Annotated in this window: 48 protein-coding genes (1 of these 48 running past the window's edge); 25 read left to right on the top strand and 23 right to left on the bottom strand. The window is 72.4% G+C overall.

Annotation, left to right across the window (positions count from 1 at the left end):
* Nucleotides 1–1181, bottom strand: partial view of an ATP-binding protein gene (locus GA0115233_RS14460; RefSeq protein WP_093720601.1) — the beginning only. Its footprint begins 1441 nt before the window's first position; the window shows 1181 of its 2622 coding nt (coding positions 1–1181); its start codon is at nt 1179–1181; its stop codon lies off the left edge, out of view.
* A gap of 216 nt (nt 1182–1397) precedes the next feature.
* Here GA0115233_RS14460 and GA0115233_RS14455 point away from each other — a divergent pair, with 216 nt between their 5' ends.
* Nucleotides 1398–2333 carry an ABC transporter substrate-binding protein gene (locus GA0115233_RS14455; RefSeq protein ID WP_093720600.1) on the top strand — a complete coding sequence of 312 codons (936 nt, stop codon included), beginning with the start codon at nt 1398–1400 and terminating at the stop codon, nt 2331–2333.
* Between the two features lie 43 nt (nt 2334–2376).
* On the opposite strand, the gene GA0115233_RS14450 is transcribed toward GA0115233_RS14455, so the two are convergent.
* Both GA0115233_RS14450 and GA0115233_RS14445 read right to left on the bottom strand, forming a co-directional pair.
* Nucleotides 2377–2808, bottom strand: a complete 432-nt coding sequence (locus GA0115233_RS14450) for a DUF6114 domain-containing protein (protein WP_093720599.1) — start codon at nt 2806–2808, stop codon at nt 2377–2379.
* The gene (locus GA0115233_RS14445) at nt 2808–3362 is read right to left on the bottom strand and encodes a DUF6230 family protein (RefSeq protein WP_250754764.1); all 555 of its coding nucleotides are present in this window, start codon (nt 3360–3362) and stop codon (nt 2808–2810) included. The genes GA0115233_RS14450 and GA0115233_RS14445 overlap by 1 nt, the downstream gene beginning before the upstream one ends.
* Before the next feature lie 450 nt (nt 3363–3812).
* Here GA0115233_RS14445 and GA0115233_RS14440 point away from each other — a divergent pair, with 450 nt between their 5' ends.
* The gene (locus GA0115233_RS14440; RefSeq protein WP_093720597.1) at nt 3813–4466 is read left to right on the top strand and encodes a Tat pathway signal sequence domain protein; all 654 of its coding nucleotides are present in this window, start codon (nt 3813–3815) and stop codon (nt 4464–4466) included.
* 18 nt (nt 4467–4484) lie between these two features.
* On the opposite strand, the gene GA0115233_RS14435 is transcribed toward GA0115233_RS14440, so the two are convergent.
* Complete coding sequence (locus GA0115233_RS14435; RefSeq protein WP_093720596.1) at nt 4485–5405, bottom strand: lytic polysaccharide monooxygenase; 921 nt, start codon at nt 5403–5405, stop codon at nt 4485–4487.
* 375 nt (nt 5406–5780) lie between these two features.
* Here GA0115233_RS14435 and GA0115233_RS14430 point away from each other — a divergent pair, with 375 nt between their 5' ends.
* The gene (locus GA0115233_RS14430) at nt 5781–7583 is read left to right on the top strand and encodes a S8 family peptidase (protein ID WP_176711775.1); all 1803 of its coding nucleotides are present in this window, start codon (nt 5781–5783) and stop codon (nt 7581–7583) included.
* A gap of 80 nt (nt 7584–7663) precedes the next feature.
* On the opposite strand, the gene GA0115233_RS14425 is transcribed toward GA0115233_RS14430, so the two are convergent.
* Both GA0115233_RS14425 and GA0115233_RS14420 read right to left on the bottom strand, forming a co-directional pair.
* Complete coding sequence (locus tag GA0115233_RS14425; protein WP_093720594.1) at nt 7664–8530, bottom strand: SDR family oxidoreductase; 867 nt, start codon at nt 8528–8530, stop codon at nt 7664–7666.
* Complete coding sequence (locus GA0115233_RS14420) at nt 8527–9195, bottom strand: ScbR family autoregulator-binding transcription factor (RefSeq protein ID WP_093720593.1); 669 nt, start codon at nt 9193–9195, stop codon at nt 8527–8529. Before GA0115233_RS14420 ends, GA0115233_RS14425 begins: the two co-directional genes overlap by 4 nt.
* Before the next feature lie 176 nt (nt 9196–9371).
* On the opposite strand from GA0115233_RS14420, the gene GA0115233_RS14415 reads away from it, so the two are divergent.
* The 3 genes from GA0115233_RS14415 (at nt 9372) to GA0115233_RS14405 (ending at nt 12219) form a co-directional block, all read left to right on the top strand.
* Nucleotides 9372–10286 carry a ScbA/BarX family gamma-butyrolactone biosynthesis protein gene (locus GA0115233_RS14415; RefSeq protein ID WP_093720592.1) on the top strand — a complete coding sequence of 305 codons (915 nt, stop codon included), beginning with the start codon at nt 9372–9374 and terminating at the stop codon, nt 10284–10286.
* 73 nt (nt 10287–10359) lie between these two features.
* Nucleotides 10360–11025, top strand: a complete 666-nt coding sequence (locus GA0115233_RS14410) for a ScbR family autoregulator-binding transcription factor (RefSeq protein ID WP_093720591.1) — start codon at nt 10360–10362, stop codon at nt 11023–11025.
* An 18-nt stretch (nt 11026–11043) separates the two neighbouring features.
* Nucleotides 11044–12219: a damage-control phosphatase ARMT1 family protein gene (locus tag GA0115233_RS14405; RefSeq protein WP_093720590.1), complete on the top strand. Its 1176-nt coding sequence runs from the start codon at nt 11044–11046 to the stop codon at nt 12217–12219.
* A 4-nt stretch (nt 12220–12223) separates the two neighbouring features.
* Here GA0115233_RS14405 and GA0115233_RS14400 read toward each other — a convergent pair whose 3' ends face one another.
* On the bottom strand, nt 12224–13486 hold the full coding sequence (locus tag GA0115233_RS14400) for a cytochrome P450 (protein WP_093720589.1): 1263 nt from the start codon (nt 13484–13486) through the stop codon (nt 12224–12226).
* A complete protein-coding gene (locus GA0115233_RS14395; protein WP_255310183.1) occupies nt 13483–14334 on the bottom strand; it encodes an alpha/beta fold hydrolase in 852 nt (283 codons plus the stop codon). Before GA0115233_RS14395 ends, GA0115233_RS14400 begins: the two co-directional genes overlap by 4 nt.
* Before the next feature lie 174 nt (nt 14335–14508).
* Between GA0115233_RS14395 and cyc2 the strand changes: the two genes are divergently transcribed.
* The gene (cyc2, locus tag GA0115233_RS14390) at nt 14509–16680 is read left to right on the top strand and encodes a germacradienol/geosmin synthase Cyc2 (RefSeq protein ID WP_093720588.1); all 2172 of its coding nucleotides are present in this window, start codon (nt 14509–14511) and stop codon (nt 16678–16680) included.
* A gap of 4 nt (nt 16681–16684) precedes the next feature.
* Here cyc2 and GA0115233_RS14385 read toward each other — a convergent pair whose 3' ends face one another.
* Together GA0115233_RS14385 and GA0115233_RS14380 are read right to left on the bottom strand one after the other, a co-directional pair.
* Nucleotides 16685–18214 carry a hypothetical protein gene (locus tag GA0115233_RS14385; RefSeq protein WP_093720587.1) on the bottom strand — a complete coding sequence of 510 codons (1530 nt, stop codon included), beginning with the start codon at nt 18212–18214 and terminating at the stop codon, nt 16685–16687.
* Between the two features lie 85 nt (nt 18215–18299).
* A complete protein-coding gene (locus tag GA0115233_RS14380; RefSeq protein ID WP_093720586.1) occupies nt 18300–19016 on the bottom strand; it encodes a CTP synthase C-terminal region-related (seleno)protein in 717 nt (238 codons plus the stop codon).
* An 88-nt stretch (nt 19017–19104) separates the two neighbouring features.
* Between GA0115233_RS14380 and GA0115233_RS14375 the strand changes: the two genes are divergently transcribed.
* The 5 genes from GA0115233_RS14375 (at nt 19105) to GA0115233_RS14355 (ending at nt 24344) form a co-directional block, all read left to right on the top strand.
* On the top strand, nt 19105–19989 hold the full coding sequence (locus GA0115233_RS14375; RefSeq protein ID WP_093720585.1) for a LysR family transcriptional regulator: 885 nt from the start codon (nt 19105–19107) through the stop codon (nt 19987–19989).
* Nucleotides 19990–20112: 123 nt separating this feature from the next.
* Nucleotides 20113–20685 (top strand): PDZ domain-containing protein, encoded by a 573-nt coding sequence (locus GA0115233_RS14370; protein ID WP_093720584.1) that lies wholly within the window; start codon nt 20113–20115, stop codon nt 20683–20685.
* 114 nt (nt 20686–20799) lie between these two features.
* Nucleotides 20800–21924 (top strand): aminopeptidase P family protein, encoded by a 1125-nt coding sequence (locus GA0115233_RS14365; RefSeq protein ID WP_093720583.1) that lies wholly within the window; start codon nt 20800–20802, stop codon nt 21922–21924.
* 95 nt (nt 21925–22019) lie between these two features.
* Entirely contained in the window at nt 22020–22967 is a 948-nt protein-coding gene (locus GA0115233_RS14360) for an aminoglycoside phosphotransferase family protein (protein ID WP_093720582.1), read from the top strand.
* A gap of 168 nt (nt 22968–23135) precedes the next feature.
* Entirely contained in the window at nt 23136–24344 is a 1209-nt protein-coding gene (locus GA0115233_RS14355) for an RNA-guided endonuclease InsQ/TnpB family protein (protein ID WP_093720581.1), read from the top strand.
* Between the two features lie 13 nt (nt 24345–24357).
* Here the strand turns inward: GA0115233_RS14355 and treZ are convergent, their stop codons facing one another.
* On the bottom strand, nt 24358–26103 hold the full coding sequence (gene treZ, locus GA0115233_RS14350) for a malto-oligosyltrehalose trehalohydrolase (protein ID WP_093720580.1): 1746 nt from the start codon (nt 26101–26103) through the stop codon (nt 24358–24360).
* A 173-nt stretch (nt 26104–26276) separates the two neighbouring features.
* Between treZ and GA0115233_RS14345 the strand changes: the two genes are divergently transcribed.
* From GA0115233_RS14345 to GA0115233_RS14335, 3 genes are all read left to right on the top strand, one after another.
* On the top strand, nt 26277–26828 hold the full coding sequence (locus GA0115233_RS14345) for a DUF1707 and FHA domain-containing protein (protein WP_093720579.1): 552 nt from the start codon (nt 26277–26279) through the stop codon (nt 26826–26828).
* 177 nt (nt 26829–27005) lie between these two features.
* Nucleotides 27006–28349, top strand: a complete 1344-nt coding sequence (locus GA0115233_RS14340; RefSeq protein ID WP_255310182.1) for a M14 family zinc carboxypeptidase — start codon at nt 27006–27008, stop codon at nt 28347–28349.
* Nucleotides 28346–28813 carry an SSI family serine proteinase inhibitor gene (locus GA0115233_RS14335; protein WP_093720577.1) on the top strand — a complete coding sequence of 156 codons (468 nt, stop codon included), beginning with the start codon at nt 28346–28348 and terminating at the stop codon, nt 28811–28813. Before GA0115233_RS14340 ends, GA0115233_RS14335 begins: the two co-directional genes overlap by 4 nt.
* A 37-nt stretch (nt 28814–28850) precedes the next feature.
* On the opposite strand, the gene GA0115233_RS14330 is transcribed toward GA0115233_RS14335, so the two are convergent.
* From GA0115233_RS14330 to glgX, 3 genes are all read right to left on the bottom strand, one after another.
* Complete coding sequence (locus tag GA0115233_RS14330) at nt 28851–30101, bottom strand: M14 family zinc carboxypeptidase (protein WP_093720576.1); 1251 nt, start codon at nt 30099–30101, stop codon at nt 28851–28853.
* A gap of 307 nt (nt 30102–30408) precedes the next feature.
* Nucleotides 30409–32754 (bottom strand): malto-oligosyltrehalose synthase, encoded by a 2346-nt coding sequence (gene treY, locus GA0115233_RS14325; RefSeq protein WP_093720575.1) that lies wholly within the window; start codon nt 32752–32754, stop codon nt 30409–30411.
* A gap of 130 nt (nt 32755–32884) precedes the next feature.
* Nucleotides 32885–35005, bottom strand: coding sequence for a glycogen debranching protein GlgX (gene glgX / locus GA0115233_RS14320; RefSeq protein ID WP_093720635.1), 2121 nt, complete (start codon nt 35003–35005; stop codon nt 32885–32887).
* Between the two features lie 181 nt (nt 35006–35186).
* On the opposite strand from glgX, the gene GA0115233_RS14315 reads away from it, so the two are divergent.
* The 4 genes from GA0115233_RS14315 to GA0115233_RS14300 all read left to right on the top strand — a co-directional run bounded on the left by GA0115233_RS14315 (nt 35187) and on the right by GA0115233_RS14300 (nt 39566).
* On the top strand, nt 35187–36011 hold the full coding sequence (locus GA0115233_RS14315) for a Tat pathway signal sequence domain protein (RefSeq protein ID WP_093720574.1): 825 nt from the start codon (nt 35187–35189) through the stop codon (nt 36009–36011).
* A gap of 49 nt (nt 36012–36060) precedes the next feature.
* Nucleotides 36061–37380: a copper amine oxidase gene (locus GA0115233_RS14310; RefSeq protein ID WP_093720573.1), complete on the top strand. Its 1320-nt coding sequence runs from the start codon at nt 36061–36063 to the stop codon at nt 37378–37380.
* Between the two features lie 112 nt (nt 37381–37492).
* Entirely contained in the window at nt 37493–38731 is a 1239-nt protein-coding gene (locus GA0115233_RS14305; protein ID WP_093720572.1) for an SAV2148 family HEPN domain-containing protein, read from the top strand.
* A 112-nt stretch (nt 38732–38843) separates the two neighbouring features.
* Nucleotides 38844–39566 carry a 3'-5' exonuclease gene (locus tag GA0115233_RS14300; protein WP_093720571.1) on the top strand — a complete coding sequence of 241 codons (723 nt, stop codon included), beginning with the start codon at nt 38844–38846 and terminating at the stop codon, nt 39564–39566.
* Nucleotides 39567–39596: 30 nt separating this feature from the next.
* Here GA0115233_RS14300 and GA0115233_RS14295 read toward each other — a convergent pair whose 3' ends face one another.
* A complete protein-coding gene (locus GA0115233_RS14295; RefSeq protein ID WP_093720570.1) occupies nt 39597–40100 on the bottom strand; it encodes a YbaK/EbsC family protein in 504 nt (167 codons plus the stop codon).
* Complete coding sequence (locus GA0115233_RS14290) at nt 40070–41014, bottom strand: DMT family transporter (protein WP_093720569.1); 945 nt, start codon at nt 41012–41014, stop codon at nt 40070–40072. Before GA0115233_RS14290 ends, GA0115233_RS14295 begins: the two co-directional genes overlap by 31 nt.
* A gap of 82 nt (nt 41015–41096) precedes the next feature.
* Between GA0115233_RS14290 and GA0115233_RS14285 the strand changes: the two genes are divergently transcribed.
* The gene (locus GA0115233_RS14285) at nt 41097–42002 is read left to right on the top strand and encodes a LysR family transcriptional regulator (protein ID WP_093720568.1); all 906 of its coding nucleotides are present in this window, start codon (nt 41097–41099) and stop codon (nt 42000–42002) included.
* Nucleotides 42003–42049: 47 nt separating this feature from the next.
* Here the strand turns inward: GA0115233_RS14285 and GA0115233_RS14280 are convergent, their stop codons facing one another.
* Nucleotides 42050–42901, bottom strand: a complete 852-nt coding sequence (locus GA0115233_RS14280; RefSeq protein ID WP_093720567.1) for a phosphotransferase enzyme family protein — start codon at nt 42899–42901, stop codon at nt 42050–42052.
* A gap of 172 nt (nt 42902–43073) precedes the next feature.
* Between GA0115233_RS14280 and mgt the strand changes: the two genes are divergently transcribed.
* Nucleotides 43074–44270, top strand: a complete 1197-nt coding sequence (gene mgt / locus GA0115233_RS14275; RefSeq protein WP_093720566.1) for a macrolide-inactivating glycosyltransferase — start codon at nt 43074–43076, stop codon at nt 44268–44270.
* A gap of 75 nt (nt 44271–44345) precedes the next feature.
* On the opposite strand, the gene GA0115233_RS14270 is transcribed toward mgt, so the two are convergent.
* A complete protein-coding gene (locus GA0115233_RS14270) occupies nt 44346–46610 on the bottom strand; it encodes an MMPL family transporter (RefSeq protein WP_093720565.1) in 2265 nt (754 codons plus the stop codon).
* Nucleotides 46611–46951: 341 nt separating this feature from the next.
* Between GA0115233_RS14270 and GA0115233_RS14265 the strand changes: the two genes are divergently transcribed.
* The 4 genes from GA0115233_RS14265 to GA0115233_RS14250 all read left to right on the top strand — a co-directional run bounded on the left by GA0115233_RS14265 (nt 46952) and on the right by GA0115233_RS14250 (nt 50440).
* Nucleotides 46952–47500: a DUF1697 domain-containing protein gene (locus tag GA0115233_RS14265; RefSeq protein WP_093720564.1), complete on the top strand. Its 549-nt coding sequence runs from the start codon at nt 46952–46954 to the stop codon at nt 47498–47500.
* A gap of 18 nt (nt 47501–47518) precedes the next feature.
* Nucleotides 47519–48541, top strand: a complete 1023-nt coding sequence (locus GA0115233_RS14260) for a ketopantoate reductase family protein (protein ID WP_093720563.1) — start codon at nt 47519–47521, stop codon at nt 48539–48541.
* A 90-nt stretch (nt 48542–48631) separates the two neighbouring features.
* A complete protein-coding gene (locus GA0115233_RS14255; protein WP_255310180.1) occupies nt 48632–50092 on the top strand; it encodes a hypothetical protein in 1461 nt (486 codons plus the stop codon).
* Nucleotides 50093–50119: 27 nt separating this feature from the next.
* Nucleotides 50120–50440: a hypothetical protein gene (locus GA0115233_RS14250; protein ID WP_093720561.1), complete on the top strand. Its 321-nt coding sequence runs from the start codon at nt 50120–50122 to the stop codon at nt 50438–50440.
* A gap of 13 nt (nt 50441–50453) precedes the next feature.
* Here the strand turns inward: GA0115233_RS14250 and GA0115233_RS14245 are convergent, their stop codons facing one another.
* The 5 genes from GA0115233_RS14245 to GA0115233_RS14225 all read right to left on the bottom strand — a co-directional run bounded on the left by GA0115233_RS14245 (nt 50454) and on the right by GA0115233_RS14225 (nt 56249).
* Complete coding sequence (locus GA0115233_RS14245; protein WP_093720560.1) at nt 50454–51791, bottom strand: protein kinase domain-containing protein; 1338 nt, start codon at nt 51789–51791, stop codon at nt 50454–50456.
* Between the two features lie 3 nt (nt 51792–51794).
* Nucleotides 51795–52679 carry a protein phosphatase 2C domain-containing protein gene (locus GA0115233_RS14240; protein WP_093720559.1) on the bottom strand — a complete coding sequence of 295 codons (885 nt, stop codon included), beginning with the start codon at nt 52677–52679 and terminating at the stop codon, nt 51795–51797.
* Nucleotides 52673–53338, bottom strand: a complete 666-nt coding sequence (locus tag GA0115233_RS14235) for a vWA domain-containing protein (RefSeq protein WP_093720558.1) — start codon at nt 53336–53338, stop codon at nt 52673–52675. Before GA0115233_RS14235 ends, GA0115233_RS14240 begins: the two co-directional genes overlap by 7 nt.
* A 221-nt stretch (nt 53339–53559) precedes the next feature.
* Entirely contained in the window at nt 53560–55197 is a 1638-nt protein-coding gene (locus GA0115233_RS14230; protein WP_093720557.1) for a TRAFAC clade GTPase domain-containing protein, read from the bottom strand.
* Nucleotides 55194–56249: a GTPase-associated protein 1-related protein gene (locus GA0115233_RS14225; RefSeq protein WP_176711774.1), complete on the bottom strand. Its 1056-nt coding sequence runs from the start codon at nt 56247–56249 to the stop codon at nt 55194–55196. Before GA0115233_RS14225 ends, GA0115233_RS14230 begins: the two co-directional genes overlap by 4 nt.
* Between the last annotated feature and the right edge of the window lie 237 nt (nt 56250–56486).

The following is a 56486-nucleotide window of genomic DNA, read 5'->3' as shown; positions in this document are numbered from 1 at the left end:
TCGTCCTCGGCGTCGTCGTCGGCGACCCGGGCCAGCTCGCGGTCCGCGATCTCGGCGACCTCCCGGGCGGCACCGGTGAGGGCCTGCACGGGCCGGACCACCGAGCGGCGCACCAGCACCGACAGGACGAACCAGAGGGAGAAGCCGAGCAGGGCGAGCGCCAGCAGGAGCCCGGCGCGCCAGGCGGCCTCGCCGGAGGCGTCGTCGGCCCGGTCGGCGATCTGGTCGATGAGGGAGGCGGTGACCCCGAGCCGGATCTCGGCCTGCTCCCGGTAGGCGGGGTAGGAGTCGAGCGCGGCCCGGAAGGACCGGCGGATCTCGGCGGGGGAGTCGGACTGCAGTCCGCTCGGGTCGATCTGCAGCTCGGCGAACTGCTGCTTGATCCTGGCCTGCGGGGAGCTGTGCTCGATGCCGCGCAGCTCCTCGGCCTGCTCGGCGGTGGCGAACCGGGCGAACCGGTCGGCCTGGTAGGTGTACACCTCGTGCGAGCCGACCGCGCCGATGAACTCGATGAGCGCGTTGGAGTCACCGGTGGAGGCGGAGAACACCCCGGTCTCGAAGGCGCTGTGGGCGGCGTCGGCGCGCAGCAGGGAGTCGAGCAGGTTGCCGGTGAAGGTGGCGGCGAGGCCCGCGTTGCGGTCCAGCTCCAGACCGTCGATGACACCGTTGGCAGCGCTCGTGTAGGCAGGGTCGATGTTGTCGGCGGGCAGATAGCCCTGCTCGATGGTGTCCCGGAGGCTGCCGAGCGCGCTGATCTCGCGCAGTGCGCGGGCCTCGCCCTCCGGCAGCCGGTCGCCGAAGGTCTCCCGGACCTTGATCACCTGGCGGTCCACCGCGGACTGCGCCCGGTCGTAGGCGTCCGTGGAGGGCGGGGCGGCGCCCTCGCCGCCGGCCTCGTGCCGTACGGAGAGCAGGATCGCCTGCTGGTGCTCGGCCTCCACCCGGTCCACCAGGGTGGCCACTTCGGCGCTGGCGCGGACCAGGCGGGCCGCGTCGGAGGCGGAGGAGGACTGGCTCAGCTGGTCGGTGATGAGGTAGGCGAGCAGTACGGCGACCACCGTCAGCGGCACACCGACCAGGAGGTTGAGCTTGCGCCGGAAGGGGCGGCTGTCGATGAAGCGCCGTATTCCGAGGGGGGAACCGTGTGCCGCGGTGGACGCGTCCACCTCGTTCGTGGACACCTTTCCTCCTCGTGAGTGAGCGGACTCATGGCGTCAACTTGCGTGGAGACTATCGCCTCTTGATGCATACGTCTTCACATGCGATCACAAATGACTACTCATTGAGTCCAATCGGTTACCCGGATTCCCTTGACTGAGGAAGAAGCCGGTGGATTGGATCAGTTGACGTACTGAAGAACAACCGTCCCACCCCCAACTCAGTCCGGAACGGGAATCGTGACTTCTACCGCCGCACGCAGCAGGAACCTCGTCGCGCTCGCCGCCACCGCGGCCCTGCTCGCCGGATGTGGCTCGTCCGACGACGAGAACGACAACCCCCTGGCCGGGGACAAGGCGAGCGGCGACACCGTTGTCGTCGGCTCCAACAACTTCGCCGAGTCCATCCTTCTCGCAGACATCTACGGTGAAGCCCTGAAGGCGAAGGGCATCAAGGTCACCTACAAGCCCAACATCGGCAGCCGCGAAACCACTTACGGCCTGCTGAAGAACGGCTCCATCACGGTGCTCCCGGAGTACAACGGCTCGCTGCTGGCGTACCTGGACCCGAAGGCGGAGCAGAAGAGCGCCGACGCCGTGAACGCGGCCGTGAAGACCAAGCTGGACAAGAAGCTGACGCTGCTGGAGTCCTCGCCCGCTGAGGACAAGGACTCCGTGAGCATCAACGCGGCCACGGCGAAGAAGTACAACCTCACCGGTGAGTCCACGCTCGCGGACCTCAAGGAGATCGCCCCCGAGCTGGTCATCGGCGGTTCGCCCGAGTTCCAGACCCGCCAGCAGGGCCTGGTCGGTCTGAAGGACGTCTACGGGCTGGAGTTCAAGTCCTTCAAGGCGCTCGACGCGGGCGGTCCGCTGACCCAGGCGGCGCTGGCGAAGAACACGGTGCAGGCCGCGGACATCTTCACCACGGACCCGACCATCACCAAGGAGAAGTTCGTCGTCCTGAAGGACCCGGAGAACCTCTTCGGCTTCGCCAACGTGACCCCGCTGGTCTACAAGTCGGGCCTGCCCCAGGAGGGCGTCGACGTCCTCAACCAGGTCTCCGCCAAGCTCGACACCGAGACCCTGCTGGAGCTCGACTCCCAGGTCCAGCTGGAGAACAAGGACCCGCTGGACGTGGCCAAGGAGTGGCTGAAGACGGCCGGACTGAGCTGACAGACAGCACCGCAGCGTCGAACAGGGGGCGGGGGAGCCGGGTTCAGGCCGGTTCCCCCGCCCCCTGTCGTGCCGCCCGCCGCCGTTGCCGACGCCCGAGGCGCGGCTCCTGGTCGGGGAGCCAGCCGAAGGCGAGGCAGCTCCCCGTGAGGCCCAGGAGCAGACCGAGGAAGAAGCCGCCGAGGTTGGACGTGAGCCAGGTGCCCAGCGACAGCAACAGGCCGGTGATCGAGTAGAACAGGCGCTGCGCGGGGTTGAACAGGATGAGCAGGCCCAGCAGCAGCATCAGCGTCGGCAGCAGATACCCGGCCAGGCCCTGCATCCCCAGGTGCAGGACGACCTTCATCGACGCCTTCTCGGTGAGCAGGATCTCCGCGCCGCCCAGGGCGAGCAGCAGCCCGCCCCAGAACGGCCGCTGACCCCGCCAGCGACGGAAGCCCGCCCGCGACAGGCGACGGAAACCGGGGCGCGTCATCAGCAACCCGACTCGCTGAACCGGAGCTTGAGACCGGGCAGCTTGAACACACCGGCTGTGGTGGCGTAGTTGGTCTGGCGCAGATTGGCGATGCGCACGGTGTCGGCCTGCTGGCTGAAGACGCCCTTCGGCCCCTGCACCCCGGCCTTGGTGAGGGTGCTCGCGTCGTTGCCGATCTCGATGCCGTTGAAGGCGGCGTCGCCGGACAGCTCGGTGGAGTCGGTGGTCAGATCGCTCGCGGTGACCTTCTCCGCTCCGCTGCCCGCGGTGATGAGCAGGTTGATACCGCCGAGATCCACGCTCTGGCAGAGCTTGCTCAGCGTCGCGTCCTTGATCACGGACGTGACGACCAGGACCTGACCTCCGGTGTCGCCCTCGTTGGGGCTGCCCGGAGCCATGTTGTCCAGTCCGCCGAACTGCTCGAAGCCGGTGCCGTTCAGCTCGGTGGCGGTCACCGTGAACGGCATGCCGGAGATGGCGAACTGCACGCCCAGGGCGCCCTGTGCGGTGAGCACCGCGAGTCCGGCGAGGGCGAGCGTGGCGGGGACCGCCATGACGGCGGCGCGGCGGGCGCGGACGCGTCCTGGTCTGGGGGTGGTACCGCTTTCCAAGTCTGCTCCCGGTGTTCGGGCACGTTGTCCTGGCGCGGACAGCGGGCGGGTGAGGGGTGGCGTGAAGGGCTTTCTCCGTACTGCCCAGTAGCGTGCGAGGAAGTTACCGGGGGTTACATTTGAGGGTCAAGACAGTTGTGAAAAAAGGGTGTTGAACCTGCGTCAGTTTTGCGCCGCGGTTGCGCCGTGCCCCAACTCCCGTTCAAACACTTGACGTTGACGAGATGTCAGGTCTACAACTCGACCTGGCCGTACCGGAATCCGTGGCGCCGGAACGGGCGGCCCCTTCTCGCGGCTTCAGCCCGCGTCTCCTCATGGCACCCCGCACGGCCGGTCCTCCCTGCGGCCGTGCGCGGTACCCCCCACCCCCGCTTCGAAAGAAGAGGCACCCGCATGCGTACTCGCACCCTGTTCACCCTGGTCTGCACCGCCGCGGCCTGCGCACTCCCGCTCGCCGGACCCGCCTCGGCGGCCGACGACGTCCCGGTGCTCACCACCGGCGGTACCGGCGGCACCCCGGTCGCCGTCGGGGACGTCCTCACCGCCCAGCTGGCCAGTGGCACCACCGCCACCCTCTACTCCAGCGCGACCGGCACCAGCGGTGTCTCCTGCACGTCCTCGCAGTTCACCGCGACCGTCACCGACAACCCGGCGGCGCCGGGCACCGCCACCGAGTCGCTCGACGCGCACTCCTTCGACAGCAGCAGCTGCACCAGCAACGTCCTCGGTGTGCGCGCCGTCAACAGCATCACGGTCGACAACCTGCCCTACACCACCTCCGTGACCTCCGACGGCACCGTCACGGTGGCCCCGGCGAGCGGCGCCGTCCAGACCACGGTCCGCCTGAGCACCCTGCTCGGCACCATCACCTGCGTCTACCAGGCACCGAGCCTGACCGGCACGGCGAGCAACGACGACAACAGCATCACCTTCACCGCCCAGCAGTTCACGAAGGTCTCCGGCTCCTCGCTCTGCTTCGCGAACGGATACTTCACCGCCAAGTACGCCCCGGTGACCGACGGCGGAGCCCCCGTCTTCGTCAACTGACGGACGCCGCGCCTGAGTTCACCTCCTTCGCAGGCGCGCGACCAGGGCGGCGCCCCCGGTGAGCACCAGCACCGCGGCGGCGCCGCCCGCCACCAGCGGGGCGGACGGGCCGGAGTCCGGCGTGGAGTTCGCGCCCACGTTGCTGACGTCCGGGGCCGGAGTCGGCGGCGGCACGGGCGTACGGCGCGGCTCGGCCTGCGCCGTCTTCGAAGCCTCCGGAGTCTTCGAGGGCGAGGGCGAGGGCTTCGCCGAGGCCGACGCCTTCTTCCCGCTCTCGGCGGGCTTCTTGGCAGCCGCCGTCTCCTTCTCCGGGAACACCACGTCCGAGCAGGAGTAGTACGTGTCCGGGGTACTGCTGTTCCGCCACACCGTGTACAGCACATGCCGTCCCGTGCGGTCCTTCGGCAGGGTCATACGGATGCGGTAGGCGCCGTCCGTGAGTGCCGGGTCGCGTACCTCGGCGAAGGGCCTGTCCGGCAGGTCGGACCAGGTGAGCGGCTTGGCCGGATCGTAGCCCTGCTCGGTGAGATAGAGCCGGAACGTACCGGTGTGCGGGATCGTCGAGACGTACCGCATGGTCAGCGTGGCGCCGGGCTCCAGACGGGTCGAGGGCCAGTCGGAGCGGGCCAGGTCCAGGCCCCGGTAGGCGGGCAGGCCGCCGCTGCACAGCTTTCCGTCGGGGACGACCTGCCGGTCACGTCCGTTCACATTCGCGATGCGCAGGTTGTCCCAGGCCGTGAAGGGTGCCCCGTTCGCGGCGACGGCCGCCCGGCACGCCGCCGTCGAGGCGTCGGCGCCGCCCTCCGGGGAGCAGGCCCGCACCCGGCTCACCGGATCCGTGGGCGCGCCGTGCGCGGCGGCCGGTCCGGCCGCCCCCAGGGCGAGCAGCAGCGGGGCCGCCGTGAGAGCGGCGGCGCGCCGGGCGCGAATCCGGGTCATGTGAAGCGTCTCCTCGGCCGGTGCGGGACGGGCGGTGCGGGACCGCGTGCTTCTGTCCAGTACGGGCCGCGGGCCGTGTGCGTTCAGCGGGGTGCGAGCCCCTGCATAAGCAGACACAAGCGGTCAATCAGTGGATGCCGAGGGTTTGTTTCCGGCCTGATCGAGGGTTTCCCCTGTATCCCTATGACCGCCCGCTTGCCTATCGTTCCTGCACAGCCGACCCACAGGTAACCCCGCAGGGGTCGGTCCCCACCGCGCCTGGCCGGCCTCAGCGCAACGCTTTTCGGTTCTCGGTTCACCCCCCTCCGCTTCGACGACGAAGCGACAGACCGCCGCTCCGACGCTGCCCGGAGTCCGGCCACGAAAGGCATTCCCTTGCGTACCTCCCCCTCCGTGCGACGGAGACTGATATCCGTCGCCGCGGTCTCCGCCGCGCTGTTCACGGCCGCTACCGCCACCGGCGCCATGGCCCAGGAGACCGCCGCCCCCCAGCAAGCCCCCACCGCCGCCCGCACCGAGGCCGCCCCCGGCGCCCCGGCCGAGCGTCTGATCGTCGGCTACAAGTCCGGCGCCGCCGAGGCGAAGTCCAACAAGGCCGCCGACGCGGACGCCGTCGCCAAGGGCAGGAAGGCCGGCGAGTCGCTGGACTTCGAGCGCCGCCTCGGCACCGGCGCCGCCCTCGTCGACCTCGGCGAGGACCTCAGCAAGGCCGATGTCGCCGACGTCATCGCCGAGTACGAGGCCGACCCGCAGGTCGCCTACGTCGTACCGGACCGGCTGAACAAGCCGCTGGCCACGCCGAACGACACCGAGTACACCAAGCAGTGGGACCTGTTCGAGGCCACCGCGGGCATGAACGTGCCGGGCGCCTGGGACACCACCACCGGCACCGGGGTGACCGTCGCCGTGATCGACACCGGCTACGTCGCCCACTCCGACCTCGCCGCGAACATCGTCGGCGGCTACGACTTCATCTCCGACGCCACCGTCGCCAACGACGGCGGCGGACGCGACAGCAACCCGGCCGACCCGGGCGACTGGACCGCCGCGAACGAGTGCGCCTCCGGCGACCCGGCCTACGACTCCTCCTGGCACGGTACGCATGTCGCGGGCACCATCGCCGCGGCCACCGGCAACGGCAAGGGCGTCGCCGGTATCGCGTACGGCGCGAAGATCTCCCCGCTGCGGGTGCTCGGCAAGTGCGGCGGCTACGACTCCGACATCATCGACGCCATCACCTGGGCGTCCGGCGGCACCGTCTCCGGCGTCCCGGCCAACACCAATGTCGCCAAGGTCATCAACATGAGCCTCGGCGGCGGCGGCGCCTGCACCACCGCGACCCAGAACGCGATCAACGCGGCCGTCGGCCGTGGCACCACGGTCGTCGTCGCGGCGGGCAACAGCAACGCCAACGCGGCCAACTACTCGCCGGCCAGCTGCAACAACGTGATCAGCGTCGCGGCCACCGACCGGCAGGGCAACCGCTCCTACTACTCCAACTACGGCTCCGTCGTCGACATCGCCGCCCCCGGCGGTGAGACCAACTCCGTCACGACCAACGGAATCCTGTCGACGCTGAACTCCGGTACCAAGGGCCCGGGTTCGGAGAGCTACGAGTACTACCAGGGCACCAGCATGGCCGCCCCGCACATCGCGGGTCTCGCCGCGCTGATGAAGTCGGCCAACACCGCGCTCACCCCGGCCCAGATCGAGTCCGCGATCAAGACCAACTCGCGTGCTCTGCCGGGGACGTGCTCGGGCGGCTGCGGCGCGGGCCTCGCGGACGCGGCGAAGACGGTGCAGGCGGTGAGCGGGTCCGGCGGCTCCACGGGGGGCACCACCTTCACCAGCACCTCGTCGGTGGCGATCCCGGACAACGGCACGGTCGAGTCCCCGATCACCGTTTCCGGCCGCAGTGGAAACGCCCCCTCGGCGCTCCAGGTCGGCGTGGACATCACCCACACCTACCGCGGTGACCTGGTGATCGACCTCGTCGCCCCGGACGGTTCGGCCTACCGGCTGAAGAACTCCAGCTCCTCGGACTCCGCGGACAATGTGGTCACCACCTACACGGTGAACGCCTCCGGCGAGGCCGCCAACGGCACCTGGAAGCTGCGGGTGCGGGACACGGCGACGCTGGACACGGGCCGGGTCAACAGCTGGAAGCTGACCTTCTGACCGAAGGACAGCCGGAAGGCGAGTCCTTCACATGAGCGGGCGGGTCGGCCGGTGCGGATGGGGCATCGGCCGGCCCGTCGTCATGTGCCGGCGTCGGCGCGGAAGGCGTCCAGTCGGCCCAGCGCCCACTGCCGGTAGCTCCCGGCGGGCCGCCCCAGCAGCTCGGCGACGGTCGGGTCCACCTCCGACTTCGCCCCGGCCCGGCCCCGGGACGCGCTCTCGGCGAGCGCCTCGGCGATCGGCGCGGGATAGCGCACGAGCAACCGGCGCCGCGCCTCTTGTTCCGTCAACTCCTCGAAGACCAAAGGGCGTTGGAGCAGATCACCGAGGATCTTCGTCTGCTCCACGGGGCTGATCGCCTCCGGCCCGGTGAGCGGGTAGGCCCGCCCGGCGTGCGCCTCGGGCGCCAGGAGCGTCAGGGCCGCCACCTCCGCGATGTCCCGGGGGTCGACGGTGGCGTTGACAGCGTTGCCGCAGGCGGCCCGTACGACACCCTCCGCGCGGATGGAGATGGCCCAGCCGAGCGTGTTGGACATGAAGGCGCGCGGCCGCAGCGACGTCCACAACAGCCCGGAATCGGCCAGCAGTTGCTCATTGCCGCGCTGCCAGGTCGTGATCAGGTCGGTGGCGCCCGGGTCGGTGACCGCGAGCGCGGACAGCTTCACCACATGGCGGACCCCGCACGCGCGCGCCGCCGCCAGGAAGTGCTCGTCATGGGCGTGCGTGAGCGGGTTGGCGGTGACCAGCAGCGCGGAGGTCACCCCGGTCAGCGCCCGGCGCAGACTCGCCGGATCGTCGAAGTCGCCGCCCACCACCTCCACCCCCGGTCCGGCCAGGTCCGCGGCCCGGTCGGGGCGGCGGGTCAGCAGCCGCAGCGGAGCGGCACCGCGCAGCCGGCGCACGGCGAGCGAGCCGACGGTGCCGGTCGCGCCGGTGAGCAGGATCATGGTTCGGCCCTCCGCATCGGCTCGTCCTCCTCGCCGAGCAGGGCGAGGATGCGCGCACCCCGGTCCGGCGCGGTGTCGAGCCTGCCGATCAGCCCCGGCACCGCGATGCTCGGCAGGACGTGCGCCCACATCACCGACAGCCGGTGGCCGAGATCCGCCCGCCCGGTCAGCGCCCGCGACATCAACTGGATCCCGGCGAACGAGCCGACCAGCAGCTCCACCGTGTCCCGCGGCACCACCGTGGGCAGCAACTCACCCTGCTTGTCGGCCTCTTCGAGCAGTTCCACGACATGGTCCGCCCACTGCCGGAACGGCCCGGAGTGGTCGACACCGGGCGGGGTGGCCTGGTCCACGGTGAGCCGCACACTGCCCTGCAGCAGAGGGTTGTTCAGCAGCCGCCGCCCGTAGACGAAGCTCATGTCCACGATCTCCTGGAGCTTGCAGGGCTGCGGCGGCACCGCGCCGAACGGCACCTGCTCGTCCAGGACGGCCTGGGCGAGGGACTCCTTGGAGGGGAAGTGGAAGTACAGGGCGCCCTTGGTGACTTCGGCCCGCTCCAGCACCATGGAGATCGTCGTCGAGGCGTAGCCGTGCTCGTCGAACACCGCCCCCGCGGCTTCCAGGATCGCTCTGCGCGTCCTGATGGCGCGTTCCTGCTTCGCCATAAGGGCCCCTCCGTTGCGCCGAGTTGACGGGATGGCCATGGTGCGAGGGCCCGGAGGCGCACCCGGTCCTGGTCACCCTGGTCTCATTGAAAACAAACCGGTCGGCTCGTACTCTAGCGCTCACGGCACGGGCACCTCGCCGTCTGTCAACACTGTCGGGGGAGCCAGGGAGAGACATGCCTCAATTGCCGCAACTCGCCGATTTCCCGACGGCGTCCGAGGCGCTCACGGCCACCGTTCCCCGCGAGCTGGTCCACCGCGCGGCCGTCGCCGAGACCCTCCTGACCGGCTGGAGCCGCATCGGGACCGACCGGTTCAGGGTGACCGCGCAGTGGCCGCGAGCCCACCAGTTGCATGTGTCGAGCGACCGTACCGCATACGAGCCGCTGCTCGTCACCGAAACAGTCCGCCAGGGCGGCACCCTGATCGCGCACACCGAGTACGACGTACCGCTGGGCCACCGGTTCGTGCTCCAGGAGCTGCGCGTCAGTACCCGTCCCGAGCACCTCCGGGTGGGCTCCCTGCCCGCCGAACCGGAGGTCGACATCAGCATCCTCGACATCCGCAGGCGGGCCGGGAAGGTCACCGCCTTCGACGTCGAAGCGGCCGTTTTCCTGGAGAACACGCAGGTCGGGAGCGCGTACTTCGCCGCGTCCTGGACCAGCGACCCCGTCTACCGCAGGCTGCGCGGCGGCCGTACGCCGCAGAACGTCACCCCGCTGCCCCTGCCGCCGGGGCTCGCGCCCGAGGCCGTCGGCCGCACGGTCCCCGGCGATGTCGTGCTGGCTCCCGGTGACCGCCGGGACCGCTGGCAGCTGCGAGTGGATACCGCGCATCCCGTTTTTTTCGACCATCCTCTCGACCATGTGCCGGGGATGCTGCTCCTGGAGGCGGCCGGTCAGGCGGCCCGGGTCGCGCACGGCGGGCGGCGCGTCCCGATGTCGTTCCACGCGACCTTCGACCGGTATGCCGAACTGGACCTGCCCACGTGGATAGAGGTGGCGCCCGGCCCCGAGGGGCTGGTCCAAGTCCTCGGTGTGCAAGGGGACTCGGCAGTCTTCGCATGCGGGGTAGGCACGGTCGCGCAGTGAGCTATGGTGTTCGGGGAGCAGAAAACAAACGGCATGACCCGTTCTTTTCCCGGCCCAGGAGAGAGTCGAGCCGATGGCGAGGCAGTTACGCGCAGAACAGACCCGCGCGACGATCATCACCGCTGCCGCTGACCTGTTCGATCGTCGCGGCTACGAGTCGACCAGTCTGAGCGACATCGTCGAACACGCCCAAGTCACCAAGGGCGCCCTGTACTTCCACTTCGCGGCGAAGGAGGACCTCGCCCACGCGATCATGGAGCTGCAGTCCCAGGCGTCCCGTCAGATCGCCTGCGAGATGGAGTCGCGCGGCTACTCCTCCCTGGAGACGCTGATGCGCACCATGTTCGGCATCACCCGGCTGTCGGTGGAGGGCCCGATCCCGCGGGCCGGACTCCGGCTGGCCACCGGGCCGGTCCCGGTGAAGGCGCCGATGCAGCACCCGTTCGCGGAGTGGCTGGACATCGCCACCCGCAAACTCGTCGGCGCGGTCAAGGAGTCGGACCTCCATCCGGACGTCGACATCGACGCGGCGGCCCACTCCCTGGTCTGCTTCTTCGTCGGCACCCGCATCGTCGGCCGCTCCGTCGAGCCGGTCGTCCGCCAGCCCCGCAGGCTCGCCGAGATGTGGCACGTCCTGATCCGCGGCATGGTCCCGGTGCCCCGCCGCCCCCGCTACCTCACCCTCGCCACCCAGCTGGAACGGGAGGTGCGGCTGAGTCAGCGGGAAGCCGTCGGGTGACCGCGATACGGTCGCCGCATGGACGACACCCCGCCCGTGATCCTCGGCGACGCACCCGGCTCCTTCCCGCACACCGTGCTGACCGAGCGGCACCCCGCGATCATCGAGCAGGTGCGCGCGGCGGTCCCGTACGGCCCCGGGCAGCGCGCCGCACTCGACGCGCTGCTGCACGAGTGCACCAAGGGCGTCGTCGAACCGCTCCCCGACGGCGCCCACGACCGGAACCGGTGGCAGGACTGGGGCATCGCCGACCACACGGGCCAACCCTGGACCGACGCCCCCTGGCTGTGGGCGGAGAGCTACTTCTACCGCCGGCTCCTCGAAGCCACCGGCTACTTCACCTCCGGCGCCTGGCAGGGCATCGACCCCTTCCGCCCCGCCAAGCTGGCCGAGCTGGACTCCCCGGAGACGGACGAGGAACTGGCCGCGCTGGACGACCTCGCCGCACTGTCGCCCGACGAGCGGGACCGGGCCCTGCTGCACGGCTCCCTGTGGGGCAACCGCGCCGACCTCGGCTTCCGGCTCTCCACCGCCGACGGTACGAGCCCCTCCGGCACCCCTCCGCTGGTCGCCGACGACAGCGGCGCCCTGTGGTCCCTGCTGCCGCCCGGCCGGACCGCCCCGCTGCTCTGTCTGATCGCCGACAACGCGGGCCGCGAACTCGTCCCCGACCTCCTGCTGATCGCCCATCTCCTCGACCGGGGGCGGGTGGCGCGCGCCGTCCTGCACGTCAAGCCTTACCCGTACTTCGTCTCCGACGCGACCCCCGCCGACGTCCTCGACGCCGTGCGGCGGCTCGGGCAGGCGCCGGGCGCGGCACGGGCGTACGGCGACACCCTGTGGGCGGCGCTCACCGACGGACGGCTCACGATCCGCGCCCACCCCTTCTCCTGCGCGCCCCTGCCCTACGAGGAGATGCCCGACGACCTGCGCGCGGAACTGGCAGGGGCCACGGTCACGATCCTCAAGGGCGACCTCAACTACCGTCGCCTGGTGGGCGACCGCCGCTGGCCCCCGACCACCCCCTTCTCCGACGTCACCGCCTACTTCCCCGGCCCCGTGGCCGCCCTGCGCACCCTCAAGTCCGAGGTGATCACCGGCCTCGACCCGGACACGGTGGCCGCCCTGACCGCCGCGGAGCAGGAGAGCTGGCGCACCAGCGGCAGCCACGCCCTGATCCAGGTGCGTGGCTGAACGCTCACTCCACCTCGACCGGCAGCGACTTGATGCCGTTGATGAAGTTCGACACCAGCCGCACGGGCGGACCGGCGGTGCGCAGGACCGGCAGGGCCCGCAGCGACTCCCGGTACAGCACCCGCAGTTGGAGCCGCGCGAAGTGCGCGCCCAGGCAGACGTGCGGACCGTCGCCGAAGGAGACGTGCGGGTTCGGGGAACGGGTCGGGTCGAGCCGGTCCGGCTCCGCGAACACCCGCTCGTCGCGGTTGGCGGAGGCGTGGAAGACCACGACCTTGTCCCCGGCCCGGATTGGCTGCCCGGCCAGCTCGGTGTCGACGGCGGCGGTCCGGCGGAAGGTCAGCACCGGCGGGTGCCAGCGCAGCAACTCGTCCACCGCCGGGTCCAGTTCGACCTCCTCCGCGCGCAGTCGCGCGTACCACCGCGGGTGCTCGGCCAGCGCCAGCAGACCGCCCGGGGCGGCGGCGCGCACGGTGTCGTTGCCCGCGACCGTGAGCAGGAAGAAGAACATCTCCAGCTCGGGGGCGGTCAGTTCGGCGTCGTGCGCGAGGATGGTCATCACGTCGTCGGCCGGGTACCGCCGCTTGTAGACGGCCAGTTCACCGGCGTAGTCGAACATGTCCCGCAGCATCGCCGGGGAGCGCGGATTGACCGGCCGGCCCGCCGCGTCGCGCACCGTCGGCCCGGACTCGTCGGGATCCTGGTAGCCGATCACCCGCTGCGTCCAGTGCAGCAGCAGTTTGCGGTCGCGTTCCGGGACGCCCAGCAGATCGGCCAGATTGAGCAGGGCGTAGTCGTCGGTGACGGCGGTGACCAGATCGACGGTGCCGTCCTGCTCCCGGGCGGTCTCCAGGGCCTGCGCGAACAGGTGCCGGGCGCGCTTCCCGGCGAGCGCGGTGAACCGGTCGATGCGCTTCGGGGTGAACGCCCGGCTCACCAGGCGGCGTAACCTGCCGTGCTGAGGCGGGTCCTGATTGAGCATCATGCGCCGGATGAACGGCAGGTCCTCCGGATCGGGGTCGCGGATCTGGGTGGCGCCCAGGTGGGAGGAGTACGTCAGCGCGTCCTTCAGCACCCGCACCACGTCCGCGTGCCGGGTCACCGCCCAGAACCCCTGCCCGGCAGGCCAGCCCAGCACCTCGGGCTCCTCCTGCCAGGACACGGGGTAGTGGTCGCGCAGGACGCGGTAGGCGGCGTAGGGCACGCCTTCGGCGTACTGCCGGGGATCGAAGACATCGGGGGCGGACGGGGACGGCCGGACGGTCACGCCTGCTCACCCTCGGCCGCCCAGGACCCGTCCGCGTAGTCCAGGTCGTTCAACTCGTCCAGGTCGTCGGTGTCGTCCCCGTCGTCCGCGTCCAGGAACGCCTCCACCACCTGGATCAGCTCCAGCGGGGACTCGTCCATGGCGTAGTGCCCGGCCCCGGCGAGCTCCCGCACCTCGCCGTACGGGTACCAGCGCCGCCAGGTCTCCCGCAGCAGGCCCGCCGACAGCGCGGGATCGAGCCGCCCCGCCAAGGCCAGGGCGGGCACCCGGGCACCCGCCACCTCGGTGTGGAAGTCCTCCCCGGCCCAGGAGTCCAGCCAGGCCCGGAACGCCTTCGGGTCGCTCACCGCCAGCGAACGGGCCACCATGCGCTCCAGCCAGGCCGCGGGCCGCACCCCGCCCGTGGTGAAGTCGATGATCGCGCGGCGGTTCTCCGGCAGGTGCGCCGCGTCCGCGAACAGCTCCCACTGCTCCGCCGGGAGCGGCAGCCCCGAGGCGGGCACCGGGGAGACCCCCACGATCCGCCGCAGCCGCTCGGGCGCCAGCGCCAGCAGCCGCTGGGCGACCGAGCCGCCCATCGAGTGCCCGACGACCGAGAAACGCTCCCAGCCGAGCCGGTCGGCCAGCTCCAGCAGATCCTGGGCCGCCTCGGCCGTCGTATACGCCCCCGCAGCGTCCTTCGCCTCGCCGTACCCGCGCAGATCGACCAGCGCGTAGGTGAAGGACAGGACGTCGAGGTCCGGCAGGACGCTCGCGTACGCCGACCGGTCCGCGAACCAGCCGTGCACCGCGAACACCTTGTGGGCACCGTCGCCGTGCAGCTCATGGGGGAGCGTGAAGGAGGTCATGCGAACACGGTGGCGCCACCGCCGGGCCTCGGCAAGAGCACCCGGCGCGGCGGACCGTAACCGGAACACCACAGTACGCATGCGGAGTTGGCCGGTTTCCGTCGGTTTCACGCGATGGTGTGATCATGTCCCGGCGTACGGATGCCCGCCCGGGGCCCCGGGTAGTGCCCGGCCATGACGCAGCAGCCCTTCGAACTCCCGCACTTCTACATGCCGTATCCCGCGCGGCTCAACCCGCACGTCGACGAGGCCCGGGCCCACTCGACGGCGTGGGCGCGCGAGATGGGCATGCTGGAGGGCTCCGGGATCTGGGAGCAGTCCGACCTCGAAGCACACGACTACGGCCTGCTCTGCGCCTACACCCATCCCGAGTGCGACGGCCCCGCCCTGTCGCTGATCACCGACTGGTACGTGTGGGTCTTCTTCTTCGACGACCACTTCCTGGACATGTACAAGCGGACCCAGGACCGCGCCGCCGGCAAGGCCCACCTCGACCGGCTCGCCCTGTTCATGCCGATGGACCCGGCCACCGCGATGCCCGAGCCGGAGAACCCGGTGGAGGCCGGACTCGCCGACCTGTGGAAGCGCACCGTCCCGGCCATGTCCGCCGACTGGCGCCGCCGCTTCGCCGTCGCCACCGAGCACCTGCTCAACGAGTCGATGTGGGAGCTGTCCAACATCAACGAGGGGCGGATCGCCAACCCCGTCGAGTACATCGAGATGCGCCGCAAGGTGGGCGGCGCCCCCTGGTCCGCCGGTCTGGTGGAGTACGCGCGGGCCGAGGTGCCCGCCGCCGTCTCCGGCTCCCGGCCGATGCGGGTGCTGATGGAGACCTTCTCCGACGCCGTGCACCTGCGCAACGACCTGTTCTCCTACCAGCGCGAGGTGGAGGACGAGGGCGAACTCAGCAACGGTGTGCTGGTCCTGGAGACCTTCTTCGGCTGCACCACCCAGGAGGCGGCCGACATGGTGAACGACGTCCTCACCTCCCGGCTCCACCAGTTCGAGCACACCGCCCTCACCGAGGTCCCCGCGCTCGCCCTGGAGAAGGGCCTGACCCCGGACGAGATCGCCGCTGTCGCCGCCTACACCCAGGGCCTGCAGGACTGGCAGTCCGGCGGCCACGAATGGCACATGCGCTCCAGCCGGTACATGAACGAACGCGCCCGCACCGACCGGCCCTGGCACGGACTCACCGGCCCCGGCACCTCCGCCGCCGACATCGGCGCCCTGCTCGCCTCGGCCGGCTCCGAACGCCTGCGCGCCCACACCCATGTGCCCTACCAGCAGGTCGGACCGTCCCAGATCCCCGACTTCTACATGCCCTTCCAGGTGGAGCTGTGCCCGCATCTGCCGGGCGCCCGGCAGCGGCTCGTGGAGTGGTCGCACCGCATGGGCATCCTGCAGGAGGGCGTCTGGGACGAGGACCGGCTCGACGCCGCCGATCTCGCCCTGTGCTCGGCGGGCCTGGACCCCGACGCCACCGAGGAGGCCCTCGACCTCAGCGCCCACTGGCTCTGCTGGGGCACCTACGGCGACGACTACTACCCCCTCGTCTTCGGTCACCGCCGCGACCTGGCCGCCGCCAAGCTCACCACCGAGCGGCTGGCCGCCTGTATGCCCGTCGACGGCGGGGAGGTCCCCCTCGTCCCGTCCAACGCCATGGAACGCGCGCTGATCGACCTGTGGACCCGCACGACGGCGAGGATGACGCCCGAACAGCGGCGCACCTTCAAGGACGCGGTCAACTCCATGACCGAGAGCTGGCTGTGGGAGCTGCACAACCAGTTCCTCAACCGCGTCCCGGACCCGGTGGACTACCTGGAGATGCGCCGGTCCACCTTCGGCTCCGACCTCACCATGGCGATGTGCCGCATGGGCCACGGTCCGGCGGTGCCCCCGGAGGTGTACCGCAGCGGCCCGGTGCGCTCCCTGGAGAACGCCGCCATGGACTACGGCTGCCTCATCAACGACGTCTTCTCGTACCAGAAGGAGGTCCAGTACGAGGGCGAGGTGCACAACCTCATCCTCGTCGTGCAGAACTTCTTCGGCTGCGACTACCCCGCCGCGCTCGCCGTCGTGCACGACCTGATGACCCAGCGGATGCAGCAGTTCGAACACGTCGTCGCGCACGAACTGCCCGTGGTGTACGACGACTTCCAGCTCTCCGAGGAAGCACGCGACGCGATGGCCACCTACGTCAGCGATCTGCAGAACTGGATGGCGGGCATCCTGAACTGGCACCGCGAGGTCGACCGCTACAAGCCCGACTACCTGGCCCGCCGCGCCCACGGCTTCCTGCCCGACCGGGCACCGGCGGCGGGGGTGTCGGTGTCCCTGGGCTGAGTGCTCAGGCCGGATCGACGTCCCGGGGGTCCCGGACCCGTTCGGCGGTCTCCTCGGCGAGCTCTCGCAGGCGCTCCAGTCCCTGCCCCGAGAGCCCGCCGAGCATCGCGTCCGCCGCGGCGAGCAGTGCGCCGGCCTCCTCGATGAGACCGGCGTCGGCGAGGGCCCGGGTGAGGGCGTAGTGCTCCTCGACGGTGAACCGGCTGTGGTTGACGCGGTCCCAGTGCGTCAGGGAGTCGTCGCCGGGGTCGGCCAGGATGGCGCGTATCGAGGCCAGCGAGCGCACGGCTCGCGGGAGTTGCCCGTCCTCCCGCTCCAGCCGGGCCTGGTCGCGCAGGGCCGATATCCGGTCCCACGCCGTCTCCTGGAGGGAGGCATACAGACGGCGGGCGCGTAGCGCCTGCCCGAGATCGCCCGCTCGTTCCAACTCGGTGGCCAGCCAGCTGAGCTCGGAGGTGTCCAGGCGGCTCGGATCGTCGGTCCGCCGGAGCCTGCTCTGGTCCAGGAAGATCTCGTCCAGCGCGCGGATCAGCGGGACTCGGGCCAGTTCCGTCATGCCCTGGTCCAGGGCGAGCCCGGTCCACAGGGACAGGGGCTCGTCGTCCGGATCGGAGCCGAACATCCACTCGTCCAGCTCCTCGGCCCAGCGCAGCAGTTCGGCGGCGTCCGCGCCCGGCTCGGGCATCTCGCTGAGCCCGCAGTGCGTGTCGAAGTCGGTCTCACGGACCTCGTGCAGCAGGGGCAGGTCGGCGACGTCCCCGTACCGCCCCACGAGGACGGCGGCGAGCCGGAGTTCGTCCGTCATCGACGACTCCGCCTCCCGGCGCAGCAACTGCCGCAGCCAGTCTCCGTCGCCCTCGGCACGGTCGAACTGCGCGGCCCGCAGGGCGAGTCGGCGCCGTACCGGGTCATCGGCGACCGCGTCCCGGTCGGCGCGGTCGCCCGTGCGCAGCAGGGCCAGATCCGCGCGGCCCTGTGCCAGCACCGGCTCCCACAGGGGCGGGCGCGGATGCGGGTCCAGCAGGTCGTAGGCCCCGCCCTCCTCGTCGTTGAGCAGCACGAAGTCGGGTTCCGTGCGCAGAAGCGCGGAGTGCAGCAGGGCCACCAGCTCCACCGGGGAGCGGTCGGGGAAGCCCAGCGCGGCGCGCAGTTCGGCGCGGGCCGCCTCGAAGCGGTCGTCCTCGCGGAGCGCCTGCGCGGCCCGCGCGAGGATCACCTCCGCGCCGTCCCCAGGCGACAGGTCCACGAAGTCGAACCAGCACGGCAGGCCCAGCACCACCTGGAGCGCCTCGTCGGCAGTGGAGCCGATGATCCCGGCCCGGCCCTCGGAGTCGGCGTAGAGCATCGGGCCGCCCGCGCACACGAAATACGTGCCGCCCGCCCCGTCTCCCGCCACGGCCTCGATCGGCGCGCCCGAGGCCAGGCGGACCGGCTCGCCGTGCTCGGCCCGGCTCAGGTCGAAGTCGAACGGGAACGCGGCCAGGTCGGCCAGGCGTGGGTTCTGGCGCAGGGTGCGCAGCGCGTCGTCGGTCATGTCACAGAACGTAACAGCCCCCACTGACAGTGACCCTGGGCCGTCCACTGTCACCCCCGCCGGCCTGCTGGTCCGGCCCTCGGCCTCACCTCCGGCCGCGCGCCCGTTCCACCGCCGCCCTGGCCCACGCCGAGACCATCCGGTGCGGGCGGGAGCCGTCGCCGGACAGTTCCGGCTGGAAGAGGGAGGCCAGGAAGAAGGGGTGGTCCGGCAGTTCGGCGATGCGGACGTGGCCGTCCTCGTCGTGCCCCGAGAAGCGCAGTCCGTGCGCGGTCAGGGTGTCGAGGTGGCGGGTGGCGCCGTAGGCGCAGAAGTAGCGCTCGACGGTCCGTTCCGCGCCGATCACCGACCGCGCGAGCGAGTCCGGCTCCACGAGCACCGCGCCCTCGTGACCCACCAGCGAGCAGGCCAGCGGCTCGATCAGCGGGTCGGCGGCGTCCGGGTCGTTCTCCGCGTGGGCGGCGCCGGTCAGCCCGCAGACCTCGCGGGCGTACTCCAGCAGCGTGTGCTGGAAGCCGCCGCACGTCCCGAGGAAGGGGATGCCCCCCTCACGTGCGGCGCGGATCGCCCGGAGCACCCCGGCCTCGCTGCGGTACGGGCTGCCCGGTACCACCCACACCGCGTCGAAGCCGTCCACGGCACCGGGCCCGGCGGCGGCCTGCCAGGAGGGGACCCAGTACGCGTCGAGGAGCAGCCGCTCCCGGTCGGCGAGCGCGTCGAGGAGGAGAGGCAGCCGGGTGTGGGACACGACATTGGGGGAGCGGTCGCCGACCAGGGCGACCCGCGCGAGGGGCTCGGTCATGGCGTTCATCCTGGGCGCCGTCGCGAGTTCACGTCCAACGATGATCCCTGCACTTCCGATAAGCAGAGCTGATGTCATCCTGGTCGCCATGGACCCGCACCTGCTGCGCACCTACGTCACCGTCGCCCGCCTCGCCTCCTTCTCCGAGGCCGCCCGCGCACTCGGCTACACCCAGTCGGCGGTGTCCCAGCACATCGCGGCCCTCGAACAGGACCTCGGCGCCCCGCTCCTCACCCGCCGCCCGGTCGCCCCCACGGAGGCGGGCGCCCGCCTCCTGGAGCACGCGGAACCCCTGCTGCTGCGCCTGGACGCGGCCCGCGCGGATGTCGTACGGCTGGCCGCGGCGCCCCCGCGCGGGCTGACGCTCGCCGCCGCGCCCACCGCCCTCGGCCCGGCGGTCCTGGCCGCGCTCCCGGCGGCCGGGGTGACCCTGAAGGTGCTGCCCCGGGACGGCGTCCCGGCGGCCGTCGCCACCGGCACCGCCGACCTGGGCCTCGTCGACGGCCTCGCCGCCCCCAGCGACCCGCTGCGGATGCCGGACGTGGCACCGCTGACCACACGCGGCGCGGGCGAGGAACCGGTCTGCGTGCTGCTGCCCGCGGCCCATCCGCTGGCCCGGCGTCCCGGGCTGAGCCTGCACGACCTCGTCGACGCCCGCTGGCTCGACGCCCCCGGGGCGGGCCCGCCGCTCGACCGGCTCCGCGCGGCGGTCGGCGGCCACGGCTTCCGCCCGGCCCTGCGCTACGAGGGCGCCGACGTACGCGCCCTCACCGCTCTCGCCGCCGCGGGCCACGGCCTGACCCTGCTGCCCCGGTGGGCCGCGACCGGGGTGCCCGGCGCGGTCGCCGTCCCGGTCACCGAGCCCCGGATCGTCCACCGCACGGAGCTGGTGCACGCGGGCGCACTCCGGGGCGCGGCACAGGAGCTGGCGTTCGCACTGACGTCCGGGGAGGGTCCGGACTTCCGCTCCTGAGCGGGCGTCAGTCTCACTCGTTCGTGGCACGTTGTGCGCCGGAGCGCCGGGTAGTCCTCAGCCGGAGCCGGACCGCAGCCCTCAGCCCGAGGCCGACCGCGGTTCTCCGTCCGGAGGCGATCCATGGAACACACCGCGTTGCGCCCCAAGCCGATGCCCGGCCGGGAGCCCGGCGACGGCCCGCGCACGACACCCACCCCGCGACCACGCGCCGCGCGCCGGCGCGGACGCCGGTTCACCACCGCCCTGTTCGCGCTGTTCGTCGGCGCGGTCCTGGTGCTGTCCGGCGTCGGACTCGGCACCGTCGGCGCCACGGTGATCGGGATGAGCAAACTCGCCGAGGCCCAGCAGGCACAGCAGGCGAGCACCCGCGCCCACGCCGCCCCCTCCGCCTCGCTCGGACCCCGGCCCGCCCCGGCCGCGAGCGCCGCCCGCGCGACGCTGGGCGTGGAGGCGGTGGACGCCGAGAAGGCGGGCGCCCGGCTCGTCGGCGTCCACGTCCCGGGCCCCGGCTACGCGGCGGGCCTGGTGCGCGGCGACATCCTCCTCGCCTTCGGCAGGACCCGCGTCGACAGCGCGACCGACCTCGCCCGCGCGGTGGCGAAGGCCCGCCCCGGCAGGGAGGTCACCTTGACGGTGCGCCACGCCAGTGGCGGCTACCAGCAGCTCGTCGTGGTGCCGGGCGTGGTGACCTGACGGGCCGGACGGGCCCGACAACCCCGGGGAAACAACGTCAACCGGCTCGCGCCGCCCTCTCCGTGCGGGCAGGATGCTGCCCGTGGTCACCTTCACCCGTCCAGGGAGGCACGGATGAGCACCCCGACGCCCGCCCCCTTCACCGCCGAGGACTACCGGGCCCGTATGGAGCGCGCCGCGCGGGCCGCCGGTGATGCCGGGCTCGCCGGTCTGCTCGTCGCACCCGGGCCCGACCTGGTGTGGCTCACCGGATACGCGCCCCCGGTCACCGAACGGCTCACCCTGCTCGTCCTCGTCCCCGGCCGCGACCCCGAGCTGGTGGTGCCCGCCCTGGAGGCCCCGGACGCCGCCAAGGCGCCCTGCGGGCCCGCGCTGGCCCTGCGGGACTGGACCGACGGCAAGGACCCCTACGCCGTCGCCGCCGCCCTGCTGGACCCCGGCGGCCGGTTCGGGATCAGCGACAACGCCTGGGCCATGCATCTGCTCGGCCTCACCCACACCTTGCCCGGCTCCTCCTACGCCTCCCTCACCGAGGCGCTGCCGATGCTCCGCGCGGTGAAGGACGCCGCGGAACTGGAGCGCCTCGCGGCCGCGGGCGCGGCGGCGGACGCCACGTACGAGGAGATCCGGCGGCTGCCCTTCGCCGGGCGCAGGGAGTCCGAGGTCGCCGCCGACCTGGCCCGGCTGCTGCGCGAGCACGGGCACTCCCAGGTCGACTTCACCATCGTCGCCTCCGGCCCGAACGGCGCCGACCCGCACCACGAGGCGGACGAGCGGGTCATCGAGCGCGGCGACACGGTCGTCCTCGACTTCGGCGGCCTGCTCGGCGGCTACGGCTCCGACACCTCCCGCACCGTCCACGTCGGCGAGCCCACCGAGGAGGAGCGCCGGGTCCACGACATCGTGCGCGAGGCCCAGGAGGCGGGCTTCCGCGCGGTACGGCCCGGCGTGGCCTGCCAGGAGATCGACCGGGCCGCCCGCGCGGTCATCGAGGACGCCGGGTACGGCGAGTACTTCATTCACCGCACCGGGCACGGCATCGGCGTCACCACGCACGAGCCGCCGTACATGGTCGAGGGCGAGGAACAGCCCCTGGTGCCCGGCATGTGCTTCTCCGTGGAGCCCGGCATCTATCTGCCCGGCCGCTTCGGGGTCCGTATCGAGGACATCGTCACGGTCACCGAGGACGGGGGGAGGCGCCTGAACAACACCACCCGGGAGATGGCCATAGTGGACTGAGGAGGACAATTGCAGCGGTTCCGGCCCCTCCTCCGGGCGCCGGCTTCAGTGACAACGGCTTCAGCAACACCGGCTCTAGTGACAACGGCGCGACCATGACCCAGGCACCGACACCCACCGCGGACACGGTCCGCAGACTGGTCCGTTCCCTGCTCAAGGACGGCGCGGACGACACCGCGGGACCCGAGGTCCGGCCCGTCGCGCCCGGCGACGAGGCCGTCACCTGGTGGGTCGGCGCCCGCCATGTGCTGCGCCTCGCCCCCGACCGGGACGGCACCGTCCGCCAGCGCCGCGAGATGCGCCTGCGCGACCTGGTCCGGCCGCACCTGCCGGTCGCGGTGCCCACCAGCGTCGCGCACGGCGAGTGGGCGCCCGGTCTCGCCTACACCCTGGACACCAAGCTGCCCGGCGGCTCGGCCGAGGTGCACGACGTGTCCGCCGTCGGAGAGGCCGACCTCGCGGGACTGCTCACGGGGCTGCGCGAGGTGTCCGTACGGCAGGCCGAGGCGATCGGCGTGCCGCGCACCGGCCCGCGCTCCCTGGAGGCGCTGCGCCGGGCCGCCGAACGCGCCGCCGCCCGCCTCGCCGAGGCCGACGAGTTCGACCCGGCCCGGCTGCACCAGCTCACCCCGCCGGCCGCGGTGCAGCTCGCCGCCCAGCCCGGCACCGCCGTCCTCGTCCACCACGGGCTGACCGGCGAGCACCTCGTGGTGAGCGCCGACGGACGGGTGCGCGGGGTCCTCGGCTGGACCGACGCGGTGGTCGGCGACCCCGCCGAGGACATCGCCGGTCTCGCCCGCGCGGTCGGCTCCCCGGCCGCCGTGCGCGCCGCCACCCTGGCGGGCTACGGCGCCCGCCCGTGTCTGCGCGGCCTGTGGCTGGCCCGCTGCGACACCGTGATCCATCTCGCCGAGGCCCTCGACAGGCCCGGCCGCACCCCCCTGCCGGAGCTGCGCCGGCGGCTCGAACTGGCCTGGGAGGCGATCCTGCTGGAGCGGGTCACGGAACTCCGCGAGGACGACGACCCGGACGAGGGCCCCTGAGGCTCATCGGGCTCTTCCTTCGTGGATACCCCCGGCTTCAGCCGGGGGAGGAAACGAAGCTCCTGCGGAGCAGGGCAGGGAAAGCCGGTTCGCCGCCAGGGCGGACCGGCGTCCTCCGACCACCGGCCAACAGCCGCCTCTCACACGGAAGCTGATTCAATGTGAGGAATGACGCAGCAGGTCAAGCGGGCTTTCAAGTACCGCATTTACCCAACGGACGAGCAGGCAGCGGAGCTGTCGCGCACGTTCGGCTGCGTCCGCCTCGTCTACAACAAGGCGCTGGAGGAGCGCACGCGCGCTTGGTACGGCGAGCAGCGCCGGATCTCCTACGTGCAGTCCTCGGCCGCGCTGACGGAGTGGAAGAAGACCGAAGATCTCGCCTTCCTGACGGAGGTGTCCTCGGTCCCGCTCCAGCAGGCGCTGCGCCATCTTCAGACGGCGTTCGGGAACTTCTTCGCCAAGCGGGCGAAGTACCCCCGGTTCAAGTCGCGGAAGAAGTCCCGCGCGTCGGCCGAGTACACCCGCTCCGCGTTCAAGTGGCGCGACGGGGAGCTGACCCTGGCGAAGATGACGGAGCCGCTGGACATCCGCTGGTCGCGTCCGCTCCCCGAAGGTGCGGTGCCCACCACGGCGACCGTGTCGCGTGATGCGGCCGGCCGCTGGTTCGTCTCCCTGCTCTGCGAGGACACCATTACCCCCGCGCCTGCCACCACGGCGGCGGTCGGCATCGACGCCGGGATCACCTCCCTGGTGACCCTGTCCACCGGAGAGAAGATCGCCAACCCCCGGCACGAGCGGCGGGATCGCGCCCGCCTCGCCCGCGCGCAGCGGGAGCTGTCGCGGAAGGCGAAGGGCTCGGCGAACCGCGAGAAGGCCCGACGCAGGGTCGCCAGGGTCCATGCCCGGATCGCCGACCGGCGCCGCGACTTCCTGCACAAGCTGTCCACTCGGCTCGTCCGTGAGAACCAAACGGTCGTGATCGAGGACCTGACCGTCCGCAACCTGCTGAAGAACGGCCGCCTCGCGCGCGCCATCTCGGACGCGACCTGGACGGACCTGCGCTCCATGCTGGAGTACAAGTGCGCCTGGTACGGGCGCGAACTCGTCGTGACCGACCGCTGGTTCCCGTCCAGCAAGCTGTGCGGGGCCTGTGGCACGGTCGCGGCGAGGATGCCGCTGAACGTCCGCGAGTGGACGTGCGACTGCGGCGTGGTGCATGACCGCGATGTGAACGCGGCACGCAACATCCTGGCCGCCGGGCTGGCGGCGTCTGCTTGTGGAGACGGTGTAAGACCTCACCGGGAGTCCTCCCGGACGGGGCGGTCGTCGGTGAAGCAGGAAACCCAGCGGGCGACCGCTGGAATCCCCCGCCTTTAGGCCGGGGAGGAAGTCAATCCTGGAGCAGCACCACACCCGACTCCCCGGGCAGGTGCAGCACGCCGTCCTGCCCCGGCACCTCCACCGGCTCCCACGCGGCCAGCACGCGCGCGTGCCGGGGCCCCAGCGGGATCTGCGCGGGGTCCTTGCCGAGGTTGACGGCCACCCGGACGTCACCGCGCCGGAACGCCAGCCAGCGGTGCCGCTCGTCGAAGGCGACCTTGGTGTCGGCGAGGTCGGGGTCGGTCAGATCGGGCTGCTCGTGGCGCAGGGCGATCAGACGCCGGTACCAGTCGAGCACGCGCGCGTGGGGCTCGCGTTCCGGCTCCGACCAGTCCAGGCAGGAGCGGTCCCGGGTCGCCGGGTCCTGCGGGTCGGGCACGTCCTCCTCGGCCCAGCCGTGCGCGGCGAACTCCCGGCGCCTGCCCCGCCGTACCGCCTCCGCCAGCTCGGGGTCGGTGTGGTCGGTGAAGAACTGCCAGGGCGTGCCCGCCGCCCACTCCTCGCCCATGAACAGCATCGGCGTGAAGGGCGCCGTCAGGACCAGCGTCGCCGCGCAGGCCAGCAGGCCGGGGGAGAGGGCGGCGGAGAGCCGGTCGCCCTGGGCGCGGTTGCCGACCTGGTCGTGGGTCTGGCTGTAGCCCAGCAGCCGGTGCCCGGCCACCCGGGAGCGGTCCAGCGGCCGCCCGTGGTGCCTGCCCCGAAAGCTGGAGTACGTGCCGTCGTGGAAGTAGCCGCCGGTGAGCGTCTTGGCGACGGCGGCCAGCGGGGCGCGCCCGAAGTCGGCGTAGTAGCCCTGGGACTCGCCGGTCAGCGCGGTGTGCAGGGCGTGGTGGAAGTCGTCGTTCCACTGGGCCTGGAGCCCGAGTCCGCCCTCCGCGCGCGGGGTGATGATCCGCGGGTCGTTCAGGTCCGACTCGGCGATCAGGAACAGCGGGCGGCCCGTTTCGGCGGCGAGGGCGTCCACCGCGGCCGACAGCTCCTCCAGGAAGTGGCACGCGCGCGTGTCACGCAGTGCGTGCACCGCGTCCAGCCGGAGCCCGTCGATCCGGTAGTCCCGCAGCCAGGCCAGCGCGCTGCCGGCGAGGTAGGCGCGCACCTCGTCGGAGCCGGGCGCGTCCAGGTTGACGGCGGCGCCCCACGGCGTGTGGTGGGTCTCGGTGAAGTACGGCCCGAAGGCGGGCAGGTAGTTGCCGGACGGGCCGAGGTGGTTGTGCACGACGTCCAGCACGACCCCGAGCCCGAGTTCGTGCGCCCGGTCGACGAAGCGCTTCAGCGCCGCGGGCCCGCCGTACGGCTCGTGCACCGCCCACAGCGAGACCCCCTCGTACCCCCACCCGTGCCGGCCGGGAAAGGGACACACCGGCATCAACTCGACGTGCGTGACGCCCATTTCGACCAGGTGCCGGAGTCGCTCGGCGGCCGCGTCCAGCGTCCCCTCGCGGGTGTACGTGCCCACGTGCAGCTCGTACAGGACCGCCCCCGGCAGCGGGCGGCCCGCCCAGTCGGCGCGCCAGGTGTACGCGCCGTGGTCCACGACCGCGCTGAGCCCGTCGGGGCCGTCCGGCTGGCGGCGCGAGCGCGGGTCGGGCAGGACGGGTCCGTCGTCCAGCGCGAACCCGTACCGGGTGCCGTCCTCGGCCTCCGCCTCCCCCTGCCACCAGCCCTCCCGCTCCGGATCGCGCTCCAACGCGCGCGTGGCGTCCCCGTGATGGAGCGTGACACGGTCGGCCTGCGGTGCCCACACCTCGAACTGCACGGACGGTTCCCCTTCGTCTGCTCACCGTGATGTAGCCCGTCCATGGTGCTTCAAACGAGATCAATCCGCGTCGGCATCAGCCCTTTTGCCGCAGGTGTCGCCGGATGTACGCACCTGGCTACGGTTTCCTCGATTTCTGGACACCCCGCCCCCGCTGACCGACAATCACCAGCGTGACGTCGTCCTTCGAGTTCAACACGTACCCCGCGCGGCTCTCCGACGCGGAGCGCGACCATGCGCTGAAGGTGCTGCGGGACGGCGTCGCCATGGGCCGGCTCTCGCACGACACGTTCATCCGGCGCATGGAACTGGCCCTCGCCGCCCGCCGCTCCGACGAGCTGGCCGCCCTCACCGCCGACCTCCCCCAGGAGAGCCGGCTGTCCCGGCTGGTGTTCGGCACCGTCGAGGCCGTCTCCGGGTTCGGCGTACGGCTGCGCAGCGCCTGGCGGGCCGAGCGGCTGCCGAAGCTGCTGCTGCCGCACCCCGGCAGTGACCGTGCGCTGCGGATCGGCCGGGACCCCGCCAACGGACTGCGGCTGACCCACGAGACGGTCTCCCGGGTGCACGCCGAGCTGTCCCGGCAGGGCGGCATGTGGGTGCTGCGGGACCTCGGTTCGACCAACGGCACGACGGTCAACGGCCGCCGGGTCATCGGCGCCGCCGTGGTCCGCGAGGGGGACCAGGTGGGCTTCGGGCAGATGGCGTTCCGGCTCTCCGCGAACTGAGCGGACCGGGCCCTCCACTAAGCCGCACCTTAGCTCTGGCCTGGGCTTTACCGGGCGAGGTGGATGACTGCCTTTACATGCGCGGGTGTTGACGTACACCCGCTCTTCGTGACTGACTGTGCTTACCCCGTGTACATCAAGTGAACCGACGGCACCGGCTCGCGGAGGTGCGCCCTGTTGCCACTTCTCCGCTACCCGACCGTCGACGAACTCGGCGCCCGGGCGGCCGCACTCGTCACCCGCCACCCCTCGCAGGCCCGGCTCCGGCGCGCCGGGACCTCCCGCGCGGGCAACCCCCTCTGGCTCCTCTCCGTGGGCCACGGCAGCCGCCAGGCCCTCGTCGTCGCGGGCCCGCACGCCAACGAACCCGTCGGCGGCGCCACCGCCCTCCGGCTCGCCGAGCGCGTCCTGGCCGACCCGCGCCGCCAGCAGGACGCCACCTGGAACCTGCTGCTCTGCCTCGACCCCGACGGACTGCGCCGCAACGAGGGCTGGCTGCAAGGCCCGTACACCCTCGGCCGCTACTTCCGGAACTTCTTCCGCCCCGGCTTCCTGGAACAGCCCGAATGGCTCCCGGACGGCGCCGACCACGCCGCGCTGCCCGAGACCCGCACCCTGCTCGCCCTCCAGGACGAACTGCGCCCCTTCCTGCAGTGCTCCCTGCACGGCGTCGACGTCGGCGGCGGCTTCGTCGAACTCACCCACGAACTGCCGGGCTTCCCGCGCCGCCTCGCGCACACCGCGGCCCGCCTCGGCATCCCACGCGAGTTCGGCCCCTACGACACCCTGTACTGGCCGCGGATCGGCCCCGCCGTCTACCGCATCCCGCCGCCGCGCCGCGGCGACCTCGCCGCCGCCATCACCGAGGCGGCCGTGGAGTCCACCTGGTACCACCCCTACCGGTACGGCACCGTGACGGCCGTCGTGGAGGCGCCCATGTGGGGCGTGGCCGCCGTGGAGGACGACACCGTCCCGGCCGACGCGGCCGCCGTCCTGCGCACCGTCAGCCGCGCCCTGCGCCAGGACTCCCGCCTGCTGGCCCGGCTCCTCGCCCGCACCCGCCACCGGCTGCCCGCCACTGCCGACACGGAGCGGCTGCTCGCCCCGGTGGACGACTATTTACTGGTCTGCCCCGGACTCGCCGACGCCTGGGACCCCGACATCGTCACCGTCGACGCCCAGCCGCTGCCCGCCCTCAGCACCGCCCACCTCGCCACCCTGCGCATCGCCGGGCGGCGGCTCGCGCTGCGCACCGCCGGACTGCTGCACCAGCTCGTCTCCCGCGCGGGCAGCGACCCGGCCGGGGTCCTGCCGGAACTGGACCGGCTCATCGACCTGTGGTGCGCCGACTACCGAGACGGCTGCGGGGCGCGCTGGATCCCGGTGGCGCGCCAGGTCGAGTACCAGTCCCGTGTGGTGCTCGCCGCCTTCGACCTCGCCGCGCGGCACGCGGGCGCGTGTTCCCGTTCGGGTGAGCCGGGGTGGGGATCCGAGGCCGCGGTGCCGATGCACCGGGAATGACACACTCCACGACCGTGCGGGCGGGACGGGCCGGCGCCCTGCTGGCATCCGCCGCGCTCCTCACCCTCGCGACCGCCCCGGTACGGGCCGCCGAGCCCGCGGACCTGCCCGGCAACTGGCTCCGCCTCAGCCTCACCACCGGCGACTCCGCGTCCAGCGACACCCGCGGCACCCTCCTGATGTGCGACCCGCCGCAGGGCCATCGGCACGCGGCCGAGGCGTGCGGACAACTGGCCTCCGTCAAGGGCGACATCGCCGCGATGAGGCCCCTGAACGCCGTCTGCCCGATGATCTACGCCCCGGTGACAGCCAGGGCGACCGGCCAGTGGGACGGCCGCGCGGTCTCCTACGAGCACACCTTCGCCAACACCTGCCAGCTGCAGGCCACTACGGGATCGGTGTTCGCCCTGGACAGCGACCAGCTCGACGAGACCGACGAGACGCTGCCGGGCCTGGCGGACTGAGCACCGCCCGCCGGGCGGCGGCGCACGCGCGCGTGGCTCACATCGCCCTGTCACGCGCGTGCAGCGCCGCCGCCACCACCGTCCGGGACTGGTGCTCGACCTGGTGCTCCAAGGGCACCCAGCGGGCCCGGAAACGGCGCTCGAAGGAGCTGCTCCAGGTCGCCACCAGGCGTTCCAGGCGTGGGGCCGCGCGGTCGCCCCTCTGCTGGAGCACCCGGAGCAGCATCGCCGCCGAGCGCAGCGGCAGGCGGCGGCCGAAGGCGTCCACGCTGCCGATGTACGCGCGTGTGGTGTCCGCCGGGGGCGTGTGGGCCCAGTCCGCCGCCAGCCCCGGGACCAGCTCCAGCGCCCAGCGCACGGCCCGCAGCAGAGGGCCCTCGACGCCCTCCAGACGGGGCAGGGACTCCGTGAGGACACGCTCCACCTGGCACGCGTCCCGGATCAGGCGGTCCGCGAGCCGCAGCAGGGCCGCCGCGGGCGCCGGGTGCGGTGCGGGGTCGTCGACCAGGTCGCTCGCCCACATCGGGACCTCCACGACCGCCGTCAGACCCCCGTAGCGGTGGACGTGGTGCCAGGTGCTGTGGCGGGCGTCGTCCGGCATGCTCGGGTAGGCGGCCTCCACCCCCGGTGCCGGCATCACATGCACACCGGGGCCGGACGCGGGCCAGCCCGCGGCGTCCGAGGCGCCGGTCTCCACCGGGATGTTCAGCTCCGCCGCCGACTTGGCGAACGGCTCGGCGAGCCCCGGCACGTCCTTGGTCAACTGCACCCAGCTGCCGCCCAGATCGGTTCCGTGCAGGCTGGCCTGGAGGTAGGGCCGCACCTCGTCGATGACCCCCGTGAGGGCGACCGTCTCGGGCGGCAGCCGGTCCGGCGGGAGCACCGCGGGCGACCACTCGGGCTGCTCCGGGCCCGCGGGCCGGAAGAACCCCAGGTGGTAGTCGAACAGACTGCGCGGCGCCGGAGTGACGTGCAGGCTGGTGCCGTCGGGATCGGCGCACAGCAGGAAGTGCCAGGAGGTGTCGGCCCGCAACGCCCGCTCGTGCACGACCCGTTCGGCCAGCGCGAGCAGGGTGGGGCCGCCGGTCTGCTCATTGGCGTGGGCGCCCGCGACCACCAGCACGGCGGGCCGGGCGCGGCCCACGGACAGCAGGTGCAGCGGACGGCCCGCCCGCGACACACCCACCTGCCGCAGGGTGCACAGGCCCGGCCGGGCCGCCGCCAACGCGCGGGCCGCCGAGACGACTTCGGTCACCGTGGGGTAGCGCAGCTCCGGCAGGAGACTCACCCCCGTCACATCCGCCAGCTTCGCAAACCGCAGTACCCCACGGCCGGGTTGAAGTGTCAAGGACACTCCGGGGGAGCCTCCAGGGGGCGCCCGGAGGCATTCGGCGCCGACGGACACGACGGCCGGGGCGGGTGGGACCGGTGAGGCCCGCGCACCCCGTCCGACGTGCCCCCGAACCGGTCACCACCGCGCGCCGCCCGGGCGGCACGGGCGCCGGGAGCGGGCGCGGGCCTGTGCCGGGGGACCGGCCCACCACACGGCGCCCGGCCCCCGCCCCACGCTCACCTCACACCCCTGGCGCCCCCGCTCACCCCCGCTCCAGCAACACCACCGGCAGCGGCCCGAAAAGGTCCGCCACGCGTGCGTGTCCGCTGAACTCCCGTGCCGGATCCAGCACGTCGACCCAGCGCCCCGGGGGCAGCGGCAGCCGGGTGTCGCGCCAGCCGCCCGCCTCCGTCAGCCGCAGCGACAGCCGCGTCACGGCCGTGACGACCTCCTCCGAGCGGGCGAAGGCCACACAGTGCGCGGCCGCCGGACCCTCCGCGGTGAGCGGCGTGTACGTCGCCGTCTCCCCGAAGGCGGCCGGTCGCCGCGCGCGCAGCCGCAGCGCCGCCCCGGTCACCGCGTCCTTCACCCCCGGCGACGGCGGCGGGAAGGACACCGCCCGCCGGTTGTCCGGGTCCACCAGCGCCCGGTACTCGCCCTCCGTGCCCTGGTACACGTCCGGCACCCCCGGCATCGTCAGGTGCAGCAGGGCCGTGCCGAGCACGTTCGCCCGGATGTGCGGCTCCAGGCGCTCGCGCAGGGCGGCCACATGCGCCCCCGGCGGACCGCACGGCCCCGCCGTGACGAACGCCGCCACCGCCTCCTCGTACGGCGGCTCCTGCTCCGTCCAGCTGGTGAACAGCCCGGCCTCCCGCACATGCTTCAGCAGCGCCCCCCGCACCCGCTCCGGATCCGCGGGGCCCAGCCCGAACACCGTCTGCCAGGCGGCCCACGCCAGTAGCGCGTCCGGCACCCCCTCCCCGGCGCGGGTCACCTCCGCCAGGGCGTCCGCCCACCACTCGGGGCATTCGGTGAGCACGGCCAGCGCGGCCCGTACGTCCGCGCTGCGCTTGGTGTCGTGCGTGGACACCACGACCCCGGTCGCCGGCCAGTCGCGCTGCACGCGCGCGCAGTACGCGTGGAAGTCCTCCGGCGACAGCGCGGGGCTCCCCGGATTCCCGCCCACCTCGGTCGCCGACAGCAGCGGCACATAGCGGTAGAACGCCGTGTCCTCCACCGACTTGGCGCGCAGCGCGGACGCCGTCTGCGCGAACCGCACCCGGAAGTCGTCCAGCTCCGGCCCCGCCCCCGCGCGCCCCAGCACCAGATCGCGCACCACGTCGACCGCCCCCGCCTCCTCGGGTACGACGAAGGCGTGCCGTGCCTCGGCGGCGGCCTCCTCGGTCACCACGGCGGCCACGTCCCCACTGGCGTAGGGCCGGTAGACCTCCAGACGCACGAGCAGTTCCTGGAGCGCGGTGCGCAGCGCCCAGGGCGCCCGGTCGCGCAGGGCGGGGTCCGCGGAGGTCTCGCAGACCCGCAGCGCGGCCCGGGTCAGCCGCTCCGTCTCCGCCGCCAGCTCGTGCGTGACCACCTTGTACGCGGCCCGCCGCGCCGTCGCCTCCCACTGGCCGCCCCGGTCGGTCTGCGGGGCCGCGAACCGCCGGTACTGGCCGAGGAGTTCCCCGAACCCGGCCGGGTCCGTGAACAGTCCGTCGATGTGGCGCAGGGCGTCGTAGCCGGTGGTCCCGGCCACCGGCCAGGAGGCGGGCAGGTGCTCGCCGTCGGAGAGGATCTTCTCCACGACCGTCCAGCGGCCCCCGCTCGCCTCGTGCAGGCGCCGCAGATAGGCGTCGGGGTCGGCGAGCCCGTCCGGATGGTCGACGCGCAGCCCGTCGATCACGCCCTCGTGCAGCAGCGCGAGGATCCTGTCGTGGGTGGCCTCGAACACCTCCGGCTCCTCCACCCGCACCCCGATCAGCTCCGAGACGCTGAAGAACCGGCGGTAGTTCAGCTCGGTGCGGGCCAGCCGCCACCACCCGAGCCGGTACCACTGGGCGTCCAGCAGGTGCGGCAGCGGCAGGTCCGCGGTGCCCTCGCGCAGCGGGAAGACGTGGTCGTAGTAGCGCAGGACGTCCCCGTCGACCTTCAGGCGGTCCAGCTCCTGGCCGAGCGGCCCGCCCAGCACCGGCAGCAGGATCCGCCCGCCCTGCGCCTCCCAGTCGATGTCGAACCAGCACGCGTACGGCGACTGCGGGCCCTCGCGCAGCACCTCCCACAGGGCCCGGTTGTGGCGCGGCGCCATCGCCATGTGGTTCGGCACGATGTCGACGACCAGGCCGAGCCCGTGCTCCCGCGCGGTGCGGGACAGCGCGCGCAGCCCCTCCTCGCCGCCGAGTTCCTCGCGCACGCGCGCGTGGTCGACGACGTCGTAGCCGTGCGTGGAGCCCGGCACCGCCTCCAGCACGGGCGACAGGTGCAGATGCGAGACGCCGAGCGAGGCCAGGTACGGCACCGCCTCGGCCGCGGCGGCGAACGGGAAGTCGGGCTGCAACTGGAGCCGGTAGGTGGCCGTGGGCGTCACCGGGTCAGGTCGCTCAGGTGTCATGCAGACGTACGTACCCGCCCTGCCGCCCTTCGTGCCCCCGGCACCGCCATGTGCCCCCGCTGCCCGGCCGGCCGCTCACCCGCCCGGAGCACCCCCGCGCGGGTGAGCCCCGTCCCTGGGGCGGGCGGCCCTACACGGGCCGCTGGAGCACCACCAGGCTGCGGTCCACCAGGGTCAGCCGGTCCCCGGCCTGCACCTTCGGGCCGCCCCCCGCGGCGACGCCCTCCTCCCGCGCGGTGTCCACCACGACCTGCCACTGGCGGCCGTGGTTGACCGGCACCACGAAGTCCAGCGTCTTCGGCGCCGCGTTGAACATCAGCAGGAACGAGTCGTCGGTGATGCGCTCCCCGCGCGGGCCGGGTTCGGAGATCGCGTTGCCGTTGAGGAACACCGTCAGCGCGGACGCCTGCGCCGAGTGCCAGTCCCGGTGGGTCATCTCCTTGCCCTCGGGAGTGAACCAGGCGATGTCCGACAGCTCGTCATGGGTGCCCTCCACCGGCCGCCCGTGGAAGAAGCGCCGCCGCCGGAACACCGGGTGGTCCCGGCGCAGCCACACCATGGCCTGCGTGAACCGCAGCAGCGCGCGGCCGTCCTCGTCGTCCGGGTCCGGCCAGTTCAGCCACGCCAGCTCGTTGTCCTGGCAGTAGGTGTTGTTGTTGCCCTTCTGGGTGCGCGCGAACTCGTCGCCGTGGCTGATCATCGGCACGCCCTGGGACAGCATCAGGGTCGCGACGAAGTTGCGGATCTGACGGCCCCGCAGCTGAAGCACCGCGGGATCGTCCGTCTCGCCCTCCGCGCCGCAGTTCCAGGACCGGTTGTGGCTCTCCCCGTCCCGGTTGTCCTCGCCGTTGGCCTTGTTGTGCTTGTGGTTGTACGACACCAGGTCGTGCAGCGTGAAGCCGTCGTGGCAGGTGACGAAGTTGATCGAGGCCAGCGGGCGCCGCCCGTCGTCCTGGTACAGGTCGGAGGAGCCGGTCAGCCGGGAGGCGAACTCCGCGAGCGTGCGCGGCTCGCCCCGCCACAGGTCCCGCACCGTGTCGCGGTACTTGCCGTTCCACTCCGTCCACAGCGGCGGGAAGTTGCCCACCTGGTAGCCGCCCTCGCCCACGTCCCAGGGCTCCGCGATCAGCTTCACCTGGGAGACCACCGGGTCCTGCTGCACCAGGTCGAAGAACGACGACAGCCGGTCCACCTCGTGGAACTGCCGGGCCAGGGTCGCCGCGAGGTCGAACCGGAAGCCGTCGACATGCATCTCGGTCACCCAGTACCGCAGCGAGTCCATGATCAGCTGAAGGACGTGCGGGGACCGCATGAGCAGGGAGTTCCCGGTGCCCGTGGTGTCCATGTAGTAGCGGCGGTCCTCGGAGAGCCGGTAGTAGGACGTGTTGTCCAGACCCCGGAAGGAGAGCGTGGGGCCCAGGTGGTTGCCCTCGGCGGTGTGGTTGTAGACCACGTCCAGGATCACCTCGATCCCGGCCTCGTGCAGCGCCTTGACCGCCGACTTGAACTCCAGCACCTGCTGGCCGCGATCGCCCCAGGACGCGTACGCGTTGTGCGGGGCGAAGAAGCCGATCGTGTTGTAGCCCCAGTAGTTGTTCAGGCCCATGTCCACCAGACGGTGGTCGTTCACGAACTGGTGGACGGGCATCAGCTCCAGCGCCGTCACCCCCAGCTCGGTCAGATGCTCGATGACCGCCGGATGGGCGAGCGCCGCGTAGGTGCCGCGCAGCTCCTCCGGCAGCCCCGGGTGGCGCATCGTCAGGCCCTTCACATGGGCCTCGTAGATCACCGTGTGGTGGTACTCGGTGCGCGGGCGCCGGTCGTCGCCCCAGTCGAAGTAGGGGTTGACCACCACCGACGACATGGTGTGCGGCGCCGAGTCCAGGTCGTTGCGCCGGTCGGGGGCGTCGAAGTGGTAGCCGTACACCTCCTCGCCCCAGCTGATCGAGCCGCTGACCGCCTTCGCGTACGGGTCGAGGAGCAGCTTCGCGGAATTGCAGCGCAGACCGCGCTCGGGAGCGTACGGCCCGTGCACCCGGAAGCCGTACCGCTGCCCCGGCATGACGCCGGGCACGTACGCGTGCCGGACGAACGCGTCGCTCTCCCGCAGTTCCACCGCCGTCTCCGAGCCGTCGTCGTGCAGCAGACACAGCTCTACTCGGTCCGCGGACTCCGTGAAGACCGCGAAATTCGTGCCGGCGCCGTCATAGGTGGCACCGAGTGGATACGCCTCTCCAGGCCAGACCTGCATGGACACGACTCTTTCAGGTGGACCGCGCCGACGGGGGCGCCTTGACTCCGAGTCTCCCCGAAAGTGATGGAACCACCCCCGAATCGCACCCCTCTTACCGGACGACCAGGCATACCAGTGATGCCGAACCAGTGGGGCAGACACATACTCCCGGGGACCCCCGGGGAGTAGGGGGAAACACGTGCGCACGACAGTGCACCGCCATCTGGGCAAGGTGGTGGCCGGCGCGGCCATAGCCCTGGCCGGGACCGCGGCCATGGTCGCGGTCACCCTGCCGGGGACGGCGGGAGCCGACGAGAAAACGGGTGGAAAGAACAACGGGGCCCAGGCGGGCGCCCAGGAGCAGGCGCAGGGCGGCGGCCAGGACCAGGCCGTCGCACCCGGCGTCGTCCGGAAGGCACCCGCCGACGGGGAGAAGGGCACCGGACGCGACCCGCTCACCGACGCCGAACTGGACCGGGCCGAGCAGCTCGCGCTCAACCAGCAGGTGCGGCGGTCCGGCGAGGACGTCGAGGGCGACCGGGGCCCGCAGCGCCTCGCCGTCGACCTGGCCGAGCCGGAGGCCGACGAACTCGACGGCGCCTCCGCGCCCCGGCGCGCCGAGGTGACGTACTACGACTACAAGAACGACACGCTCGTCATCAAGACGGTCAACCTCGACACCGGCAAGGTCGAACGGACCAGTTCCGAGCGGGGCGTGCAGCCGCCGCTCAGTCCCGACGAGGACACCGAGGCCGTGCGGATCCTGCTGGCCGACCCGCTCAGCGCGGGCCTGAAGGCGGACTACAAAGACGCCACCGGCAAGGAGCTGACCTCTCCGGACCAGCTGGAGATCGACAGCATGGTCTTCCGGGCCGAGCCCGGAGCCCAGCCCGCCGCGCTCGACAAGTGCGGGGAGCACCGCTGCGCCCGGCTGTTCCCGAAGGCGCTCAACGGCCCGTGGATCGACATGCGGCACCTGGTGATCGATCTGAGCGCCCGCAAGGTCGCCGAGCTCAAGCGCTGACCCGTTCTCCTTTCCGACTTCACTCCTTACGCAAGGGAGTCACTTCTTCATGCGCGTCAACAGAATGAGCCGTGCCCGTACGCGGACGGCCCTGGCCGCGTTCGCCGTGGCAGGTCTGACGGCGGGTGCCGCCGCGGGCGCGGGCCCGGCCAACGCCCAGCCCAAGGCGGCACCGGCCGCGCCGGACTGCAGCGCGGCCTACCGCATCGAGCAGAAGCTCGCCAACGGCACCACGTGGCGCATGTGCTGGCGCCACGAGGCCATGGCCGGGATGGTGATGGAGGACATCACCTACCAGCCGCCCGGCGAGAGCAAGCCGATCAAGGTCCTCAACAGCTCCCGGCTCGCCCAGATCCACGTGCCGTACGACGACGGCTCGGAGGAGTACGACGACATCACGAGCTTCTACTTCGGCGCCGGCCTGGAGAACCTGGCCGCCGGCGAGTGCCCCGGCGGCACCATCCGCACCGTCAAGGTCCGGATGCCGGGGGCCAGCGCGACCGAGAACGTCAAGGGCCTGTGCACCACCACGCGCGCGCGTGGGCACGCGTACCGCATGCACGACTACACCATGGACGGCACCGAGAAGCTGTACCAGAAGCAGGGCAAGGACCTGCTGGTGTACGCCGTCAACAAGGTGGGCTGGTACGAGTACATCACGGAGTGGCGGTTCTCCGACGACGGCGCCATCCACCTGAACGTCGGTGCCACCGGCAGCCTCGCCCCGCAGGACTACGACGCCGCGGACGGCCGCGGCTGGCCGATCGGCAAGGGCAACAAGGCCCGCTCCCTGAGCCACAGCCACAACGTCTTCTGGAAGCTCGACTTCGCCCTCGACGGCTCTTCCAAGGGCCGGGTCGAGCAGTACGACTCCAAGGTGACGCCGCGCCAGCCCGGCGACCGCGGGCCGACCAACAAGACGACCCGCACCAAGATCACCAAGGAGACCGCGGGCGACGCGAAGAACATGCGCTGGTGGCGCGTGGTCAGCGCGACCGGCAAGAACAAGGACGGGCACCCCCGCTCCTACGAGCTGGTCGCCGGTCCCAACGCCAAGTACTCCGGGCGGGGGTTCACCAAGCACGACGTGTACTTCACGCAGTACAACAAGTGCGAGAAGTACGCCAGCAACAACAAGGGCAACTGCCCCTCCGGGCACCCGAAGTCGGTCGACAAGTGGGTCAACGGCCAGAACCTGACCAACCCCAGCATGTGGGTGAACGTGGGCTTCCACCACATCGCCCGGGACGAGGACCAGCAGCCCATGCCGGTCCACTGGCAGGGCTTCTCCGTGGTCCCGCGTGACGTCACGGCTATGAATCCGCTCACTCCGGCCGCACTGGCCGGTGCGAACGGCCGCCTCGACTGAGGCAGTTGAGAAATCACCCTGTCCATCCGGCTGCACCGTCGACCGCTCCCGGAGTACCCTTCCTTGATCGTTGAGACGGGGAGAGCTCGGGGGAGCGGAAGGCGGTGCGCGGGTGGGCTCGGGAGGGCTGGAGTTGCCCCCTGGTGACGAGGGTCACGAGGGGAACTCCACAGACGTCCCGCCCGGCACGGTGTCCCTGGCCAGGCCCATGGACGCCGGTGCCATCGGACCGGAGCTGGAGTGGGACGCCGAGGCCTGGCACGAGGTACGGACCCGCGCCCAGCGGGCCGGCCGGGCCTACATCTGGCTGAACCTCGTCGAACAGCGGCTGCGCGCGGTCGTGGCCGCTGTACTGCGGCCCATCTACGAACCCGTCCACGGCGACGACTGGGTGGTCGCGGCCGCCGGACCGGCCGGTCAGGAGTGGGTGCAGCGCGCGGTCGCCGTACGCGAAGTCAGCCGCCGCAAGGGGTACTTGCTGGACCCGGCCGACGACAACGTGCTCAGCTTCCTGACCCTGCCGCAGCTGCGTGAGCTGATGGTGCAGCACTGGCCGTGCTTCGAGCCCTACATCGACGAGCGCCGGGACGTCGAACTCGCCCTGGACGAGCTGGAGGTGACCCGCAACGTCGTCTCCCGCAACCGGGCGCTGTCCGAGGCGGTCCTGGGCCAGGCCGAACGGGCCTCCGCGCGGCTGCTGGAGATCCTCGGCGCGGGCGGCGACGTGCCCTCCGCGCGCAGGCTGCCGGTCGACGCGGTGGAGGACCTGGTCGGCGACCGGTACGGCGACGTGGTCGCCGTCCACCCCGACCGGGTGCGGCTGCTGCGGCAGTTCCCGGCCGAGGACATCTTCGGTGGGGCCCGCCGCCTGGACGCCATCGGCATCGGCCTCAATCTGCTGGTGCAGAACTTCTCCGGGCGCCGCCTGGTCCGGCTCGCCGAGTCCGGCTGCCGGGTGCGGCTGCTGTTCCTGAACCCGGCCTCCAGCGCGGTCAAGCGGCGCGAGCGGGAACTGGGCATCAAGCGGGGCGAACTGGCCCGCTCGGTGGAGATGAACATCCTGCACATGCGCCGGGTCCGCTCCCGGCTGCGCGACCCCGGCGCCTTCGAGATCCAGGTCTACGACGAGACGCCCCGCTTCACCGCGTACCTGGTCGACGGGGACGGCTCGGACGGCATCGCGGTGCTCCAGTCCTATCTGCGCCGCACCCGCGGCATGGAGGCGCCGGTGCTGGTGCTGCGCGGCGGGCACGGGGTGGTCAAGTCGGGCGAGGTGGACGACAACGGGCTCTTCCCGACCTACCGCGAGGAGTTCGAGGTGGCGTGGGCGGATTCGCGGCCTGTGTCCTGAAGTGCGCGCATGACGACGGCGCGGTAAGCGGAAGGCTCGCCTCGGATTGTCAGTGGCTCGTGCGAAGGTGGAGACCACTGGGGGAGAGCACCACCGAGGAGGGGGACCGCCCATGGGCTGGCACCGTGAGCTGCTGATCGGATTCGACCTGGAGACGACCGGGACGGATCCGCGCGAGGCGCGCATCGTCACCGGGGCGGTGATAGAGGTCCGGGGCGGCCGGACGCTGGGGCACCGGGAGTGGCTCGCGGACCCGGGCGTGGAGATCCCCGCGGACGCGGTGGCCGTGCACGGCATCAGCAACGAGCGCGCGGCGGCCGAGGGGCGCCCCGCGGACCAGGTGGCGGGCGCCATCGCGGACGTCCTGGTCGGGTACTGGAAGACGGGCGTCCCGGTGGTCGCCTACAACGCGGCGTTCGACCTGAGCCTGCTCTCCGCCGAACTGCGCCGCCACGGACTGCCGTCCCTGCGCGAGCGGCTCGGCGGCCAGGACCCGGGCCCGGTCATCGACCCGTACACCATCGACCGCTGGGCCGACCGCTACCGCCGCGGCAAGCGGAACCTGGAGGCGGTCTGCGCGGTCTACGGCGTCCCCCTGGACACCGCCCACGACGCCACTGCCGACGCCCTCGCCGCGGCCCGCCTGGCCTGTGCCATAGCCGACCGCCACCCCAAGATCGCGGCCCTCGGCCCGGCGGAACTCCACCGCCGCCAGATCGAGTGGTACGCCGAGTGGGCGGCGGACTTCCAGAACTTCCTGCGCCGCAAGGGCGAGACCGACGCGGTGATCGACGGCACGTGGCCTCTGCGGGAGGTGGCGGGGGAGCGGGTGTAGGGCGGAGCCGGGGAGAGCGCCCGCGGCTCCTTACACCGATGCCGCGGCGCCCGCCGCGATGCGGGCCACGCGTGGCTTAGCCAGCCGTTCGTAGTCGGCCGCCGACAGGCACAGGGAGCGGTCCAGGCGGGCCGCGTTGAAGTACAGGGCGGGCTGGGTCAGCAGCTCCGGGTCGGCGACGACCTCCAGGCCGGGGTCGAAGCTGAACGGGAGGACCGTGCCGGGGACGCTGCGGGCCAGGCGTTCCGCCGTCGCCGGGTCGCTGAAGCCCGCGTAGCGCGCGCCGTACAGGGCGCGGACCGCGTCCAGGTCCACGCGGCGGTCGCCGGGGACGACCGCGAGGACGTGGCGGGTGGTGCGGCGGTCGACCTTGACGCGCAGGACGATGCACTTCGCGGCCTGGGACGGCGGGTGACCGCGCAGGGCCGAGACGGCGTCGGTGGCGCCCTCCGGGGCGTGGTCGAGGAGGCGGTAGTCGACGCCCTCGGAGTCGAGCAGGGTGATCAGGTGGTCGTAGGTGTCGTGGTCGGACACGTCAGCTCCCTTTGTGTCGAGGGGGGTTCGGGGTGCTTCTCCCGGTGGGCGCGTTCCACTGACTGGCCCCAGTACGTGCCGGTGAGCATCATGGCCGCGCCCAGTCCCGTCAGCGGCGTCAGGTGCTCGCCGCCCAGGGCGACGCCCACCGCGACCGCCCACAGCGGCTCCGTGCCCAGCAGCAGGCTGGCCCGGCTGGCGGAGCTGCGCTGCACGGCCCAGGTCTGCGCCAGGAAGGCGAACACGCTGCAGAACAGGGCCAGGTACAGCAGTTGTGTCCAGGTCGCGGCGGACGCCCGGGCCAGGGTCGGCAGCCCCGCACCGGCCGCCGGCAGGAACAGCACCGTGCCCACCACGGTCTGCACCGTCGTCAGGTGCAGCGGGCGCACCGCCCGGCCCACCGTGAGCCGTCCCACCAGCACCACATGCCCGGCCCGGACCAGCGCCGCGCCGAGCATCAGCAGGTCGCCGAGGCGCGGCGCGTGGAAGCCGTCGCCGCCCATCAGCAGGGCGACGGCGAGGACAGAGAGGCCGGTGGCGGCGTAGAAGGCGGGCGGCAGTCCGCCGGAGCGTCCCGCGCGGTCGAGGAGCGGGGTGAGCACGATGGTCAGGCTGATGATGAGCCCGGCGTTGGCGGCGGTGGTGTGGGCGACGCCGTACGTCTCCACCACCAGCACCGCCGCCTGGGTCAGGCCCAGCGGCAGCCCGGCGCGCAGCTCGTCCCGCGTCCAGCGGCGTGCGCCCCGCCGGGACAGGACGAGGCCGAGACAGGCGAGCGCGGACAGGGCGTAGCGGGCGAACAGCACCAGCAGGACGGGCAGGGCGGCGGCGGCCGTCTGGGCGGACAGATAACTGGAACCCCAGACGACCGCGACGAGGAGGAGTACCGCATCGGTACGGCGGACGTCGGACACGCCCCCCACGGTGCACCGGAACGTCCGTGAAGCCCAGTACCAGTTTCTAAAAGGATCTTTTAGCGCTCCTACACTGTGCGCCATGGACGAACGCCAGCTGAGGATCCTGCGCGAGCTCGGCGAACTGGGCAGCGTCACGGCCGTCGCCGAGGCCCTGCTGGTGACCCCGTCGGCCATCTCCCAGCAGCTCAGGCTGCTCCAGCGGGCGGTCCCGGTCCCGCTCACCGAGCGGCAGGGCAGGCGGCTGGTGCTGACCGACGCCGGTCAGGCGCTGGCGGGCGCGGCCGTGGAGGTGGAGACGGCGCTGGCACGCGCCCGGGGCAGCGTCGAGGAGTTCGTGGGGCGCCCCGACGGGGAGGTGTCCGTCGCGGCATTCCACAGCGCGGGCGGCGCCTTCTTCCCCCTCCTGCTGCGGGCCCTCGCCGGTCCCGGCAACCCGGTGCCGAGGTTCGCCGACGAGGACGTACCGCAGGAGGACTTCCCGCGTCTGACCCGGGAGTACGACATCGTCCTCGCCCACCGCCTGGACCACGCCCCGCCCTGGCCGGACACGGTCACGGTGACCACGCTGCTGCGCGAGCCACTGGACGTGGCGATGCCGAAGGAGCACCCGCTGGCCGCGAAGCGCCGGGTCACCCCGCGCGACGTGGCCGACGAGCCGTGGATCACCGTGCACGACGGCTTCCCGGTGATGGCGACCGTCGACGCCATCGCGGCGGCCGCCGGACGCAGGCTGTATCTGGCCCACCGCATCAACGAGTTCGCGGTGGTCGCGGAGGCCGTGGCGGCGGGCGGTGGCATCGCCCTGCTGCCCCGCTGGACCGTGCGCCCCCACCCCGCCCTGACCCTCCGCCCCCTCAGCGGGGTCCAGGCGCGCCGGCACATCGACGCCCTCTACCGCCCGGAGCGCCTCGCCCGGAGGGCGGTCCGCACCGTCCTGGCCGAACTCGGCCACGCGGCCCGCGCGATCCGGGCGCGGGAGGTCTGAGCGCGCGTCAGGACGGGTGCGAGGGCGGGTGGGTCAGGACGGGTGCGTCAGAACGGATACCACCGCACCGTCTCGTCCCCGTCCCGCAGCGACGCCACCCGGCGCCGGAACTCCGTCAGCGCCTCGGGGTTGCTCGGGGCGTGCTGGGCCACCCAGGCGCAGCTCGCCGTCTCCCGCGCCCCGCGCAGCACCGAGCAGCCCTCCCACTCGCGCACGTCCAAGCCGTACGCGGTGACGAAGGCGTCGTAGGCGGCGTCGGGCAGCGCGTACCGGTCGCGGGACAGGGCCATCACCACCAGGTCGTGCTCGCGGAAGTCGCCGGAGAAGGTCTCCAGGTCGACCAGGACGGGCCCGTCGGGTCCGACGTGGACGTTGCGGGGGAGGGCGTCTCCGTGGATCGGGCCGACGGGCAGGCGCGGGGTCAGCCGGCTCGCCGCCTCGGCGAACCCGTCCCGGCGCCGGCGCAGGTACTCCGCGTCCGCCGGGTCGATGGCGTCCCCCGCGAGCCGCAGCCAGCGCTCCACCCCGCCCAGCAGATCGCGCGGCGGCAGGGCGAAGGGCGGGTCGGGCAGGGCGTGCACGATCCGCAGCAGTGCGGCCAGATCGCGGGGTTCGGCGGGCCGTACCCGCTCGGGCAGCCGCTGCCACACGGTCACCGGGTGCCCCTCGACCAGCAGCGGCTCGGGCTCGGCCGCGCGGACCGCCGGGACGCCCGTCTTCGCCAGCCACAGCGCGATGTCCAGCTCCCGCCGGGCCCGTTGCAGCAGTTCGGCGTCCCGGCCCACCTTGACGACCAGGTCACCGGCGGCGAACACGGCGTTCTCGCCCAGGGCGAGCAGGTCCGCGTCCTGCGCAAGGCCCGCCCCGGCCAGTACCTGCCGGGCCCGCGTCTCGTCCATCGTGCCGCCTCCATGCCGCCGTAGGTGTGTGATCGCTGTCGGTCAGTCTCGCATTGCCACAGGTCGGCGGGGGTGCGCGGCGCCTCGGCGGCGGAGCGGTGGCCGCGGCTCACCGGGCGCCGCGCGATATACGTAGTTGCACGAGACGTATCGTCTCGTTAGTCTCCTGTGCATGACCTCACCCGCGCACATCGCCATGTTCTCCATCGCCGCCCACGGGCATGTGAACCCCAGCCTGGAAGTGATCCGTGAGCTGGTCGCACGCGGGCACCGGGTCACCTACGCGATCCCGCCCGCGTTCGCCGACAAGGTCGCCGAGACCGGGGCCGAGCCCAAGCTGTGGCACTCCAACCTGCCCGGCCCCGACGCCGACCCGGACGCCTGGGGCAGCACCCTGCTGGACAACGTCGAGCCGTTCCTGGACGACGCCATCCAGGCGCTGCCCCAGCTCGCCGCCGCCTACGAGGGCGACGAACCCGACCTCGTCCTCCAGGACATCACCGCCTACCCGGCCCGGGTCCTCGCCCACCGCTGGGGCGTGCCCTGTATCTCCCTGTCACCCAACCTCGTCGCCTGGGAGGGCTACGAGAAGGAGATCGCCGAGCCGATGTGGGCGGAACCGAAGAAGACCGAGCGGGGCCGGGCCTACTACGACCGCTTCGAGTCCTGGCTCAAGGAGAACGGCGTCGATCTGCACCCGGACCCGTTCGCCGGCCGCCCCGACCGCTCCCTCGTGCTCATCCCCAAGGTGTTCCAGCCGCACGCCGACCGGGTCGACGAGAGCGTGTACACCTTCGTCGGCGCCTGCCAGGGCGACCGTGCGGCCGAGGGCGACTGGCAGCGGCCCGAGGGAGCGGAGAAGGTCGCCCTCGTCTCGCTCGGGTCGTCCTTCACCAAACAGCCCGCCTTCTACCGGGAGTGCGTCAGGGCGTTCGGGGAGCTGCCCGGCTGGCACCTGGTGCTCCAGATCGGCCGCCGCGTCGACCCGGCCGAGCTGGGCGAGGTGCCGGCGAACGTCGAAGTGGCGTCGTGGGTGCCGCAGTTGGCGGTACTGAAGCAGGCCGACCTGTTCGTCACCCACGCCGGCGCGGGCGGCAGCCAGGAGGGACTGGCCACCGCCACCCCGATGATCGCCGTACCGCAGGCCGTGGACCAGTTCGGCAACGCCGACATGCTGCAGGCGCTCGGGGTGGCGCGGCGGCTGGACACCGAGGAGGCCACCGCCGAGGCACTGCGCGAGACCGCCCTCGCCCTCGTCGACGACCCCGAGGTCGCCCGGCGCCTGAAGGAGATCCAGGCCGAAATGGCCGGGGAGGGCGGTACGCGCCGGGCCGCCGACCTCATCGAGGCCGCACTGCCCGCGCGCTGAACACGCCAGAGGGCCCGTCGACACCCCCGTGGGTCGACGGGCCCTCCGCTTCTCACCGGGCCGGGATCGGACGGATCAGACCGGGACGCGCTCGCCCTCGTCGTCGCGCGCCTGGTACGTGACCGCCTCCGGCGCCTCGTCGTGGGTGAGGTCCGGCATCCGGTTCAGCCAGCTCGGCAGGTACCAGTTGCGCTCGCCCAGCAGCGCCATGACCGCCGGGAGCAGCACACCGCGGATGACCGTCGCGTCGATCAGCACCGCCGCCGCCAGACCCACGCCCATCTGCTTCATGGACTGCATGGACAGGGTGCCGAAGATCGCGAACACGGCGACCATGATGACCGCGGCGCTGGTGACGACACCCGCCGTGGTGACCACCCCGTGCTTGATCGCCTCGTTGGTCGAGCGGCCCTTCAGCCGCGCCTCGCGGATCCGGGAGACCACGAACACGTGGTAGTCCATCGACAGGCCGAACAGGATCACGAAGAGGAACAGCGGCAGCCAGGTGATGATGGCGCCGACACCCTCCGCACCCACCAGGGACGCGCCCCAGCCGTGCTGGAAGACGGCGACCAGGATGCCGTAGGCCGCGCCCACCGACAGCAGGTTCAGCGCGATCGAGGTGACCGCGATGGTCAGCGAGCGGAAGGACAGCAGCATCAGGAAGAAGGCGAAGACCACGACGAAGGCGAAGACCGGGACGACCGCGCCCGCCAGCTGGTTGTTGAAGTCGTGGCTGCCCGCGACCTGCCCGGTGATCGGCGCCTCCAGGCCGTCGACCTTGCCGAGCGTGGACGGACGGACCTCGTCGCGCAGCTTCTCCAGGCTCTCGCCCGCCTTGTCCAGGTCGGAACCGCCGACCAGCGGGACGTACACGAAGGCCAGGTTCTGCTTGTCGTGCAGCTTGATCTCGACCGGGCCCTTCGAGGCGCCCGAGTCCACGGCCTCCTTCTTGAAGGCGGCCAGCGCGTCCTGTACCTCGGCGGAGTCGATGTCGTCCGCCTTGACGACCACCTCGGCCGGCTCCGAGCCGCCGGGGAACGCCTCGTTGACCCGGTTGTACGTCTGCACGATGGGCAGCGAGTCGCCGAACTCCTGGTCCAGCGTGAGGTTCTGGGTCTTCATGCCGACCGCGGGCGCCGCCACCGCGAGCAGCGCGCCGGTCGCGACGACCACCGAGACCACCGGGCGCTTCAGCACCGCGTTCAGCACGGCCGTCCACATCCGGCTCTCGCGCTGGCCGGCCGGGCGCTTGCGGCGCAGCTTGCTCTCCGGGTGCAGGTAGGGGATCTTGCCCTTCTCCACCCGGTGGCCCAGCAGCGACAGCAGCGCCGGCAGCACGGTCACCGAGCCGACCATGGCGACCGCCACGACGATCAGCGAGGCCAGGCCCATCGCCTCGAAGTCGGCGATGCCGGTGAACAGCATGCCCGCCATCGCCACGCACACCGTGACACCCGAGACCACGATCGCGCGGCCACTGGTGGCGGCGGCGATCCTGAGCGCCGTCTGCGGGTCGCGTCCGGCGGCCCGCTCCTCGCGCTCACGGCGCAGGTAGAACAGGCAGTAGTCGACACCGACGGCCAGACCCACCAGCAGCATCACCGAGTTGGCGACGTCGCCCATCGGCATCACATGGCTGACGATGCCCATCAGACCCATCGTCGCCATGATCGCGGTGATGGCGAGCAGCACCGGCAGCAGGGCCGCGACGATCGCGCCGAAGGCGATGAGCAGAATGCCGAGGGCCACGGGCACGGCCGAGTACTCGGCCTTCTGGAAGTCGTCCCCGAAGGCGTCGTCGAACGTCTTCATCATGCTCGCGCTGCCGATCTCCTCGATCGTCAGCGACGCGTGGTCCTTCTGTACGTCGGCCACCGCGTCCAGCACCGGCTCGACCCGCTCGGCGGCCGTGTCCGCCTCGCCGCGCATGTCGAACTGCACCAGCGCGCTGCGGCCGTCCGCGGAGACCATGTCGGTGTCGTACGGCGAGGTGACGTCGGTGACCTCGCCGGTCTTCTCGACCGCGGCCATCACCGCGTCCACCGCGGCGCGGAACTCCGCGTCGGTGGCCTTCGGGCCGCCGTCCTTCGCCTGGACCAGGACGGTCTCCCCGGCGGGCTCCTCGATGCCGGCGTCCTCGATGATCTGCGCGGCGGTCTTGGTCTCGCCCTTGAGCGCCTGGCTCTCGTCCACGTCCACGCGGCCCGCCGCCGACCCGAGGCCCATCGCCAGGACGACGAACAGCACCCAGATGCCGACCGCGGCCCATCGGTGCCGGGCACTCCAGCCGCCGGCCCGGGCGGCCAGGCCCCGCACCCGTATGTCTCCGTTCCCCATGACGGGATTGCCCCCTCGTGTGCCGGTGACAGCCCCCTGCCGCCACCTTTCAGATTCGAAGGTATGGGCCGGATAAAGCCTTCTCGTCGTGCTGATCGGTGAACTGGACGGGGCGGGAATCATCCCCCTGGACCCCGCCTTCTCCCCACTGGGGAGGAGGCGGCCCCTTACATCTAATTGGGGACTCTTTGTCATTACGAAAGCTTGTTGTGTAAGTCACAGCTGCGTGTAGCAGTTGATCGGCACCCCCGGAATCCGCCAGAGTTCAGCCCAGTCCGCCCCGGCGGACCCGGCCGTCGTGCCCGCCCCCACGGGGCACGACGGCCCCTTAAGGTGGGCGGATGACGACGACGTACGCGGCGCTGCTGCGGGGCATCAACGTGGGCGGCGCCAAGAAGGTCCCGATGGCCGAGCTGCGCGGACTGCTGTCCGGTCTGGGACTCGGCGACGTACGCACCTATCTGCAGAGCGGCCAGGCCGTCTTCACCGCCGCCGACGGGGACGAGGAGTCCTGGGCGGCGCGGATCGCGGCGGCGGTCGAGCAGCACTTCGGGTTCTCGGTCGACGTCATCGTCCGCGACCACGCCTACCTCGCCGCCGTCGTCGAGAACTGCCCCTTCCCGGCCGCCGAGCTGGAGGGCAAACAACTGCACGTCACGTACTTCTCCGGACCCGTCGGCGCCGAGCGCTTCGCCGACATCGACCAAGGCGCCTTCCTGCCGGAGGAGTTCCGCCTCGGCGACCGCTGCCTGTACCTCTACGCCCCGAACGGCCTCGGCCGCTCCAAGCTCGCCGAGCAACTCGCCAAGCCGCGCTACAGCAAGGGCATGACGGCGACCTCCCGGAACTGGAACACCGTGGTCAAACTGGTGGAGATGACCGGCGCCTAGCGTGCGAGGCTTCCTCGCATGCGATACATCATCATCGGAGCGGGCGCCATCGGCGGGGTCGTCGGCGGACGGCTCGCGCAGGCGGGTCACGAGGTCGTCCTGGTGGCGCGCGGCGCCCACCTGAAGGCCCTCAAGGAACACGGACTGCGGCTCACCGTCCCGGACGGCACGAGCGTGCACCGCCTGCCGGCCGTCGAGAGCCCGGACGAACTCGGCCCCCTGCGCCCCGACGACGTGCTCCTGCTCGCCGTGAAGACCCAGGACAGCCCCGACGCCCTGCGCACCTGGGGAGCGGCCCCGGTCGAGGGCGGCGGCACGGCCGCCGAGCGGCTGCCCCTGCTGTGCGCGCAGAACGGCGTGGAGGGCCCGCGGCTCGCCCTGCGGGTCTTCCGGCGGGTGTACGCCGTGTGCGTGTGGCTGCCCGCCACCTTCGTGGAACCCGGAGCGGTCTCCGCCGCGGGCACCCCGCTCACCGGCATCCTCCACCTCGGCCGTTACCCCCACGGCACCGACGACACCCTGCACCGGATCTCCGCCGACCGGGAGAAGGCCCCCTTCGAGGCCCCGGTCGTCCCCGACGTGACCCGCTGGCTGTACGCCAAGCTCCTCAGCAACCTCGGCAACGCCCTGGAAGCCCTCACCGGCCCGGTCGGGAGCGAGGAAGTGACCGTGCTCTACGACAGGGTCCGCGCGGAGGCCGCGGCCGTCCTGGACGCGGCCGGTATCGCCTACGCCGGCGCGGAGGAACAGCGGGCGGCCCGCGGCGACAAGATCACCCTGGTCCCGCTCGACGGCGTCCCACGCGGCGGCGGCTCCACCTGGCAGTCCCTGGCCCGCGGCACCGGCACCATCGAGGCCGACCACCTCAACGGCGAGATCGCCCTCCTCGGCCGTCTGCACGGCGTACCGACACCGCTCAACGAACTCCTCCAGCACCTCGCGAACACGTTCGCCCGGGAGCGCCACGCACCCGGCTCGATGCCGGTGGCAGAGCTGGTGGGGATGGCCAACTCGGCGACAGACCACCCTGGTTGTCCCTAAAGTGAGAGCCGTGCGACTTCACCGGCAGGGGGGCGGGGCAGCGTGGCGGGCAGGGTCTTACCGGGGTTGCCCCAGTACCGCAAGGACGGCGTGACACGGCGCTTCTGCGCCACGGTCCATCTCTACGACGACCTCGCCCGGGACGTCGACCGGGAGCTGACCGGCGACGGGCTCAAGGCGATCGGACTCACCCTCGGCATCAACTTCGTGGCCGTCGCCCGCCACGCCCGTGCGGCGGTCCGGCGCAGACAGGCCCTCGACCGCCAACTCGTCGCCCTCGGAATGCTGTTCATCGCCTCCCTGCTGCTGGCCCTGTGGTCACTGCTGGGCGGCGACGGCTCCCTCGTCATGGTCGCTGTCTACGGCCCCGCCGGCGTTTTCGCCGCCTCCTGGATCCTCGTCCGGCACGCGGAGGGCCGGGCCCGGGACGCGGCCCAGGAGGTGTACCGGGGCGCCGAGAAGCCGGAGACGCTCGCACCGCCCGTCGAACAGGGCACCGAGGCACGGCTGATCGAGCTGAAGCGGGCCAACGTGCTGCCGTACGCCGACGAGACGGCCTTCGCCAACCCGTTCGTCGGCAGTGGCAAGCGGCTCCAGGAACGGGAGGTCATCTGGGGCCCCATAGATGTGAGCGAGCCCGCCGAGGGACCCGGCGGCACCAAGCTCACCATCACCGACTTCGACGCCATCGACCTGCACACCTATGTCGCCCGGCAGATGGAGAGCATCTCCGGCCTCGACGGACTGCGCACCCGCAACCGGCTCTACGTCCTCGGCAGCAACGCCTACATGCTGCCCGAGCTGGTCCCCGACCGGACCCGGCGCCCGGCCGCGCACGTCCCCAAACAGCTCGTCCAGGCCGGACTCCAGCAGCCCGGCGCCGGTATGCGCACGCACCTGTGCCTGGAACGGGTCGGCGAGGGCGGACGGATCATCGTCTCCATGTACCTGCGGGCCATCCTCGCCGGGCCCAGCCTCAGCTGGGAGGTGGCCGTCTACGCCGTCCCCCCGCTCGAAGCACGCTTCCAGACCGTCGACCACCTCCCCGTGGCCCGCGGCGACCGCTGGTGGAGCCTGTTCAAGTACGCCACCACCCGCACCTGGTCCGAACTGTGGGGCGCCTCCGGCCGTATGTCGGAACGCTCGCGCTGGCGGCACGACAACGAGCGGACACTGCGCAAACTGCGCCGCAAGATCAAGAACCAGCACGTCGTCGTCGACCAGGGCGCCGTCACCAGCCTGCGCGAACGGCACGGCGACTGGGGCCAGGCGACCTACGCGGAGCGCATGGACGCGCTGGACTTCCTCGTCCGCCTCCAGCAGGGCGTGCTGACCGCGACCGAGCGCTTCCTGAAGGACCACAACGTCGACACCAGTTCCTTCGACAGCGCGCAGAAGATCATCACGCAGAACTACCACGTCAACAATGTCAACGGGCCCAGCATCTTCGGCGCCGGCGGCACGATCAACCAGAACAACAACCCTCAGGGCGGCGGGCCCCAGGGCGGCCAGGGCGGTGGCGGCACTCCTTCGCCCCCGGCCACGCCCTGACCCGGCGACGGACACAGAAGCGGGCGCATGAGCAACTATCACATCAACAACGTCAACGGCCCGGCCAACTTCGGCGACCACGGCCGTATCGAGATCAACAACGGTACCGACGCCGCGACCCTGCTGCGCCTCGCCGACCAGCTCGTGGAGCGGCTGCGGGTGGAGAACCCCGCGCTCGTCCCGCACGCCCAGGTCATCCAGGGCGAGCTGGCCGGTGCCGGGCAGGACGGCCGCAGCGCCGACCGGGGACGGATCCGGTCGGCGCTGGAGACCATCGGCATCGGGGTGGCGGCCGGCAGCGGCGGCCTCGCACTGGCCCAGGACATCGGACGCCTGCTGGGCCTGTAAGCCGCCCCGGCGGCTACTTGGCGCGCACCACCGCCCGCACCCCGCCCCCGAGGTCCAGTTCCAGGCCCGAGCGCAGCGGCACGGTCTGACCGGGGGCGATCTGCTGGGAGGAGCCGTCCGAGCGGGTGCCCGTCCAGGTCTCCTTCGACCGGTTGGCGATACCGAACCGGCCCGGCTTGGCGGGGTGTTCCACCAGCTCCGCCACCAGGCTGCCGTCCGAGCAGTCGTGCCGGGCCGGTTCCGGCAGCAGATGGTGCGCCTGCACCCGGGCCGCGCGCCGCAGCCGGATGTCGTGCTGGGCGCGCGGCGGCGGGGTCGTCACCGTCAGCCGCGGCGGCAGCACCAGTTGGGCACCGCACCCCCAACAGGCCTTCGGCGGTGGGTTCTCGCCCGGCTCGGTCATGTTCTCGCGCCCGCAGGAGGCGCACTCCACCACCGCGTCCAGCACCGCCCGCAGCGCGTTGCGCCACTCCGTCTCACGCACCCGGGACGCGGGGTCGCGCAGTCCGGTGGTGAAGCTGCGTACGAACAGGTCCTGGAGCTTTGCCACCGCCGCGTTCCACGTCGCCAGCACCGTCGCGTGCTCCATCGGGTCGGGCGCGTTGGAGGTGTCCGCCGGATCGAACACGAACAGCGGTTCCTTGCCGTACAGCCGCTTCTCCGCCGCCTCGTCGAAGCAGTGGATGCCCAACTCCCGCCTGCCCTCCAGCGGGTGATGGTTCATCAACAGCATGAACAGCAGGACCGCGAGCGAGTGCAGGTCGGACTGGGTGCCCGGCCTGGCGTCCGGCTCGCCGCGCACCAGCTCCGGGGCCATGAACTTCATCGTCCCCGAGATGCCGCTCGCGTCGCCCTCCACCACCGCGTTGTCGTTGTCGCAGATCAGCACGTCACCGGTGGCCGGGTCGAAGAAGACATTGCCCCAGGAGATGTCCCGGTAGGCGATGCCCCGCGAGTGCAGCGCCTGGTACGCCTCCACCGTGTACAGGCACGCGGTCAGCAACGCCCGTGGTGTGGTGCGCAGTTGGCGGCGGAACAGGTCAGGCAGGCCCTTGAAGCGGTCCGGGCGCAATGCCATCAGATAGCCGAACGAGCCCCGGTGCGCGGGCACGAAGGACTCCGGCCACAGGAACCGGTCGTCGTCGAAGTCCCGCTCCACCAGCTCCTGGACGATCGCCTCCTGCTCCGGCGTCGCACACGTCGGGTAGTACCACTTCAGGGCCTTCTCCCCGGCCGCCGTGCGCACCCGGTACACCTCGCCCTGCCCACCGGCGCCCAGCATGCCGATGATCTCGACCTCGTCGCCGTTGTCCACGGCCAGCCGGGTCCCGCTGTCGAGCATGCCGCTCATCGCTCAACTCTCCGTCTTCTGTTCGCTCTTGTGATCCGCTTCCAGCGCCAGGTGTCCCGGCCGCAGCGCGGCGACCAGCGTGGTGTCGTCCCCGGAGTACCGCGACGCCTGCCGCAGCCACTCGGGCAGCGCCGCCCGCACCCCGTCCGCGCCCTCCGCCGCCAGCCGGTCGTCCAGACCCACGACGAAGTCCCGGTAGCCCTCGGCCGAGGCGAAGCTCTTCGACAGGCCGTCCGTCGACAGCACCACCAGCCGCGGCCCGCGCGCCTCGTCGAACAGCGGCGCCCAGTGCGTGCGCACCGCCCGCCACGCCTGGGCGCCGCACAGCGACTCCGTCTCGTCGCCCAGGTCCTCCTCGGCCGGGGCCAGCGGACGCAGCAGCTCACCGTCGTGCCCGATCACCGCGAGATCGCCGTCGCCGATCTGCCACGCCACGAACAGCCACGGCGTGACCACGGCCCCGACCAGCGTGGTGCCGTACAGCACCAGCTTCTCGGCGGCCTCCGGCTCGGGCGTGCCGACATCGGCGACCGGACGGTGCCGGTCCCAGTGGCCGAGCGCCGCCGACCGCCACTCCTGGACCAGGGCGCGCGGGAAGTCGTCGCGGGCGTACGCCATCAGCCGGGCCAGACTCCCGCGCTCGTGGCAGTCGCGGGCGGCCCGCCCGAAGGCGGCGGCGAGTCCCACGAACCGGTCCACGGCGAACCGCGCCCCCAGCTCGCTGCGGGCGTGCACCGCCGAGCCGTGCCCGTCGGCCACCGCCAGCACCAGCGGCTCGTCCCCGGCACCGGTGCCCTCGCAGGCCCACCAGTCCTGGTTGCACCGCTTGCCGACGCCCTGGACGCTCTCGCCCATCGTGTCCCAGCGCCGCACCCCGAGCGTCACCACACGTCGTCATCGTCATCGTCGTCCAGCACCGGCGGCGCGTACGGCTGTTTCGCCAGCGGGTCCGCCCCGGTGCCCGCCACCGGCTGCGAGGCCGCCTTCACGGCCGCCGTGGAGGCCCAGCGGATCGCCGCCGCGAGCTGCTTGGGGCTGTTGGCGTCCAGCGGCTGCAGTTCGGGATTGCCGAGGAACTCCTGGAGCACCCCGCGGTCGGCGTCGGCGCCGATCGCGATGGCCACCCGCACCGCCTTGCGGCCCCACGGGGTGGCGTCGATCGCCTTCAGACCGGCCTTCCAGTCGTCCGTGGGCACCCCGTCCGACACCAGCGCCAGTACGGGCTTCAGCGCCCGCTGCGGCATCGGCGGGCTCTGCAGCTCCCGGGACACCAGGGTCAGTGCCTCGCCCAGGTTGGTCATACCGTCCACCTGCACGTCCTGCCAGGTGAAGTTGTCGACCGGCACCGGGGCCTGGTGCAGCCACTGCGCCGTCGTGGAGAACGTGACGGTGCGCAGCAGCAGTTGGGCGGCCGGGTTGTCGTGCGCCACCGACCGCATCTCCGGGATGGCTTCTCTGATCGCGTAGTTGAGCTGGCCGATCTTCTCGCCCTGCATCGAGTACGAGCAGTCGAGCAGCCAGATGAAGTGGACCGGACGGTTGGCCATGGCCCCGCCGGGAATGTCGCTCACGCCGTTTTCCTCTCCTTGAATCCTCGCCGTCAGGCCGGGGGCCGGTTCCTCGCGGTCAGGCCGGCAGCCGGTTCCTCGCCGTCAGGCCAGCAGCCAGTACGCCAGCCCGGCCCCGCCGAGCACCGTCAGCACCATGGCGGCCACGAACACGCCTGCCATCGCGCGCCGCCAGCGGCCGATGGACGCGGTCACCTGTGTCATGCCGGGGTCCTCTCACGGTCACGGGGGCCGCGCAGCCGCAGCCTGCGCTCCTTCACACCCGGCCGCCCGCCCGGTCCGGCCAGCGCGGCGGTGCGCAGGCCCGACACGGCCAGCAGCCACAGCACCGGCTCGGCCGCCCGGCGCTGCTCGCTCTCCAGCGGCCCGGTGCCGGTCGCGGCGCGGGCGCTCACCGCCCAGTAGCGGGCCGCACGGAAGTCGCCGCCGAGCGCCCGCACCAGCCGGTCCAGACCGATCTCGGTCAGCCAGTCGTCCACCCGGGGTCCGGGCACCGGCAGCGTCGTCAGCTGGTCCAGGATGTCCCGCTTGGTGACGACGGTGGCCACGCACAGCCGCTCCCGCCGCCCGGTCAGCGCCTGCAGCTCACCGGTCAGCCGCTGGTAGGTGTCCCACGGCCCCTGGGACGAGGGACGGGCCGCCGTGGCGCGGGAGATGTCGTCCTCGCCGAGCCTTCCGCGTACCCCCGCGTCGGCCAGTACGTCCGCGACGAGCACGACTCCGTCGGTGTGCTGGAGATAGGGCTGGGCGCGCACCCGGTCCGCCTCGCTGACCGACTCGCCCATCGGGTCGTAGAGGTACAGCAGCCGCCGCCGGCGGCCCCGGGCGACCGTCAGCATCAGGGCGCGCGGCTGCCCGCCGGTGGTGGCCCGCGCCCAACCGGTCTGCTTGAGCTCCTGGTTGAGGTCGACCGCGGCGGCCCGGTCGTCGGCGGAGGCGTACTCGACGGTGAGTTCACCGCGCCGCGCGAACGCGTGCAGGCCCTCGACCATGGCCGCCATCAGCATCGTCTTGCCGGAGGAGGTGCCGCCGATCAGCGGCGCGTGCACCACCCGGGTGGAGCCGACGGCCGGCGGCAGCCGCCGGTCGCAGTGCGGGCACAGGGCGGTCAGCGACCCGCGCCGCGCGGCCCGGGTCGTCGGCAGCCGCCGCCCGCAGGTGCACCGGTGCCACACCAGGCCGTAGCGGCCGGGGCGCAGCGAGGCGTGTCCCGCCTCGCACCCGGGGCAGCGGTGCACGGCCAGCGGCACGGGCCGGTAGCAGCGCGGGTAGGGGCACTTCACGCGTATCCCGCGGGCCAGTTCCCACGCCCGCTCGACGCCCCGCAGCACCGGTACGGCCGCCGCACAGCCCAGCCAGAGCAGGGCCAGCAGCAGACCGAACACCGTGAGGAACGCGCCGAGCAGCACACCGGCCAGGGCGGCGCCCAGCAGCGCGCCCGCCACCGTGCCCGGGGCCACGAACACCACCAGCAGCGCGGCACTGAACGGGGAGTCGGTGAGGCCCCCGGAGGGCGTCCGGCCGCGGAACAGGTTCCTGCCGGTCCGCTCCAGCCACGGGTCGGCCAGCGCGCTCCACACGACCTGGAATCCGTAGCCCGCGGCGCTGAGGCCGTCGGTCCACATCTGCCGCCACCAGTAGGCGAGCGGGGCGGGCTCGCCGCCGCCGACGACCGGGATCCGCTGGTCCGCGCGGCCGCTCTGCCACGGCCCCAGGCCCCGCCAGACACCGCCCACCCCGATCCCAAGGAACTCCCACGTCACCCGGCCCAGACCGACGCCGACGGCGATCAGCCCGCACCACGCGCCGTAGATCCACACCACCGTCATGGCGCTCATCGGCGGCCTCCCCGGGACGGCGGCTCCACGTCCCCGGGATAGACGGGGCCCTGCTCGGCGCGCCTGCCGCGCCCGGACAGCCGCCCCGCGAGCCGCCCGAGCGCGCCCGGCCGGTTCCAGGCCCGGAACGATTCGAGCTTGCCGCGCCGGGCCCGTTCGAGCGCCGCCTCCACCGCGGCGACGTCCTCGGCGGGCAGTGCCTTCACGATCGGCCGCAGCACCTTGGTGAGCAGCGCCGCACAGGTCTCGTCCCAGGCGGGATCGCCGCCGGACCAGGCGGTCCACGCGCAGTAGCAGGTGGCCACGTACGTGGGACTGACCCGCAGCCGGTCGCCGACCGCGGAGGAGCGTGCGGCGCGTTCGTACGCGGCCAGCAGTTGCGGCTCGCCGGACCTGGCCAGGGCGTACAGCTCGCTCTCCGGTACCGAGGTGGCCAGCAGCCGCTCGGCGAGGGCGTCGCTGACACGCCGCAGCACACCGTCCGGCACGGGCTGGGTGGTGCCGTCGCGCAGCGCCAGCACATGGCCGACCCAGTTCTCGCCCTCGCCGCTGGTGCCCAGCAGGCCGGCGAACTCCAGCAGGAGCAGCGCCGGGCGCTGGTCGGGCCGCAGTTCGGTGCTGAAGCTGCGCAGCAGGTCGACGGCGAGCGCCGGGACGTCGGGGTCGTCGGGCGGCGCGGCGAGGGCGGCCTCGATCAGGATGTTCCGGGTGCCCGCGGCCTGGTGCAGGTCCGAGCCGAGTTCGTTGAGCAGCAGACTCGCCTCCTGCCCGGTCGGCAGGACCCCGTCCCACACCAGGCTCAGCGCGGTGCGCAGCACGGAGGTGTCGGCGTGCGGGGACACCCCGGCGGTGCGCAGGAGTTCGTGGAACCGGGCGAGCCGGTCGCCCGCGGGCGGCACCGTGACGCACATCCGCAGATGCGGGAAGCGGGTGTGCATGCCGACCGGCAGCCCCGACCCGGTCAGGGCCCGCGCCGCCGCGGGCGGATCGGCCGCCGCCAGCGCGTCCAGCGCCCCGAACAGCGCGATCCGCAGGGCGGGATGCTCCTGCACCGCGTCCAGCAGGGCCGCCGACGCCCCCGGGGGCGGGCGCCTCGACGGTCTCCGGCGCCGACCGGGCGGGGTGCCCCACCGGCGGCTCGTCCAAGGCCGCCGACGGCGCGTCCGGCGCCACCGCCACCAGGGCGCGGGCCAGCCGTCCCGCCAGCTCGGGCAGCAGGTCCTGGCAGTCGACGTCGAGCAGGTCCGCGATCCGCAGCAGGGCCAGCGGGCGCCCGTCGGCGGGCTGCC

The sequence above is a fragment of the Streptomyces sp. DI166 genome (assembly GCF_900091315.1).
Lineage (GTDB): Bacteria > Actinomycetota > Actinomycetes > Streptomycetales > Streptomycetaceae > Streptomyces > Streptomyces fuscus.
This window is presented reverse-complemented; position numbering and strand designations above follow the sequence as displayed.

What these genes read in the sequence shown, in the direction of transcription:
- GA0115233_RS14450 (WP_093720599.1), bottom strand. Translation starts at nt 2,808, where the DNA reads ATGACGCGCCCCGGTTTCCGTCGCCTGTCGCGGGCGGGCTTCCGTCGC.
- GA0115233_RS14445 (WP_250754764.1), bottom strand. Translation starts at nt 3,362, where the DNA reads ATGGCGGTCCCCGCCACGCTCGCCCTCGCCGGACTCGCGGTGCTCACC.
- GA0115233_RS14440 (WP_093720597.1), top strand. Translation starts at nt 3,813, where the DNA reads ATGCGTACTCGCACCCTGTTCACCCTGGTCTGCACCGCCGCGGCCTGC.
- GA0115233_RS14435 (WP_093720596.1), bottom strand. Translation starts at nt 5,405, where the DNA reads ATGACCCGGATTCGCGCCCGGCGCGCCGCCGCTCTCACGGCGGCCCCG.
- GA0115233_RS14425 (WP_093720594.1), bottom strand. Translation starts at nt 8,530, where the DNA reads ATGATCCTGCTCACCGGCGCGACCGGCACCGTCGGCTCGCTCGCCGTG.
- GA0115233_RS14420 (WP_093720593.1), bottom strand. Translation starts at nt 9,195, where the DNA reads ATGGCGAAGCAGGAACGCGCCATCAGGACGCGCAGAGCGATCCTGGAA.
- GA0115233_RS14415 (WP_093720592.1), top strand. Translation starts at nt 9,372, where the DNA reads ATGCCTCAATTGCCGCAACTCGCCGATTTCCCGACGGCGTCCGAGGCG.
- GA0115233_RS14410 (WP_093720591.1), top strand. Translation starts at nt 10,360, where the DNA reads ATGGCGAGGCAGTTACGCGCAGAACAGACCCGCGCGACGATCATCACC.
- GA0115233_RS14405 (WP_093720590.1), top strand. Translation starts at nt 11,044, where the DNA reads ATGGACGACACCCCGCCCGTGATCCTCGGCGACGCACCCGGCTCCTTC.
- GA0115233_RS14395 (WP_255310183.1), bottom strand. Translation starts at nt 14,334, where the DNA reads ATGACCTCCTTCACGCTCCCCCATGAGCTGCACGGCGACGGTGCCCAC.
- cyc2 (WP_093720588.1), top strand. Translation starts at nt 14,509, where the DNA reads ATGACGCAGCAGCCCTTCGAACTCCCGCACTTCTACATGCCGTATCCC.
- GA0115233_RS14385 (WP_093720587.1), bottom strand. Translation starts at nt 18,214, where the DNA reads ATGACCGACGACGCGCTGCGCACCCTGCGCCAGAACCCACGCCTGGCC.
- GA0115233_RS14380 (WP_093720586.1), bottom strand. Translation starts at nt 19,016, where the DNA reads ATGACCGAGCCCCTCGCGCGGGTCGCCCTGGTCGGCGACCGCTCCCCC.
- GA0115233_RS14375 (WP_093720585.1), top strand. Translation starts at nt 19,105, where the DNA reads ATGGACCCGCACCTGCTGCGCACCTACGTCACCGTCGCCCGCCTCGCC.
- GA0115233_RS14370 (WP_093720584.1), top strand. Translation starts at nt 20,113, where the DNA reads ATGGAACACACCGCGTTGCGCCCCAAGCCGATGCCCGGCCGGGAGCCC.
- GA0115233_RS14365 (WP_093720583.1), top strand. Translation starts at nt 20,800, where the DNA reads ATGAGCACCCCGACGCCCGCCCCCTTCACCGCCGAGGACTACCGGGCC.
- GA0115233_RS14360 (WP_093720582.1), top strand. Translation starts at nt 22,020, where the DNA reads ATGACCCAGGCACCGACACCCACCGCGGACACGGTCCGCAGACTGGTC.
- GA0115233_RS14355 (WP_093720581.1), top strand. Translation starts at nt 23,136, where the DNA reads ATGACGCAGCAGGTCAAGCGGGCTTTCAAGTACCGCATTTACCCAACG.
- GA0115233_RS14335 (WP_093720577.1), top strand. Translation starts at nt 28,346, where the DNA reads ATGACACACTCCACGACCGTGCGGGCGGGACGGGCCGGCGCCCTGCTG.
- treY (WP_093720575.1), bottom strand. Translation starts at nt 32,754, where the DNA reads ATGACACCTGAGCGACCTGACCCGGTGACGCCCACGGCCACCTACCGG.
- glgX (WP_093720635.1), bottom strand. Translation starts at nt 35,005, where the DNA reads ATGCAGGTCTGGCCTGGAGAGGCGTATCCACTCGGTGCCACCTATGAC.
- GA0115233_RS14310 (WP_093720573.1), top strand. Translation starts at nt 36,061, where the DNA reads ATGCGCGTCAACAGAATGAGCCGTGCCCGTACGCGGACGGCCCTGGCC.
- GA0115233_RS14300 (WP_093720571.1), top strand. Translation starts at nt 38,844, where the DNA reads ATGGGCTGGCACCGTGAGCTGCTGATCGGATTCGACCTGGAGACGACC.
- GA0115233_RS14285 (WP_093720568.1), top strand. Translation starts at nt 41,097, where the DNA reads ATGGACGAACGCCAGCTGAGGATCCTGCGCGAGCTCGGCGAACTGGGC.
- GA0115233_RS14280 (WP_093720567.1), bottom strand. Translation starts at nt 42,901, where the DNA reads ATGGACGAGACGCGGGCCCGGCAGGTACTGGCCGGGGCGGGCCTTGCG.
- mgt (WP_093720566.1), top strand. Translation starts at nt 43,074, where the DNA reads ATGACCTCACCCGCGCACATCGCCATGTTCTCCATCGCCGCCCACGGG.
- GA0115233_RS14270 (WP_093720565.1), bottom strand. Translation starts at nt 46,610, where the DNA reads ATGGGGAACGGAGACATACGGGTGCGGGGCCTGGCCGCCCGGGCCGGC.
- GA0115233_RS14265 (WP_093720564.1), top strand. Translation starts at nt 46,952, where the DNA reads ATGACGACGACGTACGCGGCGCTGCTGCGGGGCATCAACGTGGGCGGC.
- GA0115233_RS14260 (WP_093720563.1), top strand. Translation starts at nt 47,519, where the DNA reads ATGCGATACATCATCATCGGAGCGGGCGCCATCGGCGGGGTCGTCGGC.
- GA0115233_RS14250 (WP_093720561.1), top strand. Translation starts at nt 50,120, where the DNA reads ATGAGCAACTATCACATCAACAACGTCAACGGCCCGGCCAACTTCGGC.
- GA0115233_RS14245 (WP_093720560.1), bottom strand. Translation starts at nt 51,791, where the DNA reads ATGAGCGGCATGCTCGACAGCGGGACCCGGCTGGCCGTGGACAACGGC.
- GA0115233_RS14235 (WP_093720558.1), bottom strand. Translation starts at nt 53,338, where the DNA reads ATGGCCAACCGTCCGGTCCACTTCATCTGGCTGCTCGACTGCTCGTAC.
- GA0115233_RS14230 (WP_093720557.1), bottom strand. Translation starts at nt 55,197, where the DNA reads ATGAGCGCCATGACGGTGGTGTGGATCTACGGCGCGTGGTGCGGGCTG.